This window comes from Acidovorax sp. ACV02, assembly GCF_014851475.1.
Taxonomy (GTDB): domain Bacteria; phylum Pseudomonadota; class Gammaproteobacteria; order Burkholderiales; family Burkholderiaceae_C; genus Acidovorax; species Acidovorax delafieldii.
In genome coordinates this window covers 1-54,594 of sequence record NZ_JACUZU010000007.1, presented here as the reverse complement: position 1 = coordinate 54,594, position 54,594 = coordinate 1, and the positions used below count along the sequence as shown (strand labels likewise).

At 66.9% G+C, this 54,594-nt stretch carries 55 protein-coding genes and 1 pseudogene (1 of these 56 only partly in view); 34 read left to right on the top strand and 22 right to left on the bottom strand.

What is annotated here, in order from left to right; translation table 11 throughout:
- The 10 genes from IB236_RS17060 to IB236_RS17015 form a co-directional block, all read left to right on the top strand.
- Window positions 1-790 carry the 3' portion of an ABC transporter ATP-binding protein gene (locus IB236_RS17060; RefSeq protein ID WP_146871354.1) on the top strand. 5 nt of this gene lie to the left of the window's left edge, so 790 of the gene's 795 nt are visible here — the last part of the coding sequence; its start codon lies off the left edge, out of view; its stop codon occupies window positions 788-790.
- Window positions 791-819: 29 nt separating this feature from the next.
- A complete protein-coding gene (locus tag IB236_RS17055; RefSeq protein WP_008906167.1) occupies window positions 820-1,287 on the top strand; it encodes a hypothetical protein in 468 nt (155 codons plus the stop codon).
- Between the two features lie 61 nt (window positions 1,288-1,348).
- Window positions 1,349-1,735: a DUF2149 domain-containing protein gene (locus tag IB236_RS17050; protein ID WP_056064344.1), complete on the top strand. Its 387-nt coding sequence runs from the start codon at window positions 1,349-1,351 to the stop codon at window positions 1,733-1,735.
- On the top strand, window positions 1,732-5,949 hold the full coding sequence (gene cobN / locus IB236_RS17045; RefSeq protein WP_192421552.1) for a cobaltochelatase subunit CobN: 4,218 nt from the start codon (window positions 1,732-1,734) through the stop codon (window positions 5,947-5,949). The genes IB236_RS17050 and cobN overlap by 4 nt, the downstream gene beginning before the upstream one ends.
- A gap of 29 nt (window positions 5,950-5,978) precedes the next feature.
- Window positions 5,979-6,548 carry a cob(I)yrinic acid a,c-diamide adenosyltransferase gene (gene cobO / locus IB236_RS17040; RefSeq protein ID WP_056747164.1) on the top strand — a complete coding sequence of 190 codons (570 nt, stop codon included), beginning with the start codon at window positions 5,979-5,981 and terminating at the stop codon, window positions 6,546-6,548.
- Window positions 6,549-6,617: 69 nt separating this feature from the next.
- Window positions 6,618-7,559, top strand: coding sequence for an adenosylcobinamide-phosphate synthase CbiB (gene cbiB, locus IB236_RS17035; protein WP_192421794.1), 942 nt, complete (start codon window positions 6,618-6,620; stop codon window positions 7,557-7,559).
- Complete coding sequence (locus tag IB236_RS17030; RefSeq protein ID WP_192421551.1) at window positions 7,556-8,635, top strand: aminotransferase class I/II-fold pyridoxal phosphate-dependent enzyme; 1,080 nt, start codon at window positions 7,556-7,558, stop codon at window positions 8,633-8,635. The genes cbiB and IB236_RS17030 overlap by 4 nt, the downstream gene beginning before the upstream one ends.
- The gene (locus IB236_RS17025; RefSeq protein WP_192421550.1) at window positions 8,632-9,426 is read left to right on the top strand and encodes a HipA family kinase; all 795 of its coding nucleotides are present in this window, start codon (window positions 8,632-8,634) and stop codon (window positions 9,424-9,426) included. Before IB236_RS17030 ends, IB236_RS17025 begins: the two co-directional genes overlap by 4 nt.
- On the top strand, window positions 9,413-9,805 hold the full coding sequence (locus IB236_RS17020) for a DUF3037 domain-containing protein (RefSeq protein WP_116747423.1): 393 nt from the start codon (window positions 9,413-9,415) through the stop codon (window positions 9,803-9,805). Before IB236_RS17025 ends, IB236_RS17020 begins: the two co-directional genes overlap by 14 nt.
- Window positions 9,806-9,840: 35 nt before the next feature.
- Entirely contained in the window at window positions 9,841-11,295 is a 1,455-nt protein-coding gene (locus tag IB236_RS17015; protein WP_192421549.1) for a cobyric acid synthase, read from the top strand.
- Window positions 11,296-11,326: 31 nt separating this feature from the next.
- Here IB236_RS17015 and IB236_RS17010 read toward each other — a convergent pair whose 3' ends face one another.
- Window positions 11,327-12,115 (bottom strand): class I SAM-dependent methyltransferase, encoded by a 789-nt coding sequence (locus IB236_RS17010; protein WP_056064324.1) that lies wholly within the window; start codon window positions 12,113-12,115, stop codon window positions 11,327-11,329.
- Here IB236_RS17010 and cobT point away from each other — a divergent pair.
- Window positions 12,114-13,178: a nicotinate-nucleotide--dimethylbenzimidazole phosphoribosyltransferase gene (cobT, locus tag IB236_RS17005; protein WP_192421548.1), complete on the top strand. Its 1,065-nt coding sequence runs from the start codon at window positions 12,114-12,116 to the stop codon at window positions 13,176-13,178. The genes IB236_RS17010 and cobT overlap by 2 nt on opposite strands.
- A 21-nt stretch (window positions 13,179-13,199) precedes the next feature.
- On the opposite strand, the gene IB236_RS17000 is transcribed toward cobT, so the two are convergent.
- Window positions 13,200-14,333, bottom strand: coding sequence for a GGDEF domain-containing protein (locus tag IB236_RS17000; RefSeq protein WP_225581222.1), 1,134 nt, complete (start codon window positions 14,331-14,333; stop codon window positions 13,200-13,202).
- Window positions 14,334-14,582: 249 nt separating this feature from the next.
- Here IB236_RS17000 and IB236_RS16995 point away from each other — a divergent pair, with 249 nt between their 5' ends.
- From IB236_RS16995 to IB236_RS16970, 6 genes are all read left to right on the top strand, one after another.
- Complete coding sequence (locus IB236_RS16995) at window positions 14,583-15,677, top strand: ABC transporter ATP-binding protein (RefSeq protein ID WP_192421547.1); 1,095 nt, start codon at window positions 14,583-14,585, stop codon at window positions 15,675-15,677.
- 61 nt (window positions 15,678-15,738) lie between these two features.
- Window positions 15,739-17,031, top strand: coding sequence for a PotD/PotF family extracellular solute-binding protein (locus IB236_RS16990; RefSeq protein WP_056747170.1), 1,293 nt, complete (start codon window positions 15,739-15,741; stop codon window positions 17,029-17,031).
- A 182-nt stretch (window positions 17,032-17,213) separates the two neighbouring features.
- Window positions 17,214-18,125: an ABC transporter permease gene (locus IB236_RS16985; protein ID WP_056064316.1), complete on the top strand. Its 912-nt coding sequence runs from the start codon at window positions 17,214-17,216 to the stop codon at window positions 18,123-18,125.
- A gap of 1 nt (window position 18,126) precedes the next feature.
- On the top strand, window positions 18,127-19,014 hold the full coding sequence (locus IB236_RS16980) for an ABC transporter permease (RefSeq protein ID WP_146871346.1): 888 nt from the start codon (window positions 18,127-18,129) through the stop codon (window positions 19,012-19,014).
- A 13-nt stretch (window positions 19,015-19,027) separates the two neighbouring features.
- Complete coding sequence (locus IB236_RS16975) at window positions 19,028-19,792, top strand: GntR family transcriptional regulator (RefSeq protein ID WP_192421546.1); 765 nt, start codon at window positions 19,028-19,030, stop codon at window positions 19,790-19,792.
- 22 nt (window positions 19,793-19,814) lie between these two features.
- Window positions 19,815-20,561, top strand: a complete 747-nt coding sequence (locus tag IB236_RS16970; RefSeq protein ID WP_192421545.1) for an aspartate/glutamate racemase family protein — start codon at window positions 19,815-19,817, stop codon at window positions 20,559-20,561.
- 137 nt (window positions 20,562-20,698) lie between these two features.
- On the opposite strand, the gene nth is transcribed toward IB236_RS16970, so the two are convergent.
- Together nth and IB236_RS16960 are read right to left on the bottom strand one after the other, a co-directional pair.
- Window positions 20,699-21,337 carry an endonuclease III gene (nth, locus tag IB236_RS16965; RefSeq protein ID WP_192421792.1) on the bottom strand — a complete coding sequence of 213 codons (639 nt, stop codon included), beginning with the start codon at window positions 21,335-21,337 and terminating at the stop codon, window positions 20,699-20,701.
- Window positions 21,338-21,339: 2 nt separating this feature from the next.
- Window positions 21,340-22,305 (bottom strand): LysR family transcriptional regulator, encoded by a 966-nt coding sequence (locus IB236_RS16960; RefSeq protein WP_192421544.1) that lies wholly within the window; start codon window positions 22,303-22,305, stop codon window positions 21,340-21,342.
- Between the two features lie 124 nt (window positions 22,306-22,429).
- Between IB236_RS16960 and IB236_RS16955 the strand changes: the two genes are divergently transcribed.
- A complete protein-coding gene (locus IB236_RS16955) occupies window positions 22,430-23,902 on the top strand; it encodes an amidase (RefSeq protein WP_192421543.1) in 1,473 nt (490 codons plus the stop codon).
- Between the two features lie 89 nt (window positions 23,903-23,991).
- A complete protein-coding gene (locus IB236_RS16950; RefSeq protein WP_108499136.1) occupies window positions 23,992-24,969 on the top strand; it encodes a tripartite tricarboxylate transporter substrate binding protein in 978 nt (325 codons plus the stop codon).
- A 51-nt stretch (window positions 24,970-25,020) separates the two neighbouring features.
- Here IB236_RS16950 and IB236_RS16945 read toward each other — a convergent pair whose 3' ends face one another.
- A complete protein-coding gene (locus IB236_RS16945; protein ID WP_056064295.1) occupies window positions 25,021-25,500 on the bottom strand; it encodes a GyrI-like domain-containing protein in 480 nt (159 codons plus the stop codon).
- A 125-nt stretch (window positions 25,501-25,625) separates the two neighbouring features.
- Between IB236_RS16945 and IB236_RS16940 the strand changes: the two genes are divergently transcribed.
- Entirely contained in the window at window positions 25,626-26,816 is a 1,191-nt protein-coding gene (locus IB236_RS16940; protein ID WP_056747178.1) for a PLP-dependent aminotransferase family protein, read from the top strand.
- A gap of 7 nt (window positions 26,817-26,823) precedes the next feature.
- Window positions 26,824-27,051 (top strand): SlyX family protein, encoded by a 228-nt coding sequence (locus IB236_RS16935; protein WP_008906148.1) that lies wholly within the window; start codon window positions 26,824-26,826, stop codon window positions 27,049-27,051.
- A gap of 9 nt (window positions 27,052-27,060) precedes the next feature.
- Here IB236_RS16935 and IB236_RS16930 read toward each other — a convergent pair whose 3' ends face one another.
- Window positions 27,061-27,693, bottom strand: a complete 633-nt coding sequence (locus IB236_RS16930) for a TetR/AcrR family transcriptional regulator (RefSeq protein WP_192421542.1) — start codon at window positions 27,691-27,693, stop codon at window positions 27,061-27,063.
- A 169-nt stretch (window positions 27,694-27,862) separates the two neighbouring features.
- Here IB236_RS16930 and IB236_RS16920 point away from each other — a divergent pair, with 169 nt between their 5' ends.
- On the top strand, window positions 27,863-29,917 hold the full coding sequence (locus IB236_RS16920; RefSeq protein WP_192421791.1) for an NADPH-dependent 2,4-dienoyl-CoA reductase: 2,055 nt from the start codon (window positions 27,863-27,865) through the stop codon (window positions 29,915-29,917).
- A 189-nt stretch (window positions 29,918-30,106) separates the two neighbouring features.
- On the opposite strand, the gene IB236_RS16915 is transcribed toward IB236_RS16920, so the two are convergent.
- From IB236_RS16915 to pstS, 3 genes are all read right to left on the bottom strand, one after another.
- The gene (locus IB236_RS16915) at window positions 30,107-30,775 is read right to left on the bottom strand and encodes a 3'-5' exonuclease (protein ID WP_370539927.1); all 669 of its coding nucleotides are present in this window, start codon (window positions 30,773-30,775) and stop codon (window positions 30,107-30,109) included.
- A 20-nt stretch (window positions 30,776-30,795) separates the two neighbouring features.
- A complete protein-coding gene (locus IB236_RS16910; protein WP_192421540.1) occupies window positions 30,796-32,367 on the bottom strand; it encodes a CYTH and CHAD domain-containing protein in 1,572 nt (523 codons plus the stop codon).
- A 112-nt stretch (window positions 32,368-32,479) separates the two neighbouring features.
- Window positions 32,480-33,547, bottom strand: a complete 1,068-nt coding sequence (gene pstS, locus IB236_RS16905; protein ID WP_099730629.1) for a phosphate ABC transporter substrate-binding protein PstS — start codon at window positions 33,545-33,547, stop codon at window positions 32,480-32,482.
- A 325-nt stretch (window positions 33,548-33,872) separates the two neighbouring features.
- On the opposite strand from pstS, the gene IB236_RS16900 reads away from it, so the two are divergent.
- Together IB236_RS16900 and IB236_RS16895 are read left to right on the top strand one after the other, a co-directional pair.
- Window positions 33,873-35,522 carry a methyl-accepting chemotaxis protein gene (locus IB236_RS16900; RefSeq protein ID WP_235511650.1) on the top strand — a complete coding sequence of 550 codons (1,650 nt, stop codon included), beginning with the start codon at window positions 33,873-33,875 and terminating at the stop codon, window positions 35,520-35,522.
- Window positions 35,523-35,607: 85 nt separating this feature from the next.
- The gene (locus IB236_RS16895; RefSeq protein ID WP_056747226.1) at window positions 35,608-35,811 is read left to right on the top strand and encodes a hypothetical protein; all 204 of its coding nucleotides are present in this window, start codon (window positions 35,608-35,610) and stop codon (window positions 35,809-35,811) included.
- Window positions 35,812-35,871: 60 nt separating this feature from the next.
- Here the strand turns inward: IB236_RS16895 and IB236_RS16890 are convergent, their stop codons facing one another.
- On the bottom strand, window positions 35,872-37,134 hold the full coding sequence (locus tag IB236_RS16890) for a sensor domain-containing diguanylate cyclase (RefSeq protein WP_056064269.1): 1,263 nt from the start codon (window positions 37,132-37,134) through the stop codon (window positions 35,872-35,874).
- A gap of 89 nt (window positions 37,135-37,223) precedes the next feature.
- On the opposite strand from IB236_RS16890, the gene IB236_RS16885 reads away from it, so the two are divergent.
- A complete protein-coding gene (locus IB236_RS16885; protein WP_192421539.1) occupies window positions 37,224-37,571 on the top strand; it encodes a DUF6172 family protein in 348 nt (115 codons plus the stop codon).
- Window positions 37,572-37,630: 59 nt separating this feature from the next.
- Here IB236_RS16885 and IB236_RS16880 read toward each other — a convergent pair whose 3' ends face one another.
- On the bottom strand, window positions 37,631-38,908 hold the full coding sequence (locus IB236_RS16880; RefSeq protein ID WP_192421538.1) for a DEAD/DEAH box helicase: 1,278 nt from the start codon (window positions 38,906-38,908) through the stop codon (window positions 37,631-37,633).
- A 239-nt stretch (window positions 38,909-39,147) separates the two neighbouring features.
- Between IB236_RS16880 and IB236_RS16875 the strand changes: the two genes are divergently transcribed.
- The 3 genes from IB236_RS16875 to IB236_RS16865 are packed head-to-tail and all read left to right on the top strand — an operon-like array spanning window position 39,148 to window position 40,203.
- Complete coding sequence (locus IB236_RS16875) at window positions 39,148-39,618, top strand: DUF2721 domain-containing protein (RefSeq protein WP_056064262.1); 471 nt, start codon at window positions 39,148-39,150, stop codon at window positions 39,616-39,618.
- On the top strand, window positions 39,615-39,977 hold the full coding sequence (locus IB236_RS16870) for a translation initiation factor Sui1 (RefSeq protein ID WP_192421537.1): 363 nt from the start codon (window positions 39,615-39,617) through the stop codon (window positions 39,975-39,977). The genes IB236_RS16875 and IB236_RS16870 overlap by 4 nt, the downstream gene beginning before the upstream one ends.
- A 13-nt stretch (window positions 39,978-39,990) precedes the next feature.
- On the top strand, window positions 39,991-40,203 hold the full coding sequence (locus tag IB236_RS16865) for a DUF3820 family protein (RefSeq protein ID WP_192421536.1): 213 nt from the start codon (window positions 39,991-39,993) through the stop codon (window positions 40,201-40,203).
- Here IB236_RS16865 and IB236_RS16860 read toward each other — a convergent pair.
- A complete protein-coding gene (locus IB236_RS16860; protein WP_192421535.1) occupies window positions 40,158-41,282 on the bottom strand; it encodes a branched-chain amino acid ABC transporter permease in 1,125 nt (374 codons plus the stop codon). The genes IB236_RS16865 and IB236_RS16860 overlap by 46 nt on opposite strands.
- The gene (locus IB236_RS16855) at window positions 41,257-41,838 is read right to left on the bottom strand and encodes a GNAT family N-acetyltransferase (RefSeq protein WP_192421534.1); all 582 of its coding nucleotides are present in this window, start codon (window positions 41,836-41,838) and stop codon (window positions 41,257-41,259) included. Before IB236_RS16855 ends, IB236_RS16860 begins: the two co-directional genes overlap by 26 nt.
- A gap of 126 nt (window positions 41,839-41,964) precedes the next feature.
- Between IB236_RS16855 and IB236_RS16850 the strand changes: the two genes are divergently transcribed.
- Entirely contained in the window at window positions 41,965-42,858 is an 894-nt protein-coding gene (locus IB236_RS16850) for a LysR family transcriptional regulator (RefSeq protein WP_192421533.1), read from the top strand.
- A gap of 37 nt (window positions 42,859-42,895) precedes the next feature.
- A complete protein-coding gene (locus IB236_RS16845) occupies window positions 42,896-43,069 on the top strand; it encodes a LiaI-LiaF-like domain-containing protein (protein WP_165836502.1) in 174 nt (57 codons plus the stop codon).
- 43 nt (window positions 43,070-43,112) lie between these two features.
- Here the strand turns inward: IB236_RS16845 and IB236_RS16840 are convergent, their stop codons facing one another.
- Together IB236_RS16840 and ytfE are read right to left on the bottom strand one after the other, a co-directional pair.
- Window positions 43,113-43,598 carry a group III truncated hemoglobin gene (locus tag IB236_RS16840; protein WP_192421532.1) on the bottom strand — a complete coding sequence of 162 codons (486 nt, stop codon included), beginning with the start codon at window positions 43,596-43,598 and terminating at the stop codon, window positions 43,113-43,115.
- 17 nt (window positions 43,599-43,615) lie between these two features.
- On the bottom strand, window positions 43,616-44,365 hold the full coding sequence (gene ytfE, locus IB236_RS16835; protein ID WP_192421531.1) for an iron-sulfur cluster repair protein YtfE: 750 nt from the start codon (window positions 44,363-44,365) through the stop codon (window positions 43,616-43,618).
- A 90-nt stretch (window positions 44,366-44,455) separates the two neighbouring features.
- Here ytfE and IB236_RS16830 point away from each other — a divergent pair, with 90 nt between their 5' ends.
- Complete coding sequence (locus IB236_RS16830; RefSeq protein WP_056747228.1) at window positions 44,456-44,974, top strand: Rrf2 family transcriptional regulator; 519 nt, start codon at window positions 44,456-44,458, stop codon at window positions 44,972-44,974.
- Between the two features lie 92 nt (window positions 44,975-45,066).
- Here the strand turns inward: IB236_RS16830 and serB are convergent, their stop codons facing one another.
- From serB to mfd, 6 genes are all read right to left on the bottom strand, one after another.
- Window positions 45,067-45,780 carry a phosphoserine phosphatase SerB gene (gene serB, locus IB236_RS16825; protein ID WP_056747189.1) on the bottom strand — a complete coding sequence of 238 codons (714 nt, stop codon included), beginning with the start codon at window positions 45,778-45,780 and terminating at the stop codon, window positions 45,067-45,069.
- A 159-nt stretch (window positions 45,781-45,939) separates the two neighbouring features.
- Window positions 45,940-46,128 carry a DUF3149 domain-containing protein gene (locus IB236_RS16820; RefSeq protein WP_015014751.1) on the bottom strand — a complete coding sequence of 63 codons (189 nt, stop codon included), beginning with the start codon at window positions 46,126-46,128 and terminating at the stop codon, window positions 45,940-45,942.
- A 101-nt stretch (window positions 46,129-46,229) separates the two neighbouring features.
- Window positions 46,230-47,027, bottom strand: a complete 798-nt coding sequence (map, locus tag IB236_RS16815) for a type I methionyl aminopeptidase (RefSeq protein ID WP_015014750.1) — start codon at window positions 47,025-47,027, stop codon at window positions 46,230-46,232.
- Complete coding sequence (locus tag IB236_RS16810) at window positions 47,024-47,278, bottom strand: ParD-like family protein (protein WP_015014749.1); 255 nt, start codon at window positions 47,276-47,278, stop codon at window positions 47,024-47,026. Before IB236_RS16810 ends, map begins: the two co-directional genes overlap by 4 nt.
- 81 nt (window positions 47,279-47,359) lie before the next feature.
- Window positions 47,360-48,022 carry a hypothetical protein gene (locus IB236_RS16805; protein ID WP_192421530.1) on the bottom strand — a complete coding sequence of 221 codons (663 nt, stop codon included), beginning with the start codon at window positions 48,020-48,022 and terminating at the stop codon, window positions 47,360-47,362.
- A 73-nt stretch (window positions 48,023-48,095) separates the two neighbouring features.
- Entirely contained in the window at window positions 48,096-51,560 is a 3,465-nt protein-coding gene (gene mfd / locus IB236_RS16800) for a transcription-repair coupling factor (RefSeq protein WP_099730617.1), read from the bottom strand.
- Window positions 51,561-51,657: 97 nt separating this feature from the next.
- Here mfd and IB236_RS16795 point away from each other — a divergent pair, with 97 nt between their 5' ends.
- Entirely contained in the window at window positions 51,658-52,572 is a 915-nt protein-coding gene (locus IB236_RS16795; RefSeq protein WP_082565072.1) for a 2-C-methyl-D-erythritol 4-phosphate cytidylyltransferase, read from the top strand.
- A 114-nt stretch (window positions 52,573-52,686) separates the two neighbouring features.
- Window positions 52,687-53,166 (top strand): 2-C-methyl-D-erythritol 2,4-cyclodiphosphate synthase, encoded by a 480-nt coding sequence (ispF, locus tag IB236_RS16790; RefSeq protein ID WP_056064230.1) that lies wholly within the window; start codon window positions 52,687-52,689, stop codon window positions 53,164-53,166.
- A gap of 45 nt (window positions 53,167-53,211) precedes the next feature.
- Here ispF and IB236_RS16785 read toward each other — a convergent pair whose 3' ends face one another.
- A complete protein-coding gene (locus tag IB236_RS16785) occupies window positions 53,212-54,249 on the bottom strand; it encodes a LacI family DNA-binding transcriptional regulator (protein ID WP_056747194.1) in 1,038 nt (345 codons plus the stop codon).
- Between the two features lie 221 nt (window positions 54,250-54,470).
- Here IB236_RS16785 and IB236_RS16780 point away from each other — a divergent pair.
- Window positions 54,471-54,594 (top strand): annotated as a pseudogene (locus IB236_RS16780) (5-dehydro-4-deoxyglucarate dehydratase); the annotation flags it as partial.

Below are 54,594 nucleotides of genomic sequence, written 5' to 3'. Positions count from 1 at the left end.
ATCAATAGCTATCAGTGCAAATGGAATAAGCGCCAGCATCGGGAATCGCTCGATATTGCAGGGCATTGACCTGCAATTGCCCGCCGGGCGCTGGACCAGCATCGTCGGCCCCAACGGCGCGGGCAAGTCCACCCTGCTCAAGGTGCTGGCGGGCCTGCTGCCGCGTGTGGCGGTGCAGGGTGACGTGTTGTTGCTAGGCCGCCCGCTGGCGCAAATCCCGGCGCGCGAACGCGCCCGCCAGCTCGCCTGGCTGGGGCAGAACGAAGGCTCGGCCGACGACCTGACCAGTTATGACGTGGCCATGCTCGGCCGCCTGCCGCACCAGGCCTGGCTGGCACCGCCGGGTGCGGCCGACCACGCAGCGGTGGAGCAGGCGCTGCGCACCACGCAGGCCTGGGACTGGCGCCACCGCCCGCTGTCGCAGCTGTCGGGCGGCGAACGCCAGCGCGTGCTGCTGGCCCGCGCTCTGGCGGTGCAGGCGCAGGTGCTGCTGATGGACGAGCCCCTGGCCAACCTCGACCCGCCGCACCAGACCGACTGGCTGCACACCATGCGTGCACTGGTCGATGCGGGGGGCACGGTGGTCAGCGTGCTGCACGAGGTGTCGCTGGCACTGCAGTCCGACGACATGGTGGTGATGGCACAGGGCCGCGTGCTGCACCAGGGCGCCTGCGATGCACCCGCCACGCACGCGGCACTGGAGAGCGTGTTTGACCACCGCATCCACGTGCGGCATCTGGATGGCATGTGGATGGCGCTGCCATCGATGCAGCGCAAGCACAGCCAATGAAACAACACATGGATTGAGGGAGTGGAAGCATGAACATCGAATCGGGTTTCTCGCAGGTCGCGCAGTCGTTGCTGTGGCCGGTGCTGGTGCTGGTGGGGCTGGCGTTTGTCTACGCGTTGTGGTCGGGCGGCGCCACGCTCATGGAGGCGTGGCAACGCTGGCGCCAGCCGCAGTACCGCTCGCTGCGCGTGGCCCCTGGCTTGTCGATGGAAGAGCTGGAGCTGCAACTGGTGCGCCAGGTGGAGCCCGTGCGCTTGCTCAGCCGCCTGTCGCCCATGCTGGGGCTGATCGCCACGATGATCCCGCTGGGCCCCGCGCTGCAGAGCGTGGCGGCGGGCAACGGCCAGCAGGCGCTGGCCGTTTTCAGCGGCGCCTTTGCGGGCGTGGTGCTGGCGCTGGCCGCCGCGTCGGTGGGCCTGGTGGTGTATTCGGTGCGCCGTCGCTGGCTGCTGGCCGAACTGCTGGTGGTGCGCAAGGAGCGCGGGGTGGCGCAATGAGCGCCGCGCCGGGCCGCCCCAAGCAAGCTGCACAACGCAGCGCGCAGCGCGGAGGTGTCTCATGAGCCTTCGCCACTTGAACGTCCTGGCCGAGGACGACGACGATCCGATGCTGTCCGCCGTGAACCTGGTGGACGTGTTCCTGGTGCTGGTGGTGGCGCTGCTCACGGCCGTGGCCGTGCAGACCCAGACCAGCGCTAACGAAAGCGTCACCATCATCCGCAACCCCGGCCAGCCCGACATGGAAGTGGTCGTGCGCGAGCAGGGCAAGGAAGTGCGCTTCAAGGGCGCTGGCAGCGCAGCGCAAGGGCAGGGCGTGCGCGCGGGCGTGGCCTACAAGCTGGAAGACGGCAATATCGTCTACATCCCTGAAACGGGCGCTGCTCCTGCCAGCGCTTCGGCCGGTGGCGCGGGTGGCGCCGCCACGCCGGCACCCGCCAAGCCATGAAGACACTGATCTTGCGTGCGGCACTGTGGTGCCTGCTGCTTGCTGCGCCGCTGGTGCATGCCGTCCAGGCTGAGAAAGCCTTGGCAGCGGGCGGCGCTGATAAAACAGCGCCGGTGCTGCTCTGGCTCACCTCCGACATCACCACCGCCCCGCGCACGGCCATGGTGCAGCGCCTGGCCTCCGACGCGGGCCTGGGCTTTGTGCACATCGATTTCCCGCTGGCCGGCCCGGCAGTACTGGACGCGGCCCAGGCCCAGAAGCTGGAGCGCGCACTGGCAGGCGCCGCCATGGTGTGGGTGGATGCACCGCATGCCAGCGTGGAGGCGCGCTTGCGCCGCATGGCCGGCGCGCAGCTCGATGCCCGCGCCTCACGCGCCCCGGGCCGCGTGGCCTGGGTGCCTGCGGGCACGCCTGCTGTGGACCTGTCTGCGCTGGAGGCTCCTGCCCGCATGGTGGCTTACCTGCAGGCGGGCGGCCCGCGCAATCTCAAGAACGCCATCGCCCTGGCGCGCGCCGCGGTCGCGGGTGTTGCGATGCCGACCTTGCCCGCGCCCGACATCCTGCCCCCCCGGGGTATCTACCACCCCGACGCGCCCCGCCTGCTGCCCAACGCCGCCGCGCTGGAGGCCTGGCGCCAGGGCCAGCCCGCGCTGCGCAGCCTGCCCGCCGTGGCCGTGCTGGTGCACCGCCACCATTTTGTGGATGGCAGCACCGAATGGCTCGATGCCTGGCTGCGCACCTTCCGCCAGCAGGGCCTGTTTGCCTATGCCGCCTTTGGCCAGCAGGTCACGGCGCAGACCCTGGCCGAGGTGCTGGAGTTGCCCCCGGCCAGTGGTTCTGGCCCCGGCCGCCTGCATGCGTCGGCCCTGGTGCTGCACCAGCTCGTGCCCCAGGCCGCGGCGCTGCAGCCGCTGCTGGCGCGCTGGGGCGTGCCGCTGCTGGGCACGCAGCCTTACCGCGCAGGTGATGCCGCTGCGTGGGAGGCCAGCGATACGGGCCTCTCGCTGTCCGATGTGCCGTTCTACCTAGCGCAGCCCGAAGCGGCAGGTGCCATCGATCCCATCCTGGTGGCGGCCCACGGTGCCGAGGGCCGGGACTTCCGCCTCATAGAGCGCCAGGCCCAGGCCGTGGCGGCCAAGGCACGGCGCCTGATCGCGCTGCAGACCAAACCCGCCGCCGACAAGCGCCTGGTGGCCATGGTCTACAACTACCCGCCGGGTGGCACCAACTTTGGCGCCTCGTTCCTCAACGTGCCGCGCAGCCTGGAACAGGTCTCTGGCGGCCTGGCCCAGGCGGGCTACCGTACTGAGCGTGTGCCCGAGCAGGGCTGGATTGATGGGCTCAAACCGCTGCTGGCCGCCTACTACCCCGGCACCGATGTGCGCGCGCTGCTGCAAAACGGCCAGGCCGCCGCGCTGCCGCTGGCGCGCTACGAGCAGCACCTGGCCGCCTTGCCAAAGGCTGTGCGCGAGCGTATGAACGCGCACTGGGGCGCGCCCGCAAAGAGCCGCTACGTGGTCGATTGGCAGGGCGAAAAGATGTTCGTCATCCCGCGCCTGCAGGTGGGCAAGCTCTCGGTATTGCCCCAGCCCCCGCGCGAAGAAACCCTGCGCCTGGGCCAGAACCCGTTCATGCACAAGAGCAAGGCGCCGCTGTCGCACCATTATCTGGCTGTGTACTTGTGGGCGCAGCTGGAGGCCGATGCGCTCATCCACTTTGGCACCCACGGCACGCAGGAATGGGCCGGTGGCAAGGCGCGTGCGCTCGATGTGCACGACGACGCGCTGCTGCCGCTCGGTGACCTGCCCGTGGTCTACCCCTACATCGTGGACAACCTGGGCGAGGCCCTCACGGCCAAGCGCCGGGGCCGCGCCGTGCTGGTGAGCCACCGCACGCCCGTGTTCGCCCCGGCGGGCTTCGAGCCCCGCATGGCCCACATGCACGAGGTGATGCACGAATGGGAAACCGTGGACGAAGGCCCCACGCGCCGCGCGCTCGAAAAGCAGCTGGTGGCGCAGTTTGTAGAACACCAGCTGCACCGCGACCTGGGCTGGAGCGCCGAGCGCATCGCGGCTGACTTCCACGGCTTTCTTGAAATCCTGCACCCCTACCTGGACCAGCTCGCGCAAAGCTCGCAGCCCAAGGGCCTGGCCGTGTTCGGCCGCGTGCCCGCGCCCGAGCAGCGGCGCGAGACCATCCTGCAGGCGCTGCGCAAGCCACTGATCGAGGCGCTGGGTGAGGACATCGATGAGGCCTTTCTCATCAAACACGATGCGGTGCTGGCTGCACGCCCTGCGCGCTGGCTGGAAGTGGCCTTGAAGGATGCGCAGGCCGCCAGCGTGCTGGACCTGCGCCCCGTGCTGCCTGACGCACCGCCAGCACAGGACGGCTTGGTGCGCGCCGAAGACCATGTGCCCAACCGCGCCGCGCGCAAACCCATCGACACGCCCGCGCTGCTGCAGCTGGCCCAGCGCGCGCAGGAGCTGGAGCGCCTGCTGGCCACGGAGGGCGAGCTGCCCGGCATGCTGGCTGCGCTGGAAGGGCGCTACCTGCCCGCGGCCTACGGTGGCGACCCCATCCGCAACCCCGACAGCCTGCCCACAGGCCGCAACCTCATGGGGCTGGACCCGAGCCGCCTGCCCACACGCCAGGCCTATGCCGTGGCGCAGACGCTATTCAACGACTGGTTCAAGGACTACCAGGCGCGCCATGGCGGCCAGGCGCCAGAGCGCATGGCGCTGTCGCTGTGGGCGGGTGAAACGCTGCGCCACCAGGGCATCATGGAAGCGCAGGCGCTCGTGGCGCTGGGCATACGCCCGGTGTGGGATGACTCGGGCCGCCCGGTGCGCGTCGAGACCATCCCCGCCGATGAGCTGAAACGCCCGCGCGTCGATGTGCTCATGAGCATCACCGGCTCGTACCGCGACCAGTTTCCCGCGCTGATGGCGCTGCTCGACCGCGCGGTGGCCCAGGCCGCCACGGCCGAGCCCGGCAACGTGATCGCTCGCAATACCGCGCAGATCGGCCAGGAGCTGCGCAAGCAGGGCGTGCCCCGCGCGCAGGCCGAGCAACTGGCGCGCGTGCGCTCGTTCGGCAATGCGGTGGGCGACTATGGCACCGGCCTGTCGGACGCGGTGCAAAGCGACGGCCTGCAAACCAACGATGCGCGCCTGGGCCAGATGTTCCTCGAACGCATGAGCCAGCCTTATCTGGAGGGTGAACCCGTGACCGGCGTGGCGGGCAGTGTGGCGGCCCAGGCATTGGGTGCCCACCTGCGCCGCACCGATGCCGCCATCCTGTCGCGCAGCTCGCACCTGTATGCCATGGTCAGCTCGGACGACCCGTTCCAGTACCTGGGCGGCCTGTCGGCGGCCGCCCGCGTGGCCGGGCGAGCGCAGGGGCTGGAGCTGCATGTGGCCCAGCTGCAGGATGCAGGCGAGCCCACTACCGAAACTGCACAGCGCGCCATTGCGCTGGAGATGCAGTCGCGCTACCTGCACCCGGGCTGGCTCCAGGCGCAGAAGGCCGAGGGCTATTCGGGCACGCTGCAGGTGCTCAAGGCCGTGCAGTTCGCCTGGGGCTGGCAGGCCGTAGCGCCCGACACGGTGCGCAGCGACCATTGGCAAAGCTTTTATGACGTGCTGGTGCGCGACAAGCACCAGCTGGGCCTGCCCGAGTGGCTCAAAGAGCATCCTCAGGCCTATGCCCAGTCGCTGGAGCGCCTGGTGCAGGCGCAGCGCCAGGGCTATTGGCAGGCCGATGCCGACACGCAAAAACAACTGGCGCAGATGTACCAGGAGCTGACGCGCGCCGCGCCGCTGGCGGCCGAGCTGCCCAGCGTGCGCCGCTGGGTGGAGCGAGCGGCGCGTGGTGAGTCCGTAGAGCTGACCCCGCCTGCTGGCATGGCCATTGCCGCGCCGCAGTCGCCAGCCCTGGCAGCGCCACAGCCCGCGCCCCCCGCCGCTGACCTGCCCGCGCCGCCCGCCCAGGCAGAAGCACCACCTTCCGCGCCCGCCGTGCCTACCATGGGCGTGTTGCTCGAGCGGCAGCCCGAGCCGACCCCTTCTGACAGCGCCACCGAACCCAGCCCCGTGGAGCGCATGGCCGGCATCGTGGCCCTGCTGGTCATGGCTCTGGTGGCGATGGCGGGTGCCGCGTGGCAGGCGCGCCGTCCGTCCTCGCTGTCTTCCCCTTTGCAACCGGCCGGCGTGTGATGCCCGGTCTCTCTGAAAGAATCGACACCATGCAGATCGAAACCCCGCCCACCGAAAAACGCTACGAAAAACCCGAGGGCGAACGCCGGGGCCTTGTTATCGTCAACACCGGCGACGGCAAAGGCAAAAGCACGGCCGCCTTTGGCCTGGCGCTGCGCGCCCATGGCCGGGGCAAGGCCGTGAAGATCTTTCAGTTCATGAAGGTGCCCACCGCGCGTTTTGGCGAGCACCGCATGTTCGAGCAGATTGGCCTGCCCATCGAGGGGCTGGGGGACGGCTTCAGCTGGAAGAGCAAGGACCTGGAGCACTCGGCCCAGCTTGCGCGCGACGGCTGGGAAAAGGCGCGCGCCGCCATCCTGTCGGGCGAGCATTTTCTGGTGGTGCTGGACGAGATCACCTACCCGCTGATCTACGGCTGGCTGCCGCTCGACGGCGTGTTGCAGACCCTGCGCGATCGGCCCAAGGACGTGCACGTGTGCCTCACCGGCCGCCGCTGCCCCCCCGAGATCATCGAGCTGGCCGACACCGTGACCGAGATGCAGCTGATCAAGCACGCGTTCAAGGCGGGCATTCCCGCGCAGCGCGGCATCGAAGACTGAGCCACTGTGTCCGAGCACTGGTCCTTGCTACTGCTCCCTGGCCTGGGCTGGCCTGCGGCAGCGGTGTGGATGGGCGTGCCGCTGCTGGCACTGGCCATTGACTGGTGGTTGGGGGAGCCGCCCGCCCGCTGGCACCCGGTGGTGTGGATGGGCACGGCCTTGCACTGGGGAGGCGAGCGGGTGGCCCCGCTGACGCCTGTGGCACAGGACTTTCGGCGTTTTTGGCTGGGGGCGATAGTGTGGATTGCCTTGGCTGCTATTGTTTTGATAGTTTCCTGGTGGTTGCAGCACCTGGCGTTGACGCTGATGGGTTGGCTTGCCCTCGGCATGCTGGCGCTGCTGCTCAAGCCCCTGCTGGCCTGGCGCATGCTGCACGACGAGGTGCTGGCGGTGGAGGTGGCGCTGGGCCAGTCGCTGCCCGCCGGGCGCGCGCAGCTGGCTCGCTTGGTGAGCCGGGACGTGAGCGCTCTCACCGCCGTGCAGGTGCGCGAGTCGGCCATCGAGTCGCTGGCCGAGAACCTCAACGATTCCGTGGTGGCGCCGCTGTTCTGGTTTGCGCTGCTGGGCCTGCCAGGGGCTGCGCTGTACCGCATGGCCAATACGGCCGACGCCATGTGGGGCTACCCCGGCATGCGCAGCGGGCGCTACTGGCAATGGGCGGGCAAGTGGGCGGCGCGGGCGGACGATGTGCTGTCTTGGGTGCCGGCCCGCATCACCGCCTTGTTGCTGGCGGTGGTCGCCAGGGGACTGCCGTTTTCCACGCTGGCCCGCCAGGCGCGCAAGACGCCATCGCCCAACAGCGGCTGGCCCATGGCGGCCATGGCACTGGCGTTGAACGTGCGCCTGGCCAAGCCCGGGGTGTACACGCTGCACAGCAAGGGCCGCCGGGCGGGGCCGCTCGATACGCGGCGCGCTGCACGCCTGGGCATGCAGGTGGTGCTGGCCATGGTGCCCGTGGTGGCGGGCCTGCAGTTGCTGGTGCTGGTGGTGTTTGCCTGGGCGCATGCATGAGCTCGCCGCGTCGTTTCTCTGCGCCCACGCCGTTGCACGGTGGCCCGGACGCCGCGGGCGTTCCGGTGTTTGATTTCTCGACCAACAGCAACGCCTGCGGGCCATGCCCCGAGGCGCTGCACGCCGTGCAGGCGGCCGACGCCACGCGCTACCCCGACCCGGCCTACACGGCGCTGCGCGAGGCCCTCGGCGCCTTCCATGGCGTGGTGCCGGGGCGCATCGTGCTGGCCGCGAGTGCCAGCGAGTTCATCCACCGCATCACCGCGCTGGCCGCACAGCAGGGCGCGGTGCAGGTAGCCGTGCCGCCACACAGCTATGGCGACTATGCCCAGGCCGCGCAGGTGCGCGGGCTGGAGGTGCTGCGGGGCGGCGGCGCCGCAGCGGGCCTGCAATGGGCGTGCGAGCCCTCCAGCCCTCTGGGTGTGGAAGATCCCTCGTTGCGCGGTTGGAGACAAAGCGATGCCGACGTTGCCTGGCGTGTGTTCGACTGCGCGTATGTCCCCCTGCGGCTCGGCGCGGAGGGCGCATGGGCTGGCGCGCCGTCGCCGCTCATGCCCTCGGCCTGCTGGCAGCTCTGGACCCCCAACAAGGCCCTGGGGCTGACGGGTGTACGTGCCGCTTATGCGATTGCGCCGCCAGACTGTGAAGAGCAGGCGCTGGGGCTGACGGCCCTGGCGTCTTCCTGGCCCGTGGGCGCCCACGGCGTGGCACTGCTGCAGGCGTGGACGCAGGCCACCGTGCAGCAATGGCTGGTGCACAGCCTGCGCACTCTGGGCGATTGGAAGGCGCGCCAGTTGGCCTTGTGCACCGATCTGGGCTGGGCTGTGCACGCGGGCAGCCTGGCCAACTATTTCTGCGTGCAGCCTGCTACCCACACGTTGCAGAGCGATCTGGCTGCGCTGCGCGCCAGTGGCATCAAGCTGCGCGATGCGGCGTCGTTCGGCCTGCCCGGCACCGTGCGCCTGGGGGTGCTGGCGCCCGCCGCACAAGATGCGCTGCGGGCCGCATGGCAGGCCGTCTTGGGCCCTGCGGGCCGTACCATCCCGCATTCCATCGGATCGAGGGAGACCTTGTGAGAACCATCACCGTCAATCGCTACGTCACGCCGCTGCGTGAAGGTGGCTCCATGCCCGCCATCGTCGAGGGCGACGACCTGGGCACCTACGTGCTCAAGTTCCGTGGCGCAGGGCAGGGCGTGCGCGCACTCCTGGCCGAGATCATTGCGGGTGGCATCGCCCGTGCGCTGGGCCTGCCCGTGCCCGAGATCGTGCTGGCCCAGCTCGACCCCGCCCTGGCGCAGACCGAGCCTGATCCCGAAATCCAGGACCTGGTGCGCGCCAGCGGTGGCCTGAACGTGGGGCTGGATTACCTGTCGGGCGCGCTCAATTTCGACCCCGCGGTGGATGTGGTGTCGGATGATTTTGCCTCGCGCCTCGTGTGGTTCGATGCCTTGGTGGGCAATGTGGACCGCACTGCGCGCAACACCAATCTGCTGATGTGGCACCGCCAGCCCTGGCTCATCGACCACGGTGCGGCGCTGACCTTTCATCACGCCTGGAACGGCACCGTGGCACAGCCCGCCAAACCTTTTGCGCCCATTGCCGACCATGTGCTGCTGGCCCGGGCCACGCTGCTCGCGCAGGTGGATGCCGAGCTGGCCGCGCGCCTCACGCCCGAGGTGGTGGCGGGCATCCTGGCCGAGGTGCCCGACGAGTTTTTGGTGCTGGCCGGTGCCGACCACGAAGAAGGACTGCTGACCGCTGCCGCCACCCACCGCCAGGCCTATGTGGACTACTTCTGCGCCCGCCTGGCCGGGCGCGCCACCTGGGTGAATGCACTGAAGGAGGCCGCCGATGCACGTGCCTGAGGTGTATGACTACGCCATCGTGCGCGTGGTGCCGCGCGTGGAGCGCGAGGAATTCATCAACGCGGGCGTGATCCTGTCATGCCAGCGCACCGGCTTTTTGCAGGCTGCCATCGCGCTCGATGAAGCGCGCCTGCTGGCCATGGACCCGCACGCCGACATCGACACCGTGCGCCGCCACCTGGCCGCCATCGTGGCCATCTGTGCGGGCGACGAAGGCTGTGGCCCCATCGCGCGCCTGCCGTATCGCCAGCGCTTTCACTGGCTCACCGCCAAACGCAGCGCCATCATCCAGACCTCTCCCGTGCACACGGGCCGCTGCACCGATGCGGCCGCAGCACTTGAACACATCATGGACCGCATGGTCCGCCCACTGCCTTGACTGAAAACTCTGCTCCCCAATTGGCCCGTTGTGTGATGGTGCTTGGCACCACCAGCGGCGCGGGCAAAAGCTGGCTCACCACGGCGCTGTGCCGCTACTACAGCAACCAGGGTCTGAAGGTTGCTCCGTTCAAGGCACAGAACATGAGCAACAACGCACGTGTGGTGTCGGGCCCTGCGGGTGTGATGGGTGAAATCGGCAGCGCCCAGTATTTCCAGGCCCTGGCTGCGCGTGCCGAGCCTGAGGTGCGCATGAACCCGCTGCTGCTCAAGCCCGAGGCCGACACGCACAGCCAGGTCGTGCTGATGGGGCAGGTGAGCGCCGAACTCACGGCCATGCCCTGGCGCGGCCGCAGCGAAAAGGTGTGGCCGCAGATCGCTGCAGCGCTGGATGCACTGCGTGCCGAGAACGACGTGGTGGTGATCGAGGGCGCAGGCTCGCCCGCCGAAATCAACCTGCACGCCAGCGACATCGTCAACATGCGCGTGGCCCGCCATGCCGATGCGCGCTGCCTGCTGGTGACCGACATCGACCGGGGCGGCGCGTTCGCCCACCTGTACGGCACCTGGGCACTGTTGCCCGAGGACGAGCGTGCGCTGGTCCAAGGCTTTGTGCTCAACAAGTTTCGCGGCGATGCCAGCCTGCTGGCGCCTGCGCCGCAGATGCTGCAAGACCTCACGGGTGTGCCCACCGTGGCCACCATCCCCATGCAATGGCGCCACGGCCTGCCCGAGGAGGACGGCGTGTTCGATGACCGCACGTTGTCAGCGGGCGCGGTGCACACCACCGTGGCCGTCATCGCCTACCCGCGCATCAGCAACCTGGACGAGTTCCAGCCGCTCAAGAACGTGCCCGGCGTGCGCCTGATCTGGGCGCGCAGCCCGGCCGACCTGGCGGGCCTCAAGCCCCCCGACTGGGTGGTGCTGCCGGGCTCCAAGTCCACCGCTGCCGACCTGGCCTGGCTGCGCGCGCAAGGGCTGGACCAGGCCATTGCCCATCACGCGGGGCAGGGCGGCACGGTGCTGGGCGTGTGTGGCGGCCTGCAGATGCTGGGCGAGGCGCTGATCGACACCGCAGGCATCGACGGCAATGCGCCGGGCCTGGGCCTGCTGCCGCTGGTCACCACCTTCGAGGTTGCCAAGACCGTGCAGCGTACCCAGGCGCAGTTTGGTGCGGTGTTGGGGGCCTGGGCCGCGCTGGCGGGTGTGTCCGCCACGGGCTACGAAATCCACCACGGCCAGACCGCCCAGCACCCGGCCATGGCTGCCAAGGGCGATGTGGCGCGCGAGGTCATCCTCGGCATCGCCTGGCAGAACCCGGCGGGCAATGTGCTGGGCGTGTACCTGCACGGCTTGTTCGAGGACGCTGCGGTGCTGCACGCGCTGTTTGGCGCGCAGGTGCCCACGCTGGACAGCGTGTTTGACGGACTCGCAGGCTTCCTGGGCAACAGCTTCACACCGGGCGTGCTGGATGCGCTGGTGGCGCCTTAGCACGCCGGATACCGTGGCGCCATTCAGCCCCTCACACCCGTTCGCAGTGGCAGGCGAGGGTGGTGTACGGAAAGCGCACGGTGTCCTGCCCGCGCAGCGCGGGGTGTCGGGCTATCAAAGCCTCGATCTGGGCGCGCACCGCAGCGCGTTCAGCATCCGGCAGGGCCGCGATGAAACTGATCGACATGAAACGGTCCACGATGACCTGCTGGGGTGGCCCCACATGCTCGTGGGTCAGCCGGGTCTCGACCAATGGGCCGAAACCGGGGTGTGGAAAGGGTTTGCGCCAGTCGCCCTTGTAGAAGCGCGGGGCATCGCCCTCGTAGGGCGTGATGATGGTGGTGAGCTCGGCCACCCAGTCCACCGACTCATCGCGCACATTCCACACCAGTCCCAGCTTGCCGCCCGGCCGCAGCACGCGGTGGAATTCGTCCAGGGCTTCGCGGGTGGCAAACCAGTGGAAGGCCTGTGCACAGACCACGGCATCCAGCGTGCCGGACGGCAGTGGAATGGCCTGTGCCGTGCCCGCCACGGCGCGCACCGTGGGCAGTTGCAACGCTTCGATCTTGGCGCGCATGGCGTCCACGGGCTCCACGCCCACCACCGTGGCCCCGGTGGTTGCGAGCAGCGCGGTGAATTTGCCGGTGCCCGCGCCCACATCGGCCACCTCGCGACCGGGGCCCAGTCCCAACGTCTGTGCCAGCCAGGCCGACAGCGCCGCCGGGTAGTCCGGCCTGCCGCGCGCGTAGGCCTGCGCTTCTTTTTCAAAACCCTGCTGTGCCGCTTTGTGCACGGCGTTCTTTGTGTTCTCCATCACCATGACCTCATCTTTCGTACTTCCATCCGTTGCTGACCTGCATGATGCCGCGTTGGCCAGCCGCCTGCAGCACGTCATTGACCACAAGACCAAGCCCCTGGGCTCGCTGGGCCTGCTGGAGCGCCTGGCGTTGCGCCTGGGCGTGATTCTGGGCACCGAATCCCCCGTGCTGCATGCCCCCCAGATGCTGGTGTGCGCGGGCGACCACGGCCTGGCCGCGCGGGGTGTCTCGGCGTTCCCGAGCGATGTGACCTGGCAGATGGTGGAGAATTTTCTGGCGGGTGGCGCGGCCGTGAGCGTGCTTGCGCGCCAGCATGGCCTGGGCCTCACGGTGGTGGACTGTGGCGTGGCCAAGCCCATTGCTGCGCGCGATGCGGCACCCGGTCAGCCGCGCTTGTTGCTGCGCAAGGTGGCACCCGGCACGCAGGATGCCTCCGTCGGCCCAGCCATGAGTGCCGAGCAATGCGCCCAGGCGCTGGCCAACGGGGTGGAGGTGGTGCGTGCCCTGCCAGGCAACGCCTTGCTGCTGGGCGAGATGGGGATTGCCAACACCTCGGTGGCATCACTGCTGCTGGCGCGCCTGGCGGGGCTGCCGCTGGCCGAGGTGACGGGCGCGGGCACGGGGCTGGATGCTGCGGGTATCGAACGCAAGCGCTTGGTGCTGCAGCAGGCGCTGGACGCCAATGCGGGCGCCACCAGCCCGTTGGAGGCTCTGGCTGCCCTGGGTGGCTACGAGGTGGCCACGCTGGTGGGCGCAGTGCTGCAGGCAGCGGCCGAGCGGCGCGTGATTGTGGTGGATGGCTTCATCACCAGCGCGGCCGTGCTGGTGGCCAGCCGCATCGCGCCGCAGGTGCTGCAGCGCTGTGTGTTTGCCCACCGTTCGGGCGAACGGGGCCACAGCCTGATGTTGGCGCAGATGCAGGCAGAGCCTCTGCTGGACCTGGGCTTGCGCCTGGGCGAGGGTTCGGGCGCGGCGCTGGCCTGGCCGTTGCTGCAATCGGCCTGCGCCGTGCTGCGCGAGATGGCGAGTTTTGAATCGGCTGGCGTGGCGACGCAGACGGCCTGAGCCGCCCTGCTTGGGCAGGCTCTAGCCCACCACGGTCTGGTTGCGGCCTTCTTCCTTGGCGCGGTACAGCGCGGTGTCGGCGCGGGAGAGCATCGCGTCCAGGGTCTCGTGTGACCCGGACCAGCTGGTCAGCCCGATGCTCACCTCGCAGTCCAGCGGGTGCCCCGAGGCCAGCGTGGCGTGGATGCGCTGGGCCACGGCCAGGGCCGCTTGCGCGTCGGCTCCCGGCAGCAGCACCAGAAATTCCTCGCCCCCGTAGCGGCCCAGGCGGTCGGCGCGGCGCAGCACCTGGCGGGTGCGCTCGGCAAAGTGCACCAACACCGCATCGCCGTGCTGGTGGCCGCGCGTGTCGTTCACCGCCTTGAAGTTGTCTAGGTCCACCATCATGATGGACGGACCGCCGCCGTAGCGCTGCGCGCGCTCCAGCTCGTCCTCGCAGCGCTGCAGCAAGGCACGGCGGTTGAGGGTTTGGGTCAGCGAGTCATAGGTGGCCAGGTGCTCCAGCTCGGTGCGCAAGCGGTCTGTGGCCATCAGCACCGCGCCGATGGACAACATCAGCACGGTGAGCGCATAGGCACCGATGTACAGGGTCTGGAACAGCGAGGGCTCCATCAGGTCGTTGCCCGCGTGCCCAGCCAGGATGGAACCCAGCCTGACCCCCAGTACCAGCATGTGCAGGCCCAGCATCACCTCCACCAGCCGCACCGGGAAGTTGCGCCCCCCGTGGCGCAGCATGAAACGCAGTTGCGCGGCGTACAGCGCCCCCATCACCACGGTGAAAAACCCCACCCGCACGGCATAGTTGGGCCACCCGTAGGTCAGCCAGGCAAACACCACCGTGGTGCCTGCCATCACCCAGTTCCAGGTGCGCCAGGTGGCGGGCTGGCCCATGAACTGGCGGGTGCCCATGTAATAAGTGACCGAGCCCAGCACCAGCAACTGGTTGGCCAGCACCAGGCCCAGCCAGTCGGGGATGGCGCCACGCGCGCCAAACAGCACGGTGGACAGCAGCCACAGCAATGGCGCCGCCGCCCATCCGCCCACGCCCCGGATGCTGGGCGGGTAGTGCCGCCGCATGAACAGCAGCACCAGGGCCATGACGGCAGACATGAAGCCCGCCAGGGCGATCATGGAGCGCGGGTCGAGGTTCGTCATGCGGCAGGCAAGAGGAGGGGGAGGGACGTGCCTACGTAATAAATTGTTTCAAAGGCGAAGCCAGTATAGCCACGCACCCGCACGGCTCAGCGCTGTTTCGGTGCATGGTTTGCCCGAGGTTGGACCAGGGGCTGCGCGGGTGTGGACCGGTATGGGGCGGCAATGTGCGCCGTGTTGGTGCATTTTGTATGCAAAGTTCATAAAACATTGTGTACAAAGTTGGCATGGGCCTTGCGTAGGGCATACGCCATGCAAAGCACCCACCCTGCGCCCACCTCCGCCGCCATTGAAATCGTGGCGCTGACCAAACGCTACGCCCAAGGCAAGCCCGCCGTGGATGCGATCAACCTGCGCATTGCCAGCGGCAGTTACTGCTGCCTGCTGGGGCCTTCGGGCTGCGGCAAGAGCACCACGCTGCGCATGATTGCCGGGCACGAGTCGGTGACCAGTGGCGACATCCTGCTGGAGAACCGCAACATCACCGACCTGCCTGCCGCTGCACGCGGCACGGCCATGATGTTCCAGAGCTTTGCGCTGTTCCCGCACCTCTCGGCGCTCGATAACGTGGCCTTCAGCCTCAAGATGAAAGGCGTGGCCAAGGCCGAACGCCAGGCCAAGGCGCGCGACCTGCTGGAGCGCGTGGCCCTGGGGCACCTGGCCGAGCGCAAGCCTGCAGAACTCTCCGGTGGGCAGCAGCAGCGCGTGGCGCTGGCGCGGGCCCTGATCACCCAGCCGCGCGTGCTGCTGCTCGATGAGCCGCTGTCGGCCCTCGACCCTTTTCTGCGCATCCAGATGCGCGCCGAGCTGCGCCGCTGGCAAAAGGAGCTGGGCCTGACGTTTATCCATGTGACCCACAGCCAGGAAGAAGCCATGGCCCTGGCCGACACCATGGTGGTGATGAACCATGGCGTGATCGAGCAGGTGGGCAGCCCGCACGAGGTCTACAACCGGCCTGCCAGCGAATTCGTGGCGCGCTTCATGGGCGGGCACAACGTGATCGACACACCCGAAGGCAAGGTGGGCGTGCGCACCGACCACCTGCAGATTGCCCCCGCCAGTGCCGAGTTGCCCTGGGGTGCCCAGCGCATGCAGGCCGTGGTGACCGACGTGGAGTACCAGGGCACCTATGTGCTGCTGGGCCTGCAAAAGCAGGGCGTGGCCCTGTCGGCCAATGCCACGGCCGCCTATTCGGTGATGGTGTCTGAAGCCGCCTTTGCCGCGCAGCCCTACCAGGTGGGGCAGGGCGTGCAACTGCACTGGACGCCCGACCAGGCACACCCGCTCTCCAAGCCTGCTGCCACATCACTGGCGGTGGCCGCTCCCGCAGTGGCCGTCGCCGCCTGACCGCGCCGCCACGTCCTCTCTTTTTTCACCCGTCCCCTTCCGCAACCCAAGGAGTTTTCCCATGTCCGATGCTTCCCGTGCTGATTCCCCTGTTGTTGTCTCCGATGCCACTGGAGTGGCGCGCCGCTCGTTGCTCAAGGGCACGGCGGGCATCCTGGCCGCTGGCATGTTCCCGGCCGTGCATTCGCAGGAAAAGATCGTGCTGCGCTACCTGGGCACGGCGGTGAACCAGGACAAGGCGATTGCCGAGAAGTTCAAGGCCGACACCGGCATCGAGATCCAGTACGTGGCCGTGACCACCGACGACGTGACCAAGCGCGCCGTCACCGCGCCCAACAGCTTTGACCTGATCGACACCGAGTACTTCTCGCTGAAAAAGATCGTACCCACGGGCAACCTCAAGGGCATCGACACCAAGCGCATCAAGAACGCCGACAAGATCACCACGCTGTTCACTACCGGCCAGGTGGCCGGCAAAGCCGTGGGTGACCAGGGCACGGCACCCAAGAAGGTGATCTACCTGGAAGGTGAAAAGTCCAAGAAGTTCGCGACTGCGCCCACGCAGTTCATGAGCCTGATCCCCACCGTGTACAACGCCGACACGCTGGGCATCCGCCCCGACCTGATCAAGCGCCCCATCAACTCGTGGGCCGAGCTGCTCAACCCCGAGTTCAAGGGCAAGACCGCCATCCTGAACATCCCCTCCATCGGCATCATGGACGCCGCCATGGTGGTCGAGGCCATGGGCCTCTACAAGTACCCCGACAAGGGCAACATGACCAAGAAGGAGATTGATCTCACGATCAAGACCCTGATCGAGGCCAAGAAGCAGGGCCAGTTCCGCGCGCTGTGGAAGGACTTCAACGAGTCGGTGAACCTGATGGCATCGGGCGAGGTGGTGATCCAGTCGATGTGGAGCCCGGCTGTGACGGCCGTGCGCACCAAGGGCATCGCCTGCAACTTCCAGCCCCTGAAGGAAGGCTATCGCGCCTGGGCCGCCGGCTTTGGTCTGCCCGCCACGCTGAGCGGCCGCAAGCTCGATGGCGCCTACGAGTTCATCAACTGGTTCCTGGACGGCTGGGCCGGTGCCTACCTGAACCGCCAGGGCTACTACAGCGCCGTGCTGGAGACCGCCAAGTCCAAGATGGAAGCCTACGAGTGGGCCTACTGGATGGAAGGCAAGCCCGCCACGCAGGACATCAAGAGCCCGAATGGCGATGTGCTGGCCAAGGCCGGTGCAGTGCGCGACGGCGGCAGCTACGAGTCGCGCATGGGCGGCATCGCTTGCTGGAACGCGCTGATGGACGAGAACAACTACATGGTGCAGAAGTGGAATGAGTTCGTCGCGGCGTAAGGAGTGCACCCCCTGAGGCGCTGCGCGCCTTCACCCCTCTCTCGACCCGCTGCGCGGTTCGGGAGGGGGACGCCCCCGGTGCGGCGGGGCGGCCCTTGCACGGGGGCACTGGTCTTGGGCAGCGTCAGTCTCAAGAGCAAGCGCCGAACGGTAGACCTTTGAATTCATTGATTGCAAACACCATGAGCACGACCACACAGTCCTTACCTGCTGCAGCTGTCCCCGGCCGCAGCATTGCCGCCTGGTGGCAGGCTGCGCCGTTCACGCTGGTGTTCGCGCTGTTTTTTCTGATTCCGCTGGCGCTGATCGTGATGGTCAGCTTCTGGGACTTCAATGAGTACGAGCTGTTGCCGGGCTTCACGTTCAAGAACTACGTGTCGATCTTTGCGGGCTGTGGCGATGCGTCGGAGGGCCTGTGTGTCACGCTCAAGACGTATTACTCCACGCTCAAGTTCAGCTTTCTGGTGTGGCTGATCACGCTGGTGATCGGCTTCACCGTGGCCTATTTTTTGGCCTTCCATGTGCGCTCTTCGGGCATGCAGACCCTGCTGTTCGTGCTGTGCACCATCCCGTTCTGGACGTCGAACGTGATCCGCATGATCTCGTGGGTGCCGCTGCTGGGGCGCAATGGGCTGGTCAACCAGACGCTGATGGGCATGAACCTGATCGAGACGCCCGTGGAGTGGCTGCTTTTCTCGGACTTCTCGGTGGTGTTGGCTTTTGTGCACCTGTACACCATGTTCATGATCGTGCCCATCTTCAACAGCATGATGCGCATCGACCGCAGCCTCATCGAGGCGGCCAGCGACAGCGGCGCGAGTGGCTGGCAGACGCTGTGGAACGTGATCGTGCCGCTGTCGCGCACCGGCATCATCATCGGCTCGATCTTTGTGATCACCATCGTCATGGGCGATTTCGTCACCATCGGCGTGATGGGCGGGCAGCAGATCGCATCGATTGGCAAGATCATCCAGGTGCAGACGTCTTACCTGCAGTTCCCGCTGGCGGCGGCCAATGCCGTGATTCTGCTGGCCGTGGTGCTGATGATTATCTGGGGCCTCACGCGCCTCGTCGACATTCGCAAGGAGCTGTGAGATGAAAGTCCGTGAATCTCGTCCCGCCAGCTTCTGGCCCCTGGCCATCTTCTTTGCGCTGTTCGTGCTGTTCATGTACGGGCCGATGTTCGTCATCTTCATCCTGAGCTTCCAGGGCCCCGAGGGCGGGCTCACCTTCCCCATGCGCGGCGTGTCGCTGCACTGGTTCGCCAAGCTGGCCGAAGGGCTGGGTGTGGTGGACATTGGCGCGGCGCTGTGGCGCTCGCTGGGCCTGGGCGTGGCGGTGATGCTGTGCACGGTGGTGCTGTCGGTGCTGGCGGGCCTGGCGTTTCGCAAGCGTCTGGCGGGCGGCAACACGCTGTTTTTCATCGTGGTGGCCAGCCTCATCATGCCGTCCATCATCGTGTCGTTGGGCATCGGGCTGGAGTTCCGGCTCATCGACAACGGCATCAAGGCCGCGCTGGAATGGCTGGGCATGGAGAGTGCGCTGGAGGGCTACGGCACGTCGCTGGGCCTGTTCACCTCGGCCCTGGGCGCGCACCTGACCTGGACGCTGCCGTTTGGCCTGCTCATCATGTTTGCGGTGTTCAACCGCTTCAACCCTGCGTACGAAGAAGCCGCACGCGACCTGGGCGCCACGCCCTGGCAGGGCTTTGCGCATGTGGTGCTGCCGCTGATCGCTCCCTCGGTCGTGGGCATTGGCATGTTCGGCTTCACGCTCAGCTGGGACGAGATCGCCCGCACCTCGCAGGCCATTGGCGACGTGAACACGCTGCCGCTGGAGCTGCAGGGCCTCACCAGCACAGTGACCACTCCCTCCATCTACGCACTGGGAACGCTGACCACCGTGGTCTCCTTCGTTGTCATGGGTATCACGCTGGCGCTGGTGTGGGCCTTGGGCCGCAGGCGCAAGGGCCGTTCGGGGTAAAAACGGCACCCTTATGACGACCACCCTCCCCAAGCCCCGGCGCGCGCGCGCTGCGGTCACCGAACCGCCCGTGCAGCCCGACACGACCGGCCAGCTCAGTGACAACGACATGTACGACCGCATGGTGTCGGCCATCCTCGACCACCGGTTACCACCCGGCACCAAGCTGGTGGAAGACAAGCTGGCGGCTGCCTTTGGAGTGTCCCGCACACGGGTGCGGCCTGTGCTGGTGCGGCTGGCCAACGAGCAGGTCGTTACGCTCACACCCAACCGGGGCGCATCCATTGCCCAGCCCACGCCGCAAGAGGCGCTGGAAGTGTTCGAGGCCCGCCGCCTGCTGGAGCCGCGCCTGGTGGAGCTGTTCATTGCCAACGCCACCGACGCCGACATTGCCGCGCTGCGCACCTGCATCGACGACGAAGAGGCCGCCCGCGCCAGTGGCGACATGCGCCGTGCCATCCGCCTGTCGGGCGACTTTCACCTGCACATTGCACAGGCAGCAGGGCACCAGACGCTGGGGCGCATCCTGCGCGAGCTGGTGTCGCGCACCTCGCTCATCCTGATGACCTACAGCCCCAGCCACGCCCAAACCCGCGAAGAGGCCACGGCCTGCGGCTGCCGCGAGCACCGCGCGCTGATCGACGCCATCCGCCTGCGCGACGCGCGCGAGGCGCCCCGGCTGATGCTGGTCCACCTGGCGCGGATCGAGTCGCAGCTGGAGTTCACGCCGCCTGCGGCAGAGGCGCCCGATCTGGCGCGGTTGCTGGGCGGGGTCTGACGGTTTTTTCACACGCTTGCCCATGCGCCAACTGCTCGTCATCAACCCCAACATGTCGGCCCATGTCAGTGCCTTGCTGCAGCGGCATGTGCAGGGGGCTGCGGGCTCGCATGTGGCGGTGCGCACGGCCACGGCCCGCTTTGGCGCACCGTACATCGTGTGCGAGGCGAGCTACGCCGTGGCGGCCCACGCCGCGCTCGATGTGTGGGCGCATGAGATTGCACAGCCGCAGACCGCGCCCGACGCGGTGCTGATCGGCTGCTTTGGCGACCCTGGCTTGATGGCGCTGCGCGAGAGCAGTCCGGTGCCTGTCACCGGCCTGGCCGAAGCGTCATTCATCGAGGCTGCGCGCCACGGCCGCTTTGCCATCGTCACCGGCGGCGAGCGCTGGGGCCCCATGCTGCAGCGCCTGGCCCAGGCGCTGGGCCACGCCCACGCACTGGCAGGCATTCACACCGTGGCGCCCACCGGTGCCCAACTGGCTGCCGACCCCGAAGCGGCCCGCGCATTGCTCGCCCAGGCCTGCCGGGATGTGGTGCGGCAGATGGGGGTGCAGGCCGTCATCCTGGGTGGGGCTGGGCTCGCAGGCATGGCTGCCGCCGTGCAGCCGCAAGTGACTGTGCCCGTGATCGACAGCGTGGTGGCCGGTGCCACCTGGGCGCTGCGCGCGCATCCCGTGCCGCCGGAGCGCAAGGTGGCTGGGTTTGATGTGGCCTGGGTGGGGGTGTCGCAAGAGATGGCGGCGCTGGGCACCCGCTGCGTTGTCTGACCCGGCCTTGCAGGCTGGCGGTTGCGCAAGGGCTCGAAATCTCTGCCAGAGCGCAGGTTTTGAGTGTTTTTGGCTGGATGCGCTAGAAGAATATGCGCTGGTTGCTATGAAATTTGAAGCGCTGTGCTTTCTGCGCGTTAGGGCGCCAGCGTCTTCGGCCGGTAGTCGCAATACTCGCTCACCACACATTCCCAGCAGCGCGGCTTGCGCGCCTGGCACACATAGCGGCCCAGCAGGATGAGCCAGTGGTGCGAATCCACTGCGTAGGCCACAGGCACGCGCTTCATCAGCTGCAGCTCCACCGCAAGCGGGTTCTTGCCGGGCGCCAGACCGGTGCGGTTGCTCACGCGAAAGATGTGTGTGTCCACCGCCATGGTGGGCTGGCCAAAGGCCACGTTCAGCACCACGTTGGCCGTCTTGCGGCCCACGCCAGGCAGGGCCTCCAGCGCCTCGCGCGTGCGAGGCACCACGCTGCCGTGCTGCTCCACCAGGATGCGGCAGGTTTCCATCAGGTTCTTGGCCTTGGTGCGGTACAGGCCGATGGTCTTGATGTAACCCTCCAGCCCCTCCAGTCCCAAATCCAGGATGGCCTGGGGCGTGCCTGCCACAGGGAACAGCTTGCGCGTGGCCTTGTTCACACCCACGTCAGTGGCCTGGGCTGACAGCAGCACGGCGGCCAGCAGCTCGAACGGGGTGGTGTATTCCAGCTCCGTGTTGGGCATAGGGTTGGCTGCCTTGAGGGTGGCGAAGAAGGGCTCGATCTGGGCGGTTTTCATCATCATCGTTGGCGGGGTGGGGTAGGGGGCTGGCTTCTTTTGGCGGGCGTGGCCGGTGGCGCATTGTCCCGCAGCTGCGCCTGCAGAAACTCCAGGAACATGCGCACGGCAGCGGGCAGGGTGCGGCCGCTCAGGGTTTGCAGCTCGGCGGCGCGGGCGCTCATGCCGGGCTCGCGGATCTGGGCGGCATGCATTTCGCCGCGCTGCACACGGTCGCGCACCGTGACCTCGCCCGAGATGGACAGGCCGCCGCCATGCAGCACAAAGTGCATCAGCGTCTCAAAGTGGTTGCACACCAGCGCGGGCTCAAAGACCAGGCCCCGCTGGCTGCAGCCAATGTCGAACAGCTGGCGCACGGTGTTGTCCCGCTCGGGCAGCGCGATGGGGTAGGCGTGCATCTGCGCCAGCGTGACGGAGTGGGCGCGTGCCAGTGCGTGGTCCGGCCGCATGATGGCAATGACGGGTGCGGCCTGGCGGTGCTGCACGGTGATGTCCCGCTCGGCCGAGCGGCTGTAGGTCAGGCCAATGTCCGCATCGCCGTTGAGCACCGCCACGGTCACAGCTGCGGGGCTGGCCACGCGCAGGTGAAACTGGATGCCGGGGTACTGCAGGCGGAACTGCGCCATCACGCGGGGCAGGAACTCGATGGCAAAACCCGCAGAGCTGCAGATGCGCACCAGCCCCGTGCGCAGGCCCTGCAGCGCCTGGATGTCGGAGACCACGCGGTCGGCCTCCAGCGCGCCGCGCCGGGCATGGGCGGCCAGCAGCTCGCCCGCCGCGCTGGGCGCCATGCCGCGCGGGCGCCGGTCAAACAGCGGCACGCCCAGCAGGTCTTCGAGGGCGGCGACTTGGCGGCTCACGGCCGAGGGCGACACATTGAGGCGCGCGGCGGCCTCGCTGACCGAGCCGCTGCGCACCACCTCCAGAAAGTAGCGCAGCGCCGTGTCCTGCAAGCGGCTGGAAAGCATGGGGGGCCTTTCGGGGTGTGGATTGCGTAAAACGCAAAGATAACCCCAGAAATCGTTGATTGTCGAAACGCAGTGGGCTGCTTATGCTGACCCATAAATGACACATTCACCGGCCCCAGCCCCCATGCCTCCTGCAAACAGCGTCACCCCGGCTGGTACCCCCAGCCCCATCGTGGACTACACGGCCACCGGACTGTCGCGCGCCATCCATGCGCGGGAGGTCTCCTGCACCGAGGTGCTGGACGCCTACCTGGCCCAGGTAGACCGGCTGAACCCCGTGGTGAATGCCCTGGTGGCGATGGTGGACCGCAACGCCCTGCGCACGCAGGCGTCAGAGCGCGATGCGCAACTGGCGCGCGGCGAGAGCCTGGGCCCGCTACATGGGTTTCCGCAGGCGCCCAAGGACATCATGCCCGCTGCGGGCATGGTCACCACGCGGGGCTCGCCCATCTTTGCCGGGCAGGTGTCTGCCACCGACGCCGTGGTGTTCGAGCGCATGCGCGCAGGCGGCGCACTGTTCATCGGCCGCAGCAACTCGCCCGAGTTTGGCCTGGGCGGGCACACCTACAACCCGGTGTATGGCACCACGCGCAACGCCCACAACCCAGCTGTGTCGGCGGGGGGCAGCAGTGGCGGCGCAGCCGTGGCAGTGGCCCTGCACATGCTGCCTGTGGCCGATGGCTCGGACATGATGGGATCGCTGCGCACGCCAGCGGCGTTCAACAACGTATACGGCCTGCGCACCTCGTTCGGCCTGGTGCCGCACGGGCCGACGGAGGAAGTGTTCTTCCAGCAGTTCAGCGTGGCCGGGCCCATGGCGCGCAACATCCCGGACCTGGCGCTGCTGCTGTCGGTGCAGGCGGGTTTTGATGCGCGCCTGCCGCTCACGCGCCGGCACGAGGATGTGGCCCTGCTGGGCCAGCCGCTGGAGCGCGATTGGCGCGGTGCCCGCATCGGCTGGCTTGGTGACCTGGGTGGCCACTTGCCCACCGAGCCCGGCGTGCTGGCCACTTGCGAGCAGGCGCTGGAGCACTTTCGCACCGTGGGCTGCGCAGTGGAGGCCGTGGTGCCAGCGTTCGACCTGAAGCAGCTGTGGAACGCCTGGATCGACCTGCGCAGCTTCAGCGTGGCAGGGGCCAATGCGGCCCTGTATCGCAACCTGGCCACGCATGCGCTGCTGAAGTCCGAGGCGGTGTGGGAGATCGAGCGTGGCATGCGCCTGACGGCCCTGCAGGTGTACGACGCGGCCCGCGTGCGCAGCGCGTGGTACCAGGTGCTGCGCGCCCTGTTCGAACAATTCGATTTTCTGGTGTTGCCCGCTGCCCAGGTCTTCCCGTTCGATGCGGGGCTGGACTGGCCCCACGAGGTCGGCGGCCGCACCATGGACACCTATCACCGCTGGATGGAGGCCGTGGTGCCCGCCACCATGGCCGGCCTGCCCGCGCTGGCAGCCCCCGCAGGTTTTGGCCCCGGCGGCCTGCCTGCGGGGCTGCAGATCATCGGCCCGGCACAGTCTGACGCCGCCGTGCTGCAGATCGGCCATGCCTACGACCAGGCCAGTGGGTACGCGCGCCAGCGCAGCCCCTTGCTGGGGTGACCTGGGCCTTGCTGCTCGCCATTCCGTCTCCCACCGTGAACCCCCGCTACCCCCCGCTTTTGTCAACGTGCTTTCTGGAGAGCTTCACCATGCTGCGTTCCCGCTTCGTATCGAGTCTTCTGCTCAGCGCACTGGTGCTGGGCGCGCCCGGCCTGGCGCAGGCACAGACTTACCCCGACCGACCCATCAAGCTGGTCGTGCCTTTTGCCCCTGGCGGCGCCACCGACATCCTGGGACGGCTGCTGGCCACAGCCCTGGGGGAGCGTCTGGGGCAGCCCATGGTGGTCGAGAACCGGCCCGGCGCGGGCACCGTGGTGGCGGCGTCCATGGTGGCCAAGGCGCCCGCTGACGGGTACACCCTGCTGCTCGGGTCCAACACCACGCTCACCATGAACCCGGCCATCCGCACCAATCTGCCGTACGACCCCGTCAAGAGCTTCACCCCCCTGGCCCTGGTGGCCGACATGGGGCTGCTGCTGGTGGCCCACAACGACACCCCGGGGCAGTCGCTCAAGGACATCGTGGCCCAGGCCAAGGCCGCGCCGGACAAGTTCTCGTACGGCTCCTATGGCACGGGCTCGTCGGTGCACTTTGGCGCTGAGATGCTCAAGACCACTGCAGGGTTTCCGATGATGCATGTGCCTTTCAACGGCAGCTCGCCCAGTCTCACGGCGCTGATGGGCGGGCAGGTGCAACTGGCGGTGGACACCGTGGTGGCATCCACCCCGCTCATCAAGTCCGGCAAGATCAAGGCGATTGCGGCGCTCAGCCCGCAGCGCCTGGCCTTGCTGCCCAACGTGCCCACGGTGGCCGAAAGCGGCTACCCCGGCTTTGACATGGGTTCCTGGTTTGCCTTTGTGGGGCCCGCAGGGCTGCCCGCACCCGTGCAGAAAAAGCTGGAAAAGGCCCTGGCCGAGACCATGGCCTCGGCGGAGTTCAAGAAGAAGATGGTGGACATCGGCCTGACGCCGCTGGGTGGCAATGGCGACGCGCTGCGCGCACGCATTGAACGCGAGCTGCCGCTGATGCGTGCCGTGGCGGCACGGGCGGATATCCGGGTGGATTGACGGTCGGCGCTGAAAAGGGCTACCCGGCCCGTCAGCGCAACCCGATGGGATTCAGCGCGTCCGCTTGACCGGAATACACAGCCAGCACGGAAAGCGCCCCGTGGCCGGGTCCACCGCAAAGTCCTCGTCGTAGATCTCCAGCGCAGCGCGGGGCTCCCATTCCCAGCCATCGGGGATCTGGCCCGGCGTGCCCATCTGCGCCCAGGCGGCGGCAATCTCGGGCCCCGTGCCCACAAAGTGCATGCATGCGTAGTCGCCGCCTTCGTAGTCCATCACCTGCACATCGGGCCCGGTGCGCAGGCCCACGCCAATCTGCACCGCTGCGTCATAGCGGCACTGCTCGGGCGGCGTGCAGCCCGGGTCGTCGTGGCTGAAGCCATAGAACTTGGGGCGCGGATCATTCAGCCGATGGGCGGCACACCAGCTGCCAAAACGCTCCCACAACTCGGTCAGGCCCGGGTGGCCGTAGGCGCCGGTGTGGCGCATGGTGGCAAGGCGCATGCGGGGCAGGGTGCGGAGGGTCAGGGTCATGGCGGGCAGGGCAGTGGCGGTGGACGGAAAACCCAGTTTAGAGCCTCTTGGAAAGACACCGCATGAATCCTGCGTCGCAATTGGCGACAATGCAGAGTTTGTTGCCAACCACTTCTGTCCACGCCATGCAATTTGCCGACCGCCTGAACAACGTAGAAACCTCCGCCATCCGCGAGCTTTTCAAGCTGCTGGGCAAGCCCGGCATCATCAGCTTTGCGGGTGGCTTTCCGGACAGCGCGATGTTTGACGTGGAAGGCATCCGCGCAGCCAGCAACGCCGCCCTGGCCGAAGAGCCCGGCGCAGCATTGCAATATGGCGCCACCGAGGGCTACAACCCGCTGCGCGAGCAACTGGCCGCCTTCATGACCAGCAAGGGCGCCAAGGATGTAGCGGCCGACAACCTCATCGTCACCACCGGCAGCCAGCAGGCGCTGGATCTGCTGGGCAAGACCCTCATCAGCCCCGGCGACAAGGTGATTGTGGAAGGCCCGACCTTCCTCGCCACCATCCAGTGCTTTCGCCTGTACGGCGCCGAACTCATCAGCGCGCCCATCGATGGCAATGGCGTGAAGACCGACGAGCTGGAAAAGCTCATTGCCGAACACAAGCCGAAATTCGTTTACCTGATCCCCACCTTCGGCAACCCCAGCGGCGCCATGCTGAGTCTGGAGCGCCGCAAGGCCGTGCTCGAGATGGCAGTGAAGCACAACACCCTGATCGTCGAGGACGACCCCTACGGCGACCTGTACTTTGGCGATGCGCCACCGCCCAGCCTGCTCAACCTGTCGGCCACCGTGCCCGGCAGCCGCGAGCTGCTGGTGCACTGCGGCAGCTTGAGCAAGGTGCTGTCGCCCGGCCTGCGCGTGGGCTGGATGATTGCTCCGGCCGAGTTGCTGGGCAAGGCCACCATGTGCAAGCAGTTCAGCGACGCGCACACCAGCACCTTTGCCCAGGCCACGGCCGCGCAGTACCTCAAGGCCGGCCGCATGCCTGGCACGCTGGCCCATGTGCGCAAGGTGTACGCCGAGCGCGCCCAGGCCATGGGCGATGCCCTGCGCAAGGAGCTGGGCGACGCCATCGAATTTGTGCAGCCCCAGGGCGGCCTGTTCGTGTGGGCGCGCCTCACAGGGGCAGGCGGCAAGGTGGCCGATGGCAACGTGCTGGCCAAGCGCGCCATTGAAAAGGGCGTGGCCTTTGTGCCCGGCACGCCGTTCTTCTGCGCTAACCCGGACCACGCCACCTTCCGCCTGTCGTTTGCCACGGCCGATGTGGACAAGATCCGCGAAGGCGTAGCGCGCTTGGGCCAGGCGATCTGACGCCTCCATGTCTGACACCAACGATCTCGCCAACGTTCTCCAGCGCCTCGAAAGCCTGGAGATCAAGGCCAGCTTTACCGAAGACCTGCTGGACCAGCTGAACATGACCATCTACCAGCAGCAGCAACTGATCGATCGGCTGACGCACGAAGTCATCCAGCTGCGCCAGCAGGCGCCCGAAGGCGGCTCGAACGGCCCGCGCAACCTGCGCGACGAGCTGCCGCCGCATTACTGATCTAGAGATCTAGGCTTTCACGGACCGCCAGGCTGCGTCCGCCAGTTCTGTGCGGTAGGTGGTGGGCGACGGCAGGCCACCTTGGGCAGCGTTGCCCGACAGCCAGGCCCTGCAATAGCTCTGCACCGGCCCCATCACCAGCGATGGCATCAGCTCGCACGGCAGGTCGCGCAGCGCGCCCGATCGGCGGTGCGGCTCGAACCAGGCCACCAGCGCCTGGTTGCGGCGCCGTGCGGCCTCGGCCAGGTCGGGCGTGCGCGGGCCCGCTGCCACTGCGCTGCGCGCCTGGAACATGAACCGCGCCCGCTCGGGCTGCGCCACCACCCAATCCAGGTAGCCCGTGACCAGGGCCAACACGCCCGCCTCCACGCCCTGGGCGGCATCGAGGTGCGCCTGCACGCTGCGCGACTGGTCGTGAAAGATCTCGAAGAACAGCGCTGCCACGATGCCGTCGCGGTTGCCAAAGTGGTGATAGATGCTGCCCACGCTGGCCCCGCAGCGCGCCCGCACGCCGTCGATGGTGACTGCATCCACGCCGCCTTCGGCCGCGCAGGCCAGGGCGGCGTTCAGGATGTCCTGGCGGCGGTCGGTGGGGGCTTCGGCAGGGGATGAGGTGGGGGGCGGGGAATTGCGGCTTGCCATGGAACGGGATTCTAGAATAAAGTTCTAGAAAATACTTCTAGTTCACGATCCTTCCATGCATTCCTCTCCTCCCATGGCCGCTCCTGCCGCTCCTGCCGCTCCTGCCGCTCCTGCCGCTCCTGCCGCTCCTGCCGCCGCTGCCGCTGCCGCTCCTGCCGCCGCTGCCTCCATGCCTGGTGCCGCGTTGTATCCGCACCTGCTTGCCCCGCTCGATCTGGGCTTCACCACCCTCAAGAACCGTGTGCTCATGGGCTCCATGCACACCGGGCTGGAGGACGGGCGCGACCTGTCTCGCATGGCGGCGTACTTCCGCGAGCGGGCCGAGGGAGATGTGGGCCTGATCGTGACGGGCGGGTTCGCACCTAACATCGCGGGCTGGGCCAAACCGTTTGCGGGCACGCTGGCGACCTCGGGCGCGGCCAAGCGCCACCGCGTGGTGACCGAGGCCGTGCACGAGGCGGGCGGCAAGATCGCCCTGCAGATCCTGCACACGGGCCGCTATGCCTACCACCCGCTGGCCGTGGCACCGTCGCGGCTGCAGTCGCCGATTTCGCCGTTCACGCCGTTCGCGCTGTCGGCGAGCGGGGTGGAGCGCCAGATCCGTGCCTTCGTGCGCTGTGCAGTGAAGGCGCGCGAGGCGGGCTACGACGGCGTGGAGGTGATGGGCTCGGAGGGCTATTTCATCAACCAGTTCCTGTCGCAAGCCACCAACCTGCGGCGCGATGCCTGGGGCGGCGACTACAGCCACCGCATGCGGCTGCCGGTGGAGATTCTGGCCCGCATGCGCGAGGCCGTAGGGCCGGACTTCATCATCATCTACCGCCTGTCGATGATCGACCTGGTGCCCGGCGGCAGCGCGTGGGACGAGATCGTCACCCTGGGCAAGGCCGTGGCCACAGGCGGGGCGAACATCGTCAACACCGGCATTGGCTGGCACGAGGCGCGGGTGCCCACCATTGCCACCAGCGTGCCGCGCGCAGCGTTTGCCTGGGTCACGCAAAAGATGAAGGCCGAGTTTGCGGCGGCAGGCATCACCACGCCGCTGGTCACGTCCAACCGCATCAACACGCCCGAGGTGGCCGAGCAGGTGCTGGCCGATGGCTGTGCCGACATGGTGTCCATGGCGCGGCCACTGCTGGCCGATGCGGCGTTTGTGAAGAAGGCTGCGCAGGGCCGGGCCGACCGCATCAACACCTGCATCGCCTGCAATCAGGCCTGCCTGGACCATGTGTTCCAGAACAAGACCAGCAGCTGCCTGGTCAACCCGCGCGCTTGCCATGAGACGGAGCTCGTGTACCGCCCCGTGTCGTCGCGCAAGCGCATCGCGGTGGTGGGCGCGGGGCCTGCAGGACTGACGGCCGCCACCGTGGCCGCCGAGCGAGGGCACGAGGTGCACCTGTTTGACGCTGCGCCGGTCATCGGCGGCCAGCTCAACATGGCCAAGGTGATTCCGGGCAAGGAAGAGTTCCACGAAATGCTGCGCTACCTGGCCACACGCGTGGAGGACACAGGCGTGCAACTGCACCTGAACGAGCGCGTGTTGGCCGCCGACCTGGCGGGCTTTGACGAGGTCATCGTCGCTACCGGTGTGGAGCCGCGTGACCCGAAGATCCCCGGCCAGGACCACCCCAAGGTGCTGAGCTACATCGACGTGCTGCGCCACGGCAAGCCGGTGGGCGAGCGTGTGGCCATCATCGGTGCGGGCGGCATTGGCTTTGATGTGGCTGAGTTCCTCACGCATGGTGAGCACCCCTCCACCACGCTCGATTTGCCCGCCTGGAAGGCCGAATGGGGCATCACCGACCCGGCCGAGGCGCGCGGTGGCCTGGCCGCCAGCGGCCCGCGCGTGACGCCCCCTGCACGGCAGGTAACGCTGCTGCAGCGCAAGAAGGGCAAGCTGGGCGGCGGCCTGGGCAAGACCACGGGCTGGATCCACCGCACGGTGCTGAAGATGAAAGCGGTGGAGATGGTGGGTGGCGTGAACTACGAGCGCATTGCCGACGAAGGGCTGCTGGTCTCGTACGGCGAGAAGCGCGAAGACCCGACCTGGATCCCTTGCGACACCGTGGTCCTGTGCGCGGGCCAGGTGCCGTTGCGCAGCCTGGCGCAGGACCTGGAGGCCCAGGGCCGCAAGCCCCACCTCATCGGTGGTGCGCTGGAGGCCGGCGAGCTGGACGCCAAGCGCGCCATCGACCAGGCGGCGCGGCTGGCAGCCCGGCTGTAGATCGGTGCGTACATCGCCTGCAGGGGCTCACAGGGTCTCACAGGGCCTGTCAGTGCCTGTCAGGCGTGTTGTTGAGGTCTTTTTGGCTGGTAGCGCTAGTGGAATATGCCTGAGCAGCTATATTTTTGATAGTGAATACAGGATGGCGACTGCCGTGATGGGTCACGGCGGCTGTGCCCTCCTTATCCCTCAGGCGGACAGATTCAAGGCGTTGAACACCCGCAGCGCTGCCCACGCGTCGTTGGCCGCGTAGACCAGCTGGGCCTCGCTCAGCCGGGCGTTGGCCCAGTTGGAGGTGGCGGCTTTTTTGGACTTGATGAAGCGCCGGTTGAACAGCACCGCCACAGCCCCTTTCACGCCCATGTCCTTGCGGTAGCCGCGTTGGCGGAACACGGTGTTCAGTTCCAGCACATCGGCCGGTTGCACGCCCAGCTTGTGCTGGATGCGCTTGGTGTCGTCACCCAGCCCAAAGCCCGCCTTGGTCACACCCTGCAGGGCCAGCAGCTCGGCCACGCGCGCTCGGCAGCCGGGGTCGTGCAGCTGGAACACCCAGGCCCGCTCCAGCGTAGCCAGTTGCACGATGTGCGGCCCGTCCGACGGCTCATCGCGCACAAAGGTGGGTTTGGATTCGGTGTCAAAACCCCAGGCACTGGCGCTGGCCAGCGCCTGGCAAGCCTGGTCGGCCTGTGCAGGCGTGGCGACCAGCGCAATGCTGTCCATGCCCAGGCGTTCAAAGGGTTCCAGCAGCGCGATCTGGTCTTTGTCTGGCGTGGGGCGCTGGGTAGTGCGCGCAGAGGGGTGGCGGGGCGCGGAGGGCGGCTGGCGCCGCGAAGGAGGAGAGGCCGTCATGCGGGCCATTGTGCCGTGTAGGTGTCCCTTCAGCGTTTGCCGGTTTTGCGCAAGCGGGGGGCTTCCTCCATCTGGCCCAGGGCTTGCTCACAAGCCGCCACCGACTGGGCCTGCCGCCCCGCCAGCCAGCCTGCGCCAAACCAGGCCTTCAGGTCGCCGGACTCTGCAAGCTCGCGGTACAGCGCTGCCGCCACACGCTCGTCATTGAGGTGGCCCAATGCCGACAGCGCTGGCTGCAGGCTGTCCAGAAACCGGGCGCTGTGTGCATCCAGCGCGGGCGCCACGAACTCTGTGAGGTAGCGCAGGCGTTTGAGGCGTTTGCGCAGCCGGTGCTGTGCCTGGGGCGTGCGCGTGGCAAAACCCCCTGCGCCTTTTTGCACCTGGGCATGCAGTGCGCGCAGGCGCTGCTGCAGCCGGCGGCGCGTCGCACGGGCGTCCAGGCCTGCTGCGGCGTCGCCCGTGGCGTCCAGCCCTGGGGTGGTAAAGGCCATCAGATACACGAGCGCTTCCTGAAAGGCCGCATCGCGCACGGTCTGTTGCGCGGCCTGGGCCACCAGCGCGGTGTTGTCGCCCTGGTGGGTGGACAGGGGCGGCGCTCCGGCGGCCTGCAGTTCGGCACCGATGCGTTGCATCACCTGGCTGCGGTCCCGCAGATGGCCGAGCTGCTGGAACACCTGGACCAGGGGCGGCTCCCAGGCGGGGTCAAAGTTGCCTGGGGCCAGCGGCGCCAGCTCGCGCAGGGCGGTGCGCAGGCGGCGGATGCCGATGCGCAGCTGGTGCAGCAGCTCCTCATCACTCGCACCTTCGGCAATGTCGCTGGCGGGGCCCAGGATTTGCTGCAGGCACTGCGCCACCACGGCGCGCTGCAGGGCCTGCCCGGCGGGCAGTTGCTGGTACAGGGGGGACCGGGGTCGGGCCTTGCGGGGCGAACCACTGCTGGCTGGGCTGTCAGATGGAATGGGAATGCCCGATGGACTGCCAGCTGGTGCCAGCAGGCGCTCGCCCCGTTCGGCCTTGGACACGGTGCTCAGATACAGCCCGTGCCGCGTGGCCCACTGCGCGGCGAGCGCTGCAAGACCCGCCACCGGCCCGGCCTTGAGTTCCAGCTCCAGCTCGCAAATGGGGGCCTCTGCCTGCTGGGGCGTGCCCCGGTGGGCCACCACCCGGCCGGTGTCCAGCGCCAGCTCGACCACGGTTCCCTGGCGGGTGATGTCGCGCGTCAGCCGGTCCATCTCGGTGCCATAGGTCTCGACGAGGGAGCCGCCTGCGGCTTGCAGCGCCTGCTGCAGCCGCGCGCCCGCCACGGTGCCGCTGTGCAACTGGGGTTGGGGCTCGGGCGCGGTGCCTTCGGTGGCGGGGCCGCGTGCGACGTTGTGCTCCTGCCGGTCCAGCGGGCCATCGCCCAGCGCCTTGACGGTTTGCACCCACTGGTCGCCCTCGCGCCGTAGGCGAAACGCTATGCCGCGTGACGCCAGTGCGCCGTCGGGCGTGTCGAAGTAGCGGGCCTCCATGCGGATGGCGGTACACCGGCCCCGGCGCACCGCCGCTTGCACGGCAGCCAGACGGTCGGGCGGGATGCAGAACTTGAATTCGATTTCCATGGTGGCGGCATTATCCCGTGGTATCCCCATCGCAGGGCTGCGCCGGATGAGGGGCGCGCGGCGGTTATCCGTCAATAATAGAAAATCAATGATTCAAGAGAGGGTGGATTGATTATGAGGGGCGATTGAAGGAGGATATCAAGCTCATGCCCAGCGGTTTTCCTTGATTATCCCGGATGGAGGTGATGATTTTGAATGCCGACGCCTGAACCCGGTCTGGCAGGCGGACAAAATTATTTTCTTGCACCAAGGTGTCGCCATTGAGAAACGACCAGAGGATGAACCGGAGCGCCTGGGCTGTCAGGTCGGGGTTCTGCGTGACCTTGGGGAACACCACAAACGTGCCCATGGTGATGGGCCAGGCCGATTTACCGGGCCGCTGCGTCAAGGTGCTGTGGAAAACTCCGGTGGCCGACCAATCGCTGTTGGCCAGTGCCGCCTTGAAGGCATCGATGGAGGGTTTGACATAACTGCCGTCGGCATTTTTCATCTGCACGGTGGTCAGGCCGTATTCGGCCACATAGCCGTGGTCCACATACCCGATGGCGCCCACCGTGTCGCGCACGCCCTTGGCTACGCCGTCGCTGCCCTTGAAGGCCAGCACACCCACAGGCCAGGCGATGCTGGTTTTGGCGCCGTACGATGATTTCCATTGTGGGCTCACCTTGCCCAGGTAGTCTGCAAAGTTGTAGGTGGTGCCCGAGCCATCGGCGCGCACCACCACCTTGATCGGCAGGTCGGGCAGGGAGACATCGGGGTTCAGTGCGGCGATCTCTGCCGCGTTCCAGCGGGTAATCTCGCCCATGAAGATGCGGCTGAGAGCCTCACCCGTCAGGCGCAGCTGGGTGTTTTGTACCTTGGGCAGGTTGACGATGGGGCTGATGCCGGTGATGGCCACGGGCAGCGCCAGCAGGCCGTGCTCCAGCAAGTCCTTCTCTGCGGGGTACACGTCCGTCGCGCCAAAACCGACGGCCTGCTGCTGGATTTTTTTCATGCCCGCGCTGGAACCCACCGGGTCGTAGTCCACCGCGCTGCCAGTGGCCTTGGCATAGGCCTTGGCCCAGCTGCGGTAGATGGGCGCTGCCGCCGACGATCCAGCGCCCGTCACGGTCTGTGCGCTGGCCAGGCCCGCCTGCACAAGGGCCACGGTCGCCAGCAAAAGAAGGTAAATATATTTCATGTGTTTTATGTAATGGTTTTTATGAATAACGATATGCATGCACGATTTCAGGTGCTGTGAAATCCACGCGTGTTCATTGAGTAGACGGACAGATTTCGGTGCCGATCCTAGCAAAATGACAGCGATTTGAAGCATTGGCCTGAACGGCGAAGGTTTCTCGCTGAGTCACTAATCTGTCATTTGAAACAATTAGTATCTTTCGCATCCCATCGGGGGCTTGGTGCACGGCGGGTGGTTGGCTTACCCCCTGCAGCAACACGCGTTCGCTCCCACAAGGCGGCGGCGCCCTGGTGGACCTTCACGAAAGATTCAGATGCTTCAAAAAATGAAAATTGGTACCCGCCTGGCCCTGGCCTTTGCCGTGCTGCTGTTGCTGATATCGGCCCTGGCGGCCGGTGGCATCAGCGGGGCCAAGCGGTTGACCGAGCGCAGCGCTGCCTTGTATGGCGACCGCACCGTGCCCATGGGCGTGCTGGCCGAGATCAGCCACCTGACGCAGCGCAACCGCGTGCTGGTGATGGACATGCTGATGGACCCCGGCACCAGCAACCTGGAGGCCAGCCACGCGGCCCTGACCGCCAATGTCGAGCGCATCCAGGCCCTGTGGAAGGAGTACGCCGCCAAGCCCCTGGGGGCCGAGGAGCAGGCCCTGGCGCAGGCCTTTGCCGATGCCAACGCCACCTATCTGGACAAGGGCCTGATCCCGGCGTCGGCCGCGCTGGTGGCCGGCAAGTACGACGACGGATCGGAGCTGTACATCACCCAGATCCGCCCCAATGCGCTCAAGGTGCAGGACGCCATCGAGCGCCTGGTGGCGCTGCAGATCAACGTGGCTGCGGCAGAGTTTGCAGGGGCGCGCGCCATGAGCGACACCATCCACTGGTGGATGCTGGCCGCCACCGCCCTGGCATTGCTGGCAGGTGCTGCGATGGCCTGGGTCATCACCCGTTCGATCTCGCGGCCGCTGCGTCAGGCCGTGGTGCTGGCACGCACTGTGGCGGGGGGCGACCTGACGGCGCAGATCGATGTGCGTGGCAACGACGAGACCGCCGAGCTGCTGGGGGCCCTGCGTGAGATGAACCACCAGCTGGTGCGCGTGATCACCGAGGTGCGCGCCAGCACCGAGACGGTCGCCCACGAGGCCGTGGTGATGGCGGGCGGCACCGAAGACCTGGCACGCCGCACCGAGGTGCAGGCATCCAATCTGCAGGAGACGGCCGCGTCGATGGAGCAGCTGACCATCACGGTGCAGCACAACACCGACAACGCCCAGCGTGCCACCGCCCTGGCGCAAGAGGCGAGCAGCGTGGCCAACGAAGGCGGCAGCGTGATGCGCGACGTGATCGCCACCATGCAGGAGATCAAGACCCAGTCGCAAAAGATCACGGACATCATCAAGGTGATCGACGACATCGCCTTCCAGACCAACCTGCTGGCGCTGAATGCGGCGGTGGAGGCCGCGCGTGCGGGTGAACAGGGCCGGGGCTTTGCGGTGGTGGCTGGCGAGGTGCGGGGCCTGTCGCAGCGCAGCAGCATGGCGGCCCGGGAGATTCGCGGCCTGATCTCGGCCAGCGTGCAGGGTGTGGAGCGCGGGTCCACCCTGGTGGGGCAGGCGGGCGAGCGTGTGGCCAACACCGTGCACCATGTGAACCAGGTGGTGTCGCTCATCACCGCCATCAAGGATGCCGGGCAGGAGCAGGCCCGGGGCATTGCCCAGATCGGAGAGGCCGTGCGCCAGCTGGACGCGGCCACGCAGCAGAACGCTGCGTTGGTGGATGACAGTTCGTCCGCCTCGACCGGCATGAAGAATCAGGTAAGGCGCCTGCTGGAGGTGATTCACCAGTTCCGCCTGACGCCGGATATGCCCCTGCCTGCTGCAGGCGCGCCCTTGCTGGAAACTGCAGGGTTGCCTCCTGCCGTGGCTCTGGAGGGCGGGGCCGGCAGTCGCGCGCAACTGGCCATCTCGGCCCGCTAGCCCGGCGGCGGCGTGGTCTCTGCATCGCATGGCCTATGCCGCCAATGACCGAGGCATTGCCACCCACCACGCCAAGTCCTGCGCCATGAACCGCACCGACGTATTGATCGCGATTGCCGAAGTGGCGCGCAGTGGTGGCGCTGCCGCCCCCGAAGACGCCATCTCCCAGCTGGCGATGCTCATTGATGATCTGGAGCTGTCCTGCAGCGGCTCGGAGCAGGTGATGGAGATGCTGCTGCGCATCGCCGCCTGCCTGTGGAACCTGCAGCAGGAACGCATGCGCCTTTGAACAGGTGCCTTGGCATGCTGCATGGCCCTGATCTCTCACCGATCAGGGCGAATGAAATGATCACTCGTCCAGCGTCTCGAGCGAAGCCACCTGGTTGCGCCCCCGGTGCTTGGCCAGGTACAGCGCCTGGTCGGCACGGTCGAGCATGTCGCGCAGGCTGCGATCGCTCTGGCGGAAGGTACCCACACCCAGGCTGGTGGTGACGCGGTAGCTGTGGCCTGCATCGTCCGTCAGTTCCAAGGCGCGGATGCTGTGCAGCATGCGCGTGGCCACCTCCAGGCCCTCGGCCAGTGTGGTCAGGGGCAACAGCACGCCAAACTCTTCACCGCCCAGTCGGCCCACGGCATCGCTGGCACGCAACTGGCCCTTGATGGCCTGCGCAAATGCCATCAGCGCCCGGTCGCCTTCCAGGTGGCCAAAACGGTCGTTGATGGCCTTGAAGTGGTCCAGGTCCAGCATCAGCAAGGTCAGCGGCTCGCCGTTGCTGCGTGAATGGGCATAGGCCGACTCGGCGCATTCAAGAAACGCGCGGCGGTTGGCAATGCCCGTCAGCATGTCGGTGGTGGCCAGGCGCTGCAGCTCGCGCTCCAGGTTCTTGCGTTGCGTGACGTCGCGGTAGATGCCTTCGACCCCCGCAAAATTGCCTGCATGGTCGTACAGCGCGTGGCTGCTGATGGAGATGTCGATCACCGTGCCATCGCGCCGCACCATCTGGCCCGGAAAGTCCGACACCTCGCCGTGTTCCATGATCGCGGCCTTGAACGCGTCGCGGTCTTTGCTTTGGGGGTAGTACGACTCGGCCGTGCGGCCTTCGATTTCGTGGGGCTCGTAGCCCAGCACCCGGCGCACGCCCGGTCCCACATGCTGCACGATGCCCTGCGCATCGGTGCGGTAGTACACGTCCTGCATGTTCTCGAACAGGCGCCGGAAGTTCTGCTCGCTCTCGCGCAGCTGGGCCTCGATCTCGCTCTGGTGTGTCATGTCCATGCCGCACATGAGCACGGCGGGGGCACCGTCCCATTCCATGGCCACACTGCTGATCAGCACCATGCGCAAGTTGCCGCGCTCGGTGCGGATACGGAACTCAGAGGATTTGTTGGGCCGCCCGGCCTGCTCGGGCACGGCCACTTGCTGGATGCGGTTGGTGGAGCGCACCTGGTCCAGGGGGTGCACAAAGTCGCCAGACAGCCGCCCGATCAGGCTGTCGATACTGGGCGCCTCCAGCAACTCCATGCTGGCGGCGTTGGCAAAGCGGATGGCGCCCTGTTGTGTGACAAGCACAGCCGCTGGCAACAGGTGCAGCAGGCGCAGGTCGTGGTTCATGGGCTGGTGGTAACCAAAAGTAATGCACCATTGTGGCACCTCGATGCGCAGGTGTGAAACGGCACCTGTCGCAGGCGGTACTATCGCCCATGAGAAAAACTTTCCAACTCCACTTTGAAGGCAAGAACCGCGATCGCGTTCTGGATGCCGTCAAGCACGAAATCCGCAAGTACATCAAGCGCGAACGGCGCCGCGACCTGCCCGAAGGCGCCGATTTCTGGGACTTTGACTGCCAGTTTGGCCGCACCAAGGAAGACGCCGCCGTGGCGCACCTGGCCGCCTTGACCGGGCTGATCAACGGCGTGGCCGCCGAGGGCGGCGCCCAGTTCTATGTGGAAATTCTGGCCAAGCCCGGCAAGCGCACACCCCGTCCGGCTGGTGAGGCTTCACACAGCGGGCCAGATGGCCTGGACGCGGACGACGAAGAAGGCGCGTAAGCCCTGGCGCTGGGTGGATGCCACCCCGCTCACCCTCAGTGAAGCACTGCAGGCCCCTTTCAGGGGCCTTTTTTGTGGGCAGCGGGGGCATCGGCTGCCTGCGCCGCTGCTGCGCGCAGCTTGTCCTTTTTGCTGGGGCGTTTGCCCTTGATGCCGCCGGTGCCCCCGGGGTCGGTGGATGGTGTGGGCGCGGGAGCCTCGGTGGGTTCAAAGCCCGCAATCTGCTCGCGTGGGATGGTGAGGTGCTGGCGTTTTTCGATCAGCCGGAAATGCGCCTCGGTATCGGCGGTCACAAAGCTCACGGCCATGCCGCTCTCGCCCGCCCGGCCGGTGCGGCCGATGCGGTGCACATAGTCCACGGCCGATCGGGGCAGGTCGTAGTTCACCACGGCAGGCAACTGTGCAATGTCGATGCCGCGTGCTGCGAGGTCGGTGGTCACGACCACCTGCCAGCGCTCGTCCTTGAACTCCTGCAGCACCTGGTTGCGCGCGCCCTGACTCAGGCCGCCGTGGAAGGGCGATGCAAAGATGCCCGCCTTGTACAGCTTCTCGGCCACATGCTCGGCCGCATATTGCGTGGCCACAAACACCAGCACGCGCGACCAGTTGTGCTCCTTGACCAGGTGGCGCAGCAACTGGGTGCGGCGGCTTGAGTCCACCGCAATGGCGCGTTGTTCGATGGCAGGCTCGTTACCCGGCGTGTGGGGCACCTCCACGCGCACCGGCTGCTTCAGCAGGCCATCGGCCAGCGCCTGCACTGCGGTTGGGAATGTGGCCGAGAAAAACAGGTTCTGTCGCCGGGCTGGCAACAGCGCCAGCACGCGCTGCAGTTCCTCGGCAAAGCCCAGGTCCAGCAGTCGGTCTGCTTCGTCCAGCACGAGGTGTGCCACGGCCGACAGGCGCAGCGCGTTGTGGTCCACCAGGTCCAGCAGGCGGCCCGGCGTGGCCACCACAATGTCGGCGCCGCCGCGCAGGCCCAGCATCTGCGGATTGATCGACACGCCGCCGAACACGATGGCGATCTTGAGCGGTTGCTGCAGGTGCTGCGCCAGGCTGCGCAGCACTTCTCCCACCTGCGCTGCCAGTTCACGGGTGGGCACCAGCACCAGGGCGCGCACCCGGCGCGGGCCGCCAGTGGCGCTGAGCTGCAGCTGCTGCAGCAAGGGCAGGGCAAATGCCGCCGTCTTGCCCGAGCCCGTCTGTGCGGCACCCAGCAGATCTACCCCCTGCAGGATGGCCGGAATGGCGCCCGCCTGAATGGGCGTGGGCGCCACAAAGCCCGCCTTGGCGGCGGCATGGACAAGGGCGGGGGACAGACCGAGGGAGGCAAAAGGCATGGAAGGGCGCTGGGAATGCGTTGAAGAAGGCACGCAAGGCAGCGCGGACAAAGCAGTAATGGCCCGCATTGTCGCCGCGTTTGCCCGATGCCCTCTTGCCCGGTGCCTTCTCACAGGCCTGCAATGCGCGCCTTGCACCTGCAAGATTGCAGGGAATGCGAGTGCTCGGCCCCTGCGTTGGGCAACCGATAATCGGGCCGCCCCGTTTTTCGTTGACAGTTTTCCCGGACCCGAACCCCATGGCTTTGCCCCTAGATACCTCCGCCATTACCCACGGCATTCAGCTGGCGGTGGCGCCCGTGTTTTTGCTCACTGCGGTGTCCGGCATGATCGGCGCGGTGGCCGGCCGCCTGGCCCGGATCATCGACCGGGCGCGTGTGGTGGAAGACCGCGCGCGCGTCAATGCCGAACCCGAGTTTCTGGCCCGTGCCTACAAGGAGCTGGCGGACTTGCGTTTGCGTGGACGGCTGGCCAACGGTTGTATTGCGCTGCTGACGTTTTGTGCCTTCCTCATTGGCACGACCATCATCCTGCTGTTCCTGGGCGAAACCACCGACTTTCAGTCCAGCCGCCTTGCGGTGGGCGGGTTTCTGGCGGGCGTTGCGTGCTTTTTGCTGGCGCTGGTGTGTTTTCTGACCGAGACGCTGCTGGCCACGCGCCTGCTCGACTTTCACATGCTGCAGCAAGAGGTGGAAGGGAAGAAACCATGAAGTCTCTGGCAGACCTGGGCGGCCTGGTGTATTCCACCGAGTCGGGCCGCATGTGCCCCACCTGCCGCCAGCCGGTGGCGCAGTGCACCTGCAAGCATAACAAGCCCCTGCCCGCGGGTGATGGCATCGTGCGCGTATCGCGCGAGACCAAAGGGCGCGGCGGCAAGGCGGTCACCCTGGTCAAAGGCGTGCTGGTGGACGAGACTGCGCTGGAGCAGCTGGGCAAGCAGCTCAAGGCCGCCTGTGGCAGCGGCGGCACGGTGAAGGACGGCGTGATCGAAGTACAGGGCGACCACGTGGAACGCGTGATGGCCGCGCTGCAGAAGCTGGGCCACAAGGTCAAGCGCGCAGGCGGTTGAGGAGCCCAGGGCAATGGACGCAGAGAAACTGCAACGACTGGTCACCACCGAGATGCCGTACGGCAAGCACAAAGGCACGCTGCTGGCGGACCTGCCGGGCAACTACCTCAACTGGTTTGCGCGCGAGGGGTTTCCCGAGGGCGAGTTGGGCCAGTTGCTGGCGCTGATGCACGAGATTGATCACAACGGGCTGTCGGACCTGCTGCGGCCCTTGCGGGGGCGGTGATTCTTCCCCAGTGCCTGCGCTGCGTCGGGCGCTGGCCACAGGCCGCTGGAGCGCCACAACATGGTGACGATCATGGCCAAGGCAATCAGCAGCGGGCGCATCACGCCCGCATCCAGTAGCCCGTGCGTTGCTGCCTGCAGGGGGCCGACCACATAGCGCAGCACCTCTGGCAGCGCTGCGAGCAGCACGGCTCCCAGGACCACCCCGGGGATATGCCCCATGCCGCCAAACACCACCATGGCAACGATGAGCACAGACTCTTGCAGGCTGAAGGCCTCGGGGGAAACAAAGCCCTGAAAAGCCGCAAACATGGCGCCAGTCACTCCGCCAAAGCTGGCGCCCACGCCGAAGGCCAGCAGCTTGAGGTTGCGGGTGTTGAGGCCCATGGACCGGGCTGCGGTTTCATCGTCGCGGATAGCCATCCATGCGCGGCCGATGCGGGAGTGTTGCAGGCGCAGACAGACAACGATGGTGAGCGTCACCAGCGCCAGAAACAGGTAGTAGTACAGCGTGACCGACGCCACCTCATGGCCCGCCACCACCAGGGGTCGGCCCAGGTCCACCCCCAGGATGTGCACCGGGTCGATCAAGCCCAGACCTTGGGCGCCCTGCGTGATGTTGATGGGGTGGCTCATGTTGATGACCAGCAGGCGCACGATTTCGCCAAAGCCCAGGGTGACCACCGCCAGGTAGTCCCCCCGCAGCTTGAGGGTGGGGGCTCCCAGCAGCATGCCTAGCAGGGCCGCGCATGCCGCGCCCAGCGGGATGGTCACCCACCAGGGGGCGTGCAGCCCCTCCGGAAACAGCGCAGCGATCCACGCAAAGTGGTCGGTCAGGTGGGGTGAGGTCAGCAGGGCAAACAGGTAGGCACCCAGTGCGTAGAAGGCCACATACCCCAGGTCCAGCAGGCCTGCATAACCCACCACCACGTTCAGGCCCAGTGCCAGCATGACGTACAGCAGGCTGACGTCAGCAACGCGCACCCAGTGGTGGCCGAAGGGTTGCAGTACCAGGGGCAGCAGGAGCACTGCGAGGGCCAGGCCCGCTTGCGTGCTACGCCGTTCGAAGATCGTGCTCATGGGTGATGCCGTGGCTGGGGCGGTGGATGAGACGCTGCATGAAGCGCCAGTGGCTGTGCAGTGCCAGCGGCACCTCGGTGCCTTCGTAGGCCGCGCAGTCGGCGTAGCCCTGGGCTTCGTACAGGCGGTGTGCTGCCTGCATGAAAAGGGCGGTGTCCAGGCAAATGCGGGTGTAGCCCGCCTGACAGGCATCTGCGTACAGCTTGCGCAGTGCCGACGAACCGAGATGCAGGCCCCGGTAGGCGGGGCGGACGTACAGGCGCTTGACTTCGACGGTGCCTGCGCCCAAGGGCCGCAGGCCACACATGCCTGCGGCTTCGCCATTCACGGCGATCAGGTAGTACGCGCTGTTTGGCCGGTTTCCGGTCTGTGAGACCTTCAATCCGGGCAGGTCCTCCGGTGGCAGCGACAAGCCTGCACGCGGGGAGAGGGCCGGAAAGCACCGGGCTATTTCGCCATGCACCCAGCGCAGATATTCAGCCTGCAAACCCATCAGCGACTTTCGGGTTTCGCAGGTGCTGGCGGAGTCGGCGCGAAGGAATGACGGGTTCGGCATGGCGTGGATGTGTGGAAGTGCAAGAAGGTTAGACTGGATCGAATCAGCCAAAAAGTGGCTTTCATTCCTTTTATTGCGGAATGAAAAGATTGAATTGGTCGTGCTCAACCGGAGTGAACAACGCAGATGGACAAGCTCAGTGGCATGTTGGCCTTTGTGAAAACAGCAGAGCTGGGCAGCTTTGTGGCCGCCGGACGGGCGCTGGAGATATCGGCGTCTGCGGTGGGCAAGGGCGTGGCGCGGTTGGAGCAGGAGGTGGGCGTGCGCCTATTGCAGCGCAGTACCCGGCGCATCCAGCTGACGGCAGAGGGGCGCCTGTTCCATGAGCGCTGCCGGCGCGTGCTGGACGACCTGGACGACGCGCAGGCCATGCTGTCGCTCTCTCGGGAGACCCCACGGGGAAAGCTGCGGGTGAGTGCGCCCATCGTGGGCTACCACTTCCTGATCCCCTTGGTGCCGGAGTTTCTGGCGCGCTACCCCGAGGTGGAGCTGGACATCACGTTCAGCGACCGAGCGATCGACCTGATTGACGGAGGCATTGACGTGGCGATTCGCAGTGGCGACCTGCGCGATTCACGCCTGGTGTCGCGGCCCTTGCAGACCTTTCGGCTGCTGCTGTGCGCTGCGCCCAGCTACCTGGAGCGCCACGGCACGCCCGCTGCACTGCGCGACCTGGAGCGGCATGCCTGCGTGCGCTTTCGCCACCCGGATTCCGGCAAGCTGCTCGACTGGCCGTGGCGCGAGGACCTGGCCAGCGACGAACCACGCCTTCGCACGGTGCTGGCCTGCAACAACATCGAAGCCGTTCTGGGGGCCACCCTGCGGGGGATCGGTATTGCCTGTATGCCCGACTTTCTGGTGCGCAATGCCCTGGCTGAGGGGCGACTGGTGAGCGTGCTAGAGCCGCACCTGGGCCCGGCCCGCCAGTTCCGGGCACTGTGGCCTTCCAGCCGCCATCTGTCGCCCAAGGTGCGCGTGTGGGTGGATTACCTGGGCGCGCAGTTGTCCAGCCCGCCATAATCGCGGCCATACCAACAACCACACCGAGGGAATGCACATGAAGGGCAATATCGCTGCGATCGTTCTGGTCGTGCTGGGCGTGTTTTTTCTGCTGACCAACCTGGGACTGATCAGCATCAGCCTTCGCGAACTGCTGCGGGTGTGGTGGCCTGTGGCGCTGATAGCAGTGGGTCTGGCGCTGTTCTTCACGCCGGGCAACAAGGGCAAATAAGCCAGTAGCGGGCGCTGGCGACCGCGTTGCCAGCCGGCAGTCTTCAACCTCGCTGGGTTTCTCCGCTGCCCTGGTGGCGGGCGCCGTGCCCATCGCGCCCCTGGCCCTCGTCGCGGGGCTGCACAAAACCGGGGTCGTTCGCAAAGTAGCCCCGGAACAGGTTGCGTGCAATGCCATGGGCCGCCACCTGCAGGTCGTGCGCCACCTCCGGCGCAAACAAGCGATTGGTGTGCTGTTGCCACAGCGCCACCCAGGCCGCAAAGTGGGCGGGTGTGACGCCCTCCAGCGCCATGTGTTTGCCGAAGACATCGCCTTTGAAGCTGCGGGCGCCCAGCGCGACGGTGCTCCAGAAGTCCACCAGGCGCTGCAGGTGGGCGTCCCACTGGCCGTGCAGGGCCTTTTCAAACACCGGACCCAGCAGCGGGTCGCGCCGCACATCGCCGTAAAAGCCGTGCACCAGTTGCGTGATGCTCTCCGCGCTGGGGGCGAGCTTGCCGGCGGTCTGTGTAGGGTGGGCTTCTTCGGTCATGGCGGCAGTGTGCCGGCTCACTGGCAGCCGCAGGCTGACGTGGCACAAGCTTGCGCGGGTGCAGCGCTGGCTTCGAACCGTGGAAACAGCACGTTGTTTTCCAGGTGGATGTGGTTGATGAGGTCGTCGCCCAGCTGGGCAATGCCCGCGTAGAGCGCGCGCCAGGTGTTGCATGCACCTTGGGGAGGCGTGGCGTCATTCGTCAGCGCGTTGAGCTTGTCCAGCGCCTCGCCATGGTCCACATGTTCGGCGCGCATCATGCCGATGGGCTGGCCCACAAACGGGCTGCCGCCGTTCTTGAGCATGGGGAACAGCACCTGCTCTTCCTTGAGCATGTGCGACAGCAGCTCCTCGTGCATGGCCTCCAGGTGGTCGGCCAGGCCAACCGGCACCTGCGGGTGGTCGCGGTGCACAGCCTCCACGCGGCGGGCCATGCGGATCAGCTCGGGCAACTGCTGGCGGTGCACCTCGTGGTAGCGCGCCAGGATGTGGTCGATGAGCGCACTGGGCGACGCTGCCTCGGGCACGGCGTCGCTGCGCTGCAGGGCCGCCAGCTCGGCCAGCACGGCGTCGGCGTCCAGCCCCTTGTCGGCGGCCGCCTTGGCCAGACTCACCTGGCCGCCGCAGCAGAAGTCCAGCTTGAGGCGCCGAAACACCGCCGTGGCGCCCGGCAACTGCACGGCGATCTGGCCAATCTGCTGCTCGGCGCTCAGCGGCAGTGGGGTGGTGGGGGCTGTGGCGTGCAGGGTGTCGATGCGGGCGTTCATGGTGGTCCTTTAAAGATTCATATCGTGTGAATATTTTAGCGAATAAAATTCAGGATGTATGCATCTTTTTGATTGATCTGCGGCAAACCCATGCGACTGACCCAATGGACCGACTACACGCTGCGCGTGCTGATGTATTGCGCCGCCACCGAGGGGCGGGCGCAGCCCGTCACCATCACGGAGGTGGCCGAGGGCTATGGCATATCGCGCAGCCACCTGATGAAAATCGTGCAGCAGCTGTCGGCGCAGGGCCTGCTCGAGACCACGCGCGGGCGGGGCGGTGGCATGCGGCTGATGGTGCCGGCGTCGTCCATCCACATTGGCGCGGTGGTGCGTGCCACCGAGACGGACTTCAACCTGGTGGAATGTTTTGACCCTGCCTCCAACCAGTGCCGCCTGAGCAGCCACTGCCGGCTCAAAGGGGTGCTGGGCCAGGCCATGCAGGCCTATCTGGAGGTGCTGGATGGCGTGACGCTGGCGGACCTGGTGGCGCCCACGTCACCCCAGGGTGTGGCGCTGCTGGCCACGGTGGCCGCCCCGCGCGCCGGCAGTGCCCGCCGCAGGGCCTCGTTGGTGCCCGGATTGCCCGATGCACCTGGGTTTGAATAAAAACGGCGTGATGCGCTAGTGCTACATGCCTGGATAGCTATCAAATTAATAGTATCCAGTGGCGCCCTGTACGTATTGAGGCGCCACGCCGCTCAGCGCAGCACTTCCAGCAAGCGGTCGAGCCCGCCCTGGTTGATGGCCACCTTGGCCTGTGCACGCACGGCGGGCTTGGCGTGGTAGGCCACCGACAGGCCGGCGGCACCCATCATCGGCAGGTCGTTGGCGCCGTCGCCCACGGCAATCGCCTGCTGCGGTGAAATGCCCATGAGCGATGCCACTTCCAGCAGCGTGCGGCGCTTTTCTGCGCCGTCGCAGATGTCGCCCCAGGCCTGGTCCACCATGCGGCCCGTCAGTTGGCCGTCTTGCACTTCCAGCATGTTGGAGCGCGCAAAGTCGATGCCCAGGCCCGCCTTCACGCGGTCGGCAAAGAAGGTGAAGCCGCCCGAGACCAGCAGCGTGGTGAGGCCCGCAGCCTTGGCGGCGGTGATCAGCTCCTTGGCACCGGGGTTGAAGCGCAGACGCTCGGTGAACACCTGCTCCATGTGCTGCACCGTCACGCCCTTGAGCAGGGCCACACGCTGGCGCAGGCTCTCCTTGTAGTCGGTGATCACGCCCTGCATGGCCGCCTCGGTGATGGCGGCCACCTCGGCCTTGCGGCCGGCGGCATCGGCGATTTCGTCCACGCACTCGATGTTGATGAGGGTGGAGTCCATGTCAAAAGCGATGAGCTTGTAGGCGGACAGGGACAGCGGAGGCTCGATGCCCTGGATGACGAGGCCAGGGGCGAATTCGGTTGCGTGGGTCATGGCAGAAAAAGGGGGAACAAATGCGGGGTAAGAACCCGCAATGGTATCCCTGGCAGGCTTTTGTTCCCGCCGTGCCCGCCACGCTCGCTCCAGGCGCCACCCCGGGGACTGGGCGGCAGAGGCCGCGCCCCGTGCGCGGCTCTCGTCAGATCCTGTGCCTCAGCGCGGATGCGGCAGGTTCTGGCTGCCGCCTTTGAGCGCCTTGGCGGCCGGGTTGGGCTGAGGCGGCTCGTTCATCTTGACCAGGAACATGCGCACAAAAAATGCGGCCATGCAGATCATGAACCCAATGCCGATGATGCTCATCAGGCCGTAGTCGGTAGAAAACAGATCGTTCAGCAGCTTCATGGAGACCCTCCTTGTTGTGGTGGTGTTCACCACTATCGGGCGGTCCCTGGGGCAGCTGCTTGTGCTGTGTCAAAGACTGCGGCCTGCGGGCCAGATGCAGGTCAAACCATGGCGGGGTAGCGGCCGGTGCCTTCGGGCCAGGGTGTGAGCACCTCGAACCCGTCGGCCGTCACGGCCACCATGTGTTCCCACTGGGCAGAGAGCGAGCGGTCGCGGGTGACTACGGTCCAGCCGTCGGCCAGCTCCTGCGTGTCGCGCTTGCCGGCGTTGATCATGGGCTCGATGGTGAAGACCATGCCTTCCTCCAGCCGCAGGCCCTGGCCGCGCTGCCCGTAGTGCAGCACCTGGGGCTCGTCGTGGTAGATCTGCCCGATGCCGTGGCCGCAGTATTCGCGCACCACGCTGAACCGCTCGCGGTGGGCCACGCTCTGTATGGCATGGCCCACATCGCCCAGCGTGGCGCCGGGACGCACCTGGGCAATGCCCGCGCACATGGCTTCGTAGGTGGTGTCCACCAGTCGGCGCGCCAGCGGGCTGGGCTCGCCCACAAAGTACATGCGGCTGGTGTCACCAAACCAGCCGTCCTTGATGATGGCCACGTCGATGTTGATGATGTCGCCCGACTTGAGCACTTGGCCGGGCGACGGAATGCCGTGGCAGATCACGTGGTTGACCGAGGTACACACCGTTTTGGGATATCCCAGGTAGCCCACGTTGGCGGGGGTGACCTGCAGTTCGTTCACGATGTAGTCGTGGCAGAGCCGGTCCAGCGCCTCGGTGCTGACGCCGGGCTGCACGTGCGGCGTGATCATGTGCAGCACGCGGGCGGCCAGGTGGCCGGCCTCACGCGCCTGGGCGATTTCGGCGGGGGAGCGCAGGGTGACGCGGGACGACTTCATTGAACGCGCCGCCCGCTGTGGCCCGGCTTGGCGGCCACAGAGGCCGCCACCGTGTCCAGATCGAAGCCTCCGGCCTGCTCGGCGCGGATCAGCAGCTGGCAGATGTCGCTGTGGTCGAGGTTGGGATGCAGCTCGGCCAGCATGCCGATGCGCATCCAGTGTTCTGCCTGTGCGTTGATGGAGCGAGACAGGGCGTTGCTGGCAACGCGCAGGTTCTCGTGCATTTGGTCTGAAATTTTGACAATACCCATGCAGCGAATTGTATTCGAAACATATACGTTTCGTATCGCTGCGTGTATGCAGTGCCTGTGGTGTGCGTTGGCAACACTGCGCTACTGCGGCGGGCGCTTCAGATAGAGCTGGTCCGACCAGGTGGCCAGCCATTCTGGCTTGAAGGCCACAAAGATCGCGGCGAGCATGCCCGTCACAAACCCGTCGCCCCAGGCCATGAGCCAGCGGGCCACCAGCGACAGCTCGTTGCCCACACCGGGCAACTGGTGCCCGGTCCATTGCGAGAGCACGCCTGCCGCAAACACGCAGGCCACAGTGCCCAGAAACGCCCGGCCCAGCACGTACACAAACGGCTGCGTACCGACAAAGCGCCGCACCAGCGCGCCCAGCGCCAGGGCCAGCGTGGCGGGCACCACGCCCAGCCAGATGGCGGCGCCCAGCGCATCGGCCCAGTCCAGGGCGGGTGAGAGCAGGCCCGCAATGGCGCCCACCGCCAGCAGCACGGGGATGGCCAGCGGCCAGCCCAGCATCAGCACCACGAGGCACGCGCCCGACCATTGCAGTTGCAGCGGCATGGCGTGCAGCGTGGGCAGCGCCCACAGCCAGGGCAGAAACACCAGCGTGGCGAGCAATGGTGTCCACAGCGGGGACGCCGCGCCATGGGACTCGTGCTCCAGCGGCGTGCGGCTGGCCAGTAAGCGCCAGGGCCGCGTGACCAAGGCGGTCGTCAGGGCCACCAGCGCGACAAGAGACTCCAGCCACATTGTTTTGCTTCTTTTTTGATAGCTATCAGCGCATGATTCACTAGCGCTTGTGGCCTCTCTGGCTTGTAAAGTGCTATGCAGCCACCACGGGTTGCCCCAGGCTGCGCAGAATGTCCCGCACCATCTGGGCGCGGTCCTTGGGCTCCTTCAGCTCGCGCTCGATGCGCAGCTTCTCGTTGCCCGCCAGCTTGATGTGCTTGTTCTTCTGAATCAGTTCAATGATGCGCATCGGGTCGATGGGCGGCTGGGGCTTGAAGGTGATGTTGATCACGCCGGGGGCGGCGTCCACCTTCACCACGCCGTAAGGCTGGCTCAGCACGCGCAGGCGGTGCACGTCGATGAGGGTCTGGGCCTGCGGCGGCAGCTTGCCGAAGCGGTCCACGATCTCTTCGAGCAGGCCGTCGATCTGGTCGGGCGTCTTGGCCGTGGCCAGCTTCTTGTAGAACGACAGGCGCAGGTGCACGTCGCCGCAGTAGTCGTCGGGCAGCAGGGCGGGGGCGTGCAGGTTGATGTCGGTGGTGACACTCAGTGGGCTCAGCAGGTCCGGCTCCTTGCCGGCCTTGAGCGCCTTGACGGCTTCATTGAGCATCTCGTTGTACAGCTGGAAGCCCACCTCCAGCATGTTGCCGCTCTGGTTCTCGCCCAGCACCTCGCCGGCGCCGCGGATCTCCAGGTCGTGCATGGCCAGGTAGAAGCCGCTGCCCAGTTCTTCCATCTGCTGGATGGCATCGAGCCGCTGCGCGGCCTGCTTGGTCAGGCCCTCGGTGTCGGGCACCATGAGGTAGGCATACGCCTGGTGGTGGCTGCGGCCCACGCGCCCGCGCAGCTGGTGCAGCTGCGCCAGGCCGAACTTGTCGGCGCGGCTCATGATGATGGTGTTGGCCGTGGGCACGTCGATGCCGGTCTCGATGATGGTCGAGCACAGCAGGATGTTGTAGCGCTGGGCCACGAAGTCGCGCATCACGCGCTCCAGTTCGCGCTCAGGCATCTGGCCGTGGGCCACGGCGATGCGCGCCTCGGGCAGTATCTCTTCGAGCTTCTGGCGGCGGTTCTCGATGGTCTCCACCTCGTTGTGCAGGAAGTAAACCTGCCCGCCACGCTTCAATTCACGCAGCACCGCTTCGCGGATCACGCCCGTGCCTTCGTTGCGTACAAAGGTCTTGATCGCCAGGCGCCGCTGCGGCGCGGTGGCGATGACCGACAGGTCGCGCAGGCCTTCCAGTGCCATGCCCAGCGTACGCGGGATGGGCGTGGCCGTCAGCGTCAGCACGTCCACCTCGGCGCGCAGGGCCTTCATCTGCTCCTTGTGGCGCACGCCGAAACGGTGTTCCTCGTCGATGATGAGCAGGCCCAGGTTGTGGAACTTGGTGGATTCGGAGAGCAGCTTGTGCGTGCCCACCACGATGTCCACCGTGCCGTCGCCGATGCCCTTGATGGCGGCGGTGATCTCCTTGCCCGAGCGAAAGCGCGACACCTCGGCCACCTTCACCGGCCACTTGCTGAAGCGGTCTACCAGCGTCTGGTAGTGCTGTTCGGCCAGCAGGGTAGTGGGCGCGAGGAAGGCCACCTGCTTGCCGCCCGTGACGGCCACGAAGGCCGCGCGCAGCGCCACCTCGGTCTTGCCAAAGCCCACGTCGCCGCAGACCAGGCGGTCCATGGGGCGCGGGCTGATCATGTCCTGGATCACAGCGTGGATGGCGGCGTTCTGGTCGGCCGTTTCTTCAAAGCCGAAGTCGTTGGCAAAGGTCTCGTAGTCCTGCGGGCTGTAGCGGAAGGCGTGGCCTTCGCGCGCCGCGCGGCGGGCATAGATGTTGAGCAGCTCGGCCGCGCTGTCGCGCACCTGCTCGGCGGCCTTGCGCTTGGCCTTTTCCCACTGGCCGCTGCCGAGCTTGTGCAGCGGCGCCTCATCAGCGCTGACGCCGGTGTAGCGGCTGATGAGCTGTAGCTGGCTCACGGGCACGTAGAGCACGGCCTTGTCGGCGTATTCGAGGTGCAAGAACTCCTGCATGGCGGGCGTGCCGTCGGGGTTCTTGTTGCCCACGTCCATGTTGACCAGGCCCCGGTAGCGGCCGATGCCGTGCGCGCTGTGCACCACGGGGTCGCCCACGTTGAGCTCGGCCAGGTCCTTGATCAGCGCCTCGACGTCGCTCACCTGCTCCTGCTTCTTGCGCCGGCGCGTGGTGGGGCCGGCGGCGAAGAGCTCGGTCTCGGTGACGAAGTCGATGCCGTCCTCGATCCAGCTGAAGCCCACGGTGAGGCCGGCGGTGGCGATGCCCACCTTCTCATCGTCCGCGCCTTGGAACTCGGCCAGCGAGTCGAAGGCAGGTGGGTTCACCCCGCTGGCGCGCAGAAAGTCGAGCAGGCTCTCGCGCCGGCCATCGCTCTCAGCCAGCAGCAGCACGCGGTGTTGCGTGTTGCGGATGTGGGCGTGTAGACGGGCCAGCGGGTCTTCGGCACCACGCACCACCGACAGGTCGCCCAGCTTCTGGAAGTGCGGGTTGTCGGCAATATCCTCCACGCCGGGGCGGATGGACAGCTGGGCATGCTCCTTGGCGCGCGTGTAGAACTGGTCGGCCGAGAGGAACAGCGCCTCGGGTGGCAGCACCGGGCGCTCGGGGTCGCCCTGCACTAGGCGAAAGCGGTCTTTCGTGTCCTGCCAGAAGCGCTGGAAGGCGGGCTCCAGGTCGCCGTGCAGCACCACGGTGGCTTCGCCGCCCAGGTAGTCGAACACGGTGGCGGTCTCGTCGAAGAACAGCGGCAGGTAGTACTCGATGCCGGCCGTGGCCACGCCCGCGCCCATGTCCTTGTAGATGCGGCTCTTGGTCGGGTCGCCCTCGAGCATCTCGCGCCAGCGGCTGCGGAATTTGGCGCGCGCCTCGTCGTCCATGGGGAACTCGCGGCCGGGCAGCAGGCGCACCTCAGGCACGGGGTACAGGCTGCGCTGGCTGTCGGGGTCGAAGGTGCGGATGCTGTCGATCTCGTCGTCGAACAGGTCCACGCGGAAGGGTACGAGCGAGCCCATGGGGAACAGGTCGATCAGCCCGCCGCGCACGGCGTACTCGCCCGGGCTCACCACCTGCGAGACATGGCTGTAGCCCGCCAGCGTGAGCTGGGCCTTGAATTTGGCCTCGTCGAGCTTTTGCTTGACCTTGAAGTGGAAGGTGTAGCCCGCGAGGAAGGAGGGCGGCGCGAGCCGGTACAACGCGGTGGTGGCGGGCACCAGCACGACATCGGCTTCGCCTTGCGAAATGCGCCACAGCGTGGCCAGCCGCTCGCTGATCAGGTCCTGGTGCGGGGAGAAGGTGTCGTAAGGCAGCGTCTCCCAGTCGGGGAACAGTGCGCAGCGCAGGCCCGGCGCAAAAAAGGCCATTTCGTCGATGAGCCGCTGTGCATCGGTGGCGTCGGACGTGACGATGGCGGTGGTGTGGCCAGCGGCCTTGTCGCGCTCGGCCAGGCGTGCCAGCAGCAGGGAGTCGGCGCTGCCCACGGGGCGGGGCAGGGCAAAGCGTTTTCCGGGGGAGAGTTTGGGGAGTTCCATGCGGACGGTGTCGTCAGTGGGCCCACCGCATCCCCAGGGGCGCGAAACACGCACGGGCTGGATCGGGGGCAACGGGAGATTTTAGAATGAGCGCTCCATGACTGCTCCTCTGTTGCACCCTTCGCTCACCCCCTTGTCGGCCCAAGGGCGTTTTTGGGCCTTGGTGCCCTGTGCAGGGGTCGGGTCGCGGGCCGTGCCGGCAGGCGCAGGCATGGCCCCTTCTGCACAGCCTGTGCAGGCATCGACCGTGGCGGCTTTTTCGCCCGCCTCAGCGTTGTCTGCCAATGCACCCGTGGCGGTTGCCCCGTTGCCCAAGCAATACCACCTGGTGGCAGGCCATCCGATGGTGCTGCACACACTGGCTGCGTTTGCCGGAGTCGGGCGCTTGCTGGGTACGCTGGTGGCCGTGGCGCCAGGGGATCACTTTCTGGATGCCCATGCCCATCCCGCATTTTTTGTGGTGGAGTGTGGTGGCCCCACGCGTGCCGACACGGTGCTGGGTGGCCTCAAGGCGCTGCTGGATCGTGGTGCCCAGCCTGGCGACTGGGTGCTGGTGCATGACGCAGCGCGCTGCCTCGTCACCTCAGAGCAGATCGATGCGCTCATCGACCAATGCGCGGGCGACAGTGTGGGGGGCCTGTTGGCGCACAAGCTGGCCGACACGCTCAAGACTTCCATCGACGGCCCGGGCGGCGTGCGCGTGGCCTCCACCGTGGACCGCAGCGACAAGTGGCTGGCGCAGACGCCGCAGATGTTCCGCATCGGCCCGCTGATGGAGGCCATCGACAAGGTGGGCTCCAACGTGACCGATGAAGCCAGTGCGATGGAGGCCCTGGGTTTTCACCCCCGGCTGGTGCCCGGCGGGGCGCAGAATTTCAAGGTCACTTACCCGGACGATTTCGCGCTGGCGGCTGCGGTGCTGGCCCAGCGTGCGCACAGCACCACGCTGGAACGCTTTGGCGGGGAGCGGGGGCAGGTGAGTAAGGCCCCTGGCAAGAAGAATCTTTTTTAGTCCGCTGCGCATGGCGCTGCCGGCATCACTGGCGCGCTGACTGCGTTGCTCATCGAGGGAAACCGTCCGACGTTCCCCGCGACTCCTCACACAAACCTTCACAAAGGCAGACAAATGAATTTCAGGATTGGAGAAGGCTGGGACGTACATGCGCTGGTGCCCGGCCGCCGCCTGGTGATTGGTGGGGTGGAGATCCCTCACCCGACAGGCCTGCTGGGCCACTCGGACGCCGACGTACTGCTGCACGCCATCACTGACGCGCTGCTGGGCGCGGCGGCACTGGGAGACATTGGCCGCCATTTCCCCGACACCGATGCCGCGTTCCGGGGTGCAGACTCGGGCGTGCTGCTGGCCGAGGCGGCGCGGCGGGTGCGCGCAGCGGGCTTTGAGATCGGCAACATCGACAGCACGGTCGTCGCCCAGGCCCCACGCCTGGCGGCGCACATCCCTGGCATGCGGGCCGCCATCGCCCGCGCGGTGGGTGTGGCAGAGGACCAGGTCAATGTGAAAGCCAAGACGGCCGAGCGCCTGGGCCCGGTAGGGCAGGGGCTGGCCATGGAGGCACGGGCCATAGCGCTGGTCTACCGGGCGTAAGCCGCTGGGGATTGGCCCGGCCTTTGCCGCAGGGTCTTGCAGCGCTCAGCTGCTGCTGCGCTCCACGATGGAAAAGCCGATGTCCACCACGGGCTGGGCGACTGCCTTGCTCTCGGCCCGGTCGGCAATCCACTGAGCTGCTGTCTGGCCCATGCGTGTGCCATCGATGCGCACGGTGGAAAGAGCCGGGCTGACGGTCGCGGCAAAGTCGATGTCGCCAAACCCCATCACAGCGAGTTGCTGAGGCACTGCGATTGCGCGGGCCCTGGCTTCGGTGAGCACGCCCAGGGCGAGCATGTCGGAGCTGCAGAACACTGCGTCGATATCGGGCACGTCGGCCAGCAGGGCTGCGAGCCCGGCACGGCCATCTGCGTGGGTGGTGGGTGATTTACCCAGTCGCACGGCGGGCGGGCGCAGCCCCAGGCGCGCGGCGGCGTCGGCAAAGCCCTGAGCGCGCCGCGCTGCGCGCTCGTCTCCGCCACTGAGCAGCGCCAGCCGTCGCCGTCCCCTGGCGAACAGGTGCTCGCACACGGCGGCGCCCAGCGCTTCGTGGCGCAGGCCGACCAGCATGTCGATGGGGGTGTCCGTGAAGTCCCAGGTTTCCACCACCGGAATGCCCGAGGCCATCAGCAACCGCCGCCCCTCGGGTGAGTGCATGACCCCCGTGAGCACGATCCCATCGGGCCGCCGGCCCACGATGGCGCGCAGCAACTCGTCTTCGCGTGAACGGGCGTAGCCCACCTGGCCCACCATGACCTGAAAGCCGCGCAGTTCCAGCGCATCGGTGAGGGCCTGCACCATTTCACCAAACAGAGGCCCCGTGAGCGTGGGGACCAGTGCCGTCACCACATGGCTGCGCGCCGAACGCAACCCGCCTGCCACCAGGTTGGGCACATAGCCCAATGCGGAAACGGCTTCCTGAACCCGTTGCCGTGTGCGCTCAGACACCTGCTGCGGCGTGTTGATGGCGCGAGACACGGTAATCATCGACACGCCTGCCCGTTCGGCCACCTCGCGCAGCGTGACCGCCGAGCGGTCGCGGCCGGAGGGTGGGGCAGTGCGGGCCGGATCAGGAGCTTGCATGGTGGTGGAGTCTAAAGGGCGCGTGACTTCGGGCTGGCACCGTGCACGCTACTGTGCGACGGCACTCCAGTGAAATTCGTCAACATAAGGGTTTTCACTATGTTGTCTGATGATGTTAACGTTAACATTTGCATAAATCGCAGAAATTTCTCCGCATAGAGCAGAAATTCCGTGACTTGTACGACTTCTAAAGACCTCTTACCCACCGCCCGCTTTTCACCATGACCCCGCAAGAACTCAAAACCATCATGGGCTCCGGCCTGCTCTCGTTCCCCATCACCGACTTCGACGAGCAGGGCAACTTCCGCCCCAAGACCTACATCGAGCGCCTGGAGTGGCTCGCCC

Coding starts and splice junctions, on each gene's coding strand:
- IB236_RS17055 (WP_008906167.1), top strand. CDS start 820: ATGAACATCGAATCGGGTTTCTCGCAGGTCGCGCAGTCGTTGCTGTGG.
- IB236_RS17050 (WP_056064344.1), top strand. CDS start 1,349: ATGAGCCTTCGCCACTTGAACGTCCTGGCCGAGGACGACGACGATCCG.
- cobN (WP_192421552.1), top strand. CDS start 1,732: ATGAAGACACTGATCTTGCGTGCGGCACTGTGGTGCCTGCTGCTTGCT.
- cobO (WP_056747164.1), top strand. CDS start 5,979: ATGCAGATCGAAACCCCGCCCACCGAAAAACGCTACGAAAAACCCGAG.
- cbiB (WP_192421794.1), top strand. CDS start 6,618: ATGGGCGTGCCGCTGCTGGCACTGGCCATTGACTGGTGGTTGGGGGAG.
- IB236_RS17030 (WP_192421551.1), top strand. CDS start 7,556: ATGAGCTCGCCGCGTCGTTTCTCTGCGCCCACGCCGTTGCACGGTGGC.
- IB236_RS17020 (WP_116747423.1), top strand. CDS start 9,413: ATGCACGTGCCTGAGGTGTATGACTACGCCATCGTGCGCGTGGTGCCG.
- IB236_RS17015 (WP_192421549.1), top strand. CDS start 9,841: ATGGTGCTTGGCACCACCAGCGGCGCGGGCAAAAGCTGGCTCACCACG.
- cobT (WP_192421548.1), top strand. CDS start 12,114: ATGACCTCATCTTTCGTACTTCCATCCGTTGCTGACCTGCATGATGCC.
- IB236_RS17010 (WP_056064324.1), bottom strand. CDS start 12,115: ATGGTGATGGAGAACACAAAGAACGCCGTGCACAAAGCGGCACAGCAG.
- IB236_RS17000 (WP_225581222.1), bottom strand. CDS start 14,333: ATGACGAACCTCGACCCGCGCTCCATGATCGCCCTGGCGGGCTTCATG.
- IB236_RS16995 (WP_192421547.1), top strand. CDS start 14,583: ATGCAAAGCACCCACCCTGCGCCCACCTCCGCCGCCATTGAAATCGTG.
- IB236_RS16990 (WP_056747170.1), top strand. CDS start 15,739: ATGTCCGATGCTTCCCGTGCTGATTCCCCTGTTGTTGTCTCCGATGCC.
- IB236_RS16985 (WP_056064316.1), top strand. CDS start 17,214: ATGAGCACGACCACACAGTCCTTACCTGCTGCAGCTGTCCCCGGCCGC.
- IB236_RS16980 (WP_146871346.1), top strand. CDS start 18,127: ATGAAAGTCCGTGAATCTCGTCCCGCCAGCTTCTGGCCCCTGGCCATC.
- IB236_RS16975 (WP_192421546.1), top strand. CDS start 19,028: ATGACGACCACCCTCCCCAAGCCCCGGCGCGCGCGCGCTGCGGTCACC.
- IB236_RS16970 (WP_192421545.1), top strand. CDS start 19,815: ATGCGCCAACTGCTCGTCATCAACCCCAACATGTCGGCCCATGTCAGT.
- nth (WP_192421792.1), bottom strand. CDS start 21,337: ATGAAAACCGCCCAGATCGAGCCCTTCTTCGCCACCCTCAAGGCAGCC.
- IB236_RS16960 (WP_192421544.1), bottom strand. CDS start 22,305: ATGCTTTCCAGCCGCTTGCAGGACACGGCGCTGCGCTACTTTCTGGAG.
- IB236_RS16955 (WP_192421543.1), top strand. CDS start 22,430: ATGCCTCCTGCAAACAGCGTCACCCCGGCTGGTACCCCCAGCCCCATC.
- IB236_RS16950 (WP_108499136.1), top strand. CDS start 23,992: ATGCTGCGTTCCCGCTTCGTATCGAGTCTTCTGCTCAGCGCACTGGTG.
- IB236_RS16945 (WP_056064295.1), bottom strand. CDS start 25,500: ATGACCCTGACCCTCCGCACCCTGCCCCGCATGCGCCTTGCCACCATG.
- IB236_RS16940 (WP_056747178.1), top strand. CDS start 25,626: ATGCAATTTGCCGACCGCCTGAACAACGTAGAAACCTCCGCCATCCGC.
- IB236_RS16935 (WP_008906148.1), top strand. CDS start 26,824: ATGTCTGACACCAACGATCTCGCCAACGTTCTCCAGCGCCTCGAAAGC.
- IB236_RS16930 (WP_192421542.1), bottom strand. CDS start 27,693: ATGGCAAGCCGCAATTCCCCGCCCCCCACCTCATCCCCTGCCGAAGCC.
- IB236_RS16920 (WP_192421791.1), top strand. CDS start 27,863: ATGCCTGGTGCCGCGTTGTATCCGCACCTGCTTGCCCCGCTCGATCTG.
- IB236_RS16915 (WP_370539927.1), bottom strand. CDS start 30,775: ATGGCCCGCATGACGGCCTCTCCTCCTTCGCGGCGCCAGCCGCCCTCC.
- IB236_RS16910 (WP_192421540.1), bottom strand. CDS start 32,367: ATGGAAATCGAATTCAAGTTCTGCATCCCGCCCGACCGTCTGGCTGCC.
- pstS (WP_099730629.1), bottom strand. CDS start 33,547: ATGAAATATATTTACCTTCTTTTGCTGGCGACCGTGGCCCTTGTGCAG.
- IB236_RS16900 (WP_235511650.1), top strand. CDS start 33,873: ATGAAAATTGGTACCCGCCTGGCCCTGGCCTTTGCCGTGCTGCTGTTG.
- IB236_RS16895 (WP_056747226.1), top strand. CDS start 35,608: ATGAACCGCACCGACGTATTGATCGCGATTGCCGAAGTGGCGCGCAGT.
- IB236_RS16890 (WP_056064269.1), bottom strand. CDS start 37,134: ATGAACCACGACCTGCGCCTGCTGCACCTGTTGCCAGCGGCTGTGCTT.
- IB236_RS16885 (WP_192421539.1), top strand. CDS start 37,224: ATGAGAAAAACTTTCCAACTCCACTTTGAAGGCAAGAACCGCGATCGC.
- IB236_RS16880 (WP_192421538.1), bottom strand. CDS start 38,908: ATGCCTTTTGCCTCCCTCGGTCTGTCCCCCGCCCTTGTCCATGCCGCC.
- IB236_RS16875 (WP_056064262.1), top strand. CDS start 39,148: ATGGCTTTGCCCCTAGATACCTCCGCCATTACCCACGGCATTCAGCTG.
- IB236_RS16870 (WP_192421537.1), top strand. CDS start 39,615: ATGAAGTCTCTGGCAGACCTGGGCGGCCTGGTGTATTCCACCGAGTCG.
- IB236_RS16865 (WP_192421536.1), top strand. CDS start 39,991: ATGGACGCAGAGAAACTGCAACGACTGGTCACCACCGAGATGCCGTAC.
- IB236_RS16860 (WP_192421535.1), bottom strand. CDS start 41,282: ATGAGCACGATCTTCGAACGGCGTAGCACGCAAGCGGGCCTGGCCCTC.
- IB236_RS16855 (WP_192421534.1), bottom strand. CDS start 41,838: ATGCCGAACCCGTCATTCCTTCGCGCCGACTCCGCCAGCACCTGCGAA.
- IB236_RS16850 (WP_192421533.1), top strand. CDS start 41,965: ATGGACAAGCTCAGTGGCATGTTGGCCTTTGTGAAAACAGCAGAGCTG.
- IB236_RS16845 (WP_165836502.1), top strand. CDS start 42,896: ATGAAGGGCAATATCGCTGCGATCGTTCTGGTCGTGCTGGGCGTGTTT.
- IB236_RS16840 (WP_192421532.1), bottom strand. CDS start 43,598: ATGACCGAAGAAGCCCACCCTACACAGACCGCCGGCAAGCTCGCCCCC.
- ytfE (WP_192421531.1), bottom strand. CDS start 44,365: ATGAACGCCCGCATCGACACCCTGCACGCCACAGCCCCCACCACCCCA.
- IB236_RS16830 (WP_056747228.1), top strand. CDS start 44,456: ATGCGACTGACCCAATGGACCGACTACACGCTGCGCGTGCTGATGTAT.
- serB (WP_056747189.1), bottom strand. CDS start 45,780: ATGACCCACGCAACCGAATTCGCCCCTGGCCTCGTCATCCAGGGCATC.
- IB236_RS16820 (WP_015014751.1), bottom strand. CDS start 46,128: ATGAAGCTGCTGAACGATCTGTTTTCTACCGACTACGGCCTGATGAGC.
- map (WP_015014750.1), bottom strand. CDS start 47,027: ATGAAGTCGTCCCGCGTCACCCTGCGCTCCCCCGCCGAAATCGCCCAG.
- IB236_RS16810 (WP_015014749.1), bottom strand. CDS start 47,278: ATGGGTATTGTCAAAATTTCAGACCAAATGCACGAGAACCTGCGCGTT.
- IB236_RS16805 (WP_192421530.1), bottom strand. CDS start 48,022: ATGTGGCTGGAGTCTCTTGTCGCGCTGGTGGCCCTGACGACCGCCTTG.
- mfd (WP_099730617.1), bottom strand. CDS start 51,560: ATGGAACTCCCCAAACTCTCCCCCGGAAAACGCTTTGCCCTGCCCCGC.
- IB236_RS16795 (WP_082565072.1), top strand. CDS start 51,658: ATGACTGCTCCTCTGTTGCACCCTTCGCTCACCCCCTTGTCGGCCCAA.
- ispF (WP_056064230.1), top strand. CDS start 52,687: ATGAATTTCAGGATTGGAGAAGGCTGGGACGTACATGCGCTGGTGCCC.
- IB236_RS16785 (WP_056747194.1), bottom strand. CDS start 54,249: ATGCAAGCTCCTGATCCGGCCCGCACTGCCCCACCCTCCGGCCGCGAC.